Source organism: Gilliamella sp. Pas-s25, from assembly GCF_009795885.1.
Classification (GTDB): domain Bacteria; phylum Pseudomonadota; class Gammaproteobacteria; order Enterobacterales; family Orbaceae; genus Gilliamella.
Map to the genome: position 1 here is coordinate 57,672 of NZ_WTEV01000009.1, position 53,211 is coordinate 110,882.

Genomic DNA, 53,211 nt, shown 5'->3' on the forward strand with positions numbered 1-53,211 from the left:
CGTTTTCATTTTTCTAAATACTCTTCTAACTTTTCCTTCACGTAATGCTGATACAAATATACCAAGTGTACTATATATTACGCCAAGTAAAAGTATCATCAATATGTTCAGCCAGTTATCCGATAAGCTTAGCCCCATTTGATTCACACCTGCAATCATATTGGTTGCCCAAGTTGAAGGTAGAGAATAAGAAACACATCGCACCCATACAGGCATGGCACTAAGTGGCCAAATAGTTCCTGAAAGGTAGAAAACCGGCGTGGTTAAAAATGCCAATGTAAGGTATATCATCTCTGTACGGCGTAAACATTCAGTGAGTAATTTACTCAAGCCCAGCGCACCAAGCAATAGTGGAAATGTCATGATAAGTATTTCTGGAATACTGGCCAATTGCCGATAGCCTAGTACCCAAGGCCATAACCCAAATAGCACAATAGATAAAAATAACCAAATAGGTAATAACCCACATAAGCTGCCAAACATGACAATTTTAGGTGGTTTGCCTTGGGGTAGCGAATTGAGGGTGATATTAGTACGCGTTGAAGCAATTAAAAAAGAGTGCTGCAACAACATCACTAATAACCCAGGAAAGGTAATTGCAGCAAAACTGATACCTGCATTATAAAGGGGTTCGGTTTGACTTTTGATAGGCGATAAAATGATATTGATCTGTTCTTCTGAAAATCCATTATTACGCATTATTTTGGTATTATATTCAGTTAATATCTGCTGATAAATCCCTTTTATATCAACTTGTATTAGACCATTAGCTAGGCGACTTGAAGCATCACCATATGCAGGAATGGTAACTTCCTGACCGCTTATTAAACGTTTTTCAAAATCTCTAGGAATAGTTATCACAGCAAAAATTTTGCGATGATTGATATCATCATAAGCTTGTAGTGAGCTTTCGTAGATAATTGTATCAATTTTTGAGCTGGTTTCTAAAGAGCGGATTAAACCGCGGCTAGTTGGGGTATGATCTTGATCCACAATAGCTACCGGTAAATTGGTGATGGTGCCATTGATATAAACAAGACTCATTAATGACACAGACAATAGCAACAATAACCACATTGGTCGCCCTAACAAAAGGAAAAATATTCTTATAAATGAAGACCAAAAAATCTTAATCATCTAAATCTACCCTCTCACTGTGAATGCAAACGCCTTACTAAGCGCTTTCTGACTAGCAAGGTAATAATTATTGGATAGATCATTAAAATACCACAAGTTTTTAACACCGAAAAATAGCTAGAATGACGTAAAAACAGATCGAACAGTTTATTTAGTGCATAAGTTAATGGCTCAAGAGAAGAAATAAACCTAGCAATCCATGGCATAGATAGTTCAGGCACAACAACACCAGAATAAGTTAATGCAAGCCCAACTAAAAGACCTATATAGGTATAAGCATTAATGGGGGTTTTAGTAAATGTGTATAGCAAAATACCAATGCTTTGTGCAGCAATAACATAGAAAAATACCACCGTCATCATGGCAAAAGGGGACCCTGATACACGCGCATTAGAAAACAAAACGAGCATGGCAATTTCAAAAATAAGCAGCATGGTAAACCAAATTGTATAAGGTGCTAATTTTCCTAAAACAAAAGGGTAATTAGCACGCGTTCGCTTTGGTAATTGCGCTAAAATATGAATTGTTGTAGTTACAACAAATAACTGCAATAAATGTACTACCGCTGAAAATTGTTGGAAGTACATAGAGTTACCACTGGCATTAAATAAACCATCATAATTAAAATTCACTTTAGCCAATGGTGGAACCGGCATGCCAATGCTTGTCGCCATGGTGGTGCGATATTGCGTATTGAGTGTTGCTATCAACCCTGAATAATCCATGATCGAATATAAACCAGCACTATAATATAAAGCATTATAGTAAAGCATTGGCGTTGGTTGGCGACCTGATAATACATCCGCTTCAAAATTAGGTGGAATATAAAGCAACGCATAAATTTTCGCTTTTTGTACATCACGCTGAGCATCTAAAAGTTGGTCGTTATAATTGATAAGATCCGCATGCGCTGCAGCATTGAGATTACGAACAATTTCACGCGACAACGTACTCTTATCGTGGTCAATATAGCCTACTGGCAAATCTAACAATACACCTCGATAGAAGATGCTACTAATTAGAAAAAAAATAATTAGTGGCATAATCCACATTAACCAATGAAATGTAAATCGCCTAAAAATTTGCGGTATTTCATCATTAAATGCACCTTTAAAACGGTGCCAGAAATCTAACATTATTGGTCCAACTTCCATAATGTGCTCATACCAGCACGTAAACCTTTAACTGGTGCAACAGGATAAAGCCTTACTTCAAAAGTTTTCAAATCAAAATCTCCTGTAGCCCTTGTTGCGCGTTTCGTTGCATAATCGCCCATTGGGGCTATATAACGAATTTCAGCTTCAACCTCTTTTTGATTAAGCGCGGGCACTTCAAGCGTAATGTGATCGCCTTTACGAATATTAGACATAATATCTTCACGTAGGTTAAACACAAAGTAAGCTTGAGGGAGTTGAATCACAGTTAATAATGGGCTATTAGCATTAAATAATTCACCTACTTCAGCAGGAATAGATCCTATTTCACCAGCGACTTGCGCTTTAACTTGTAAATCATCATATTGTATTTGTAGCTGTTTAAGTTGTTCCTCAACTTCTTCTAATTTGGCTGCATAAATTGCACGTTGTTCAACTCGATCACCATTTTTAGCTTGGTCTAAATTAGCTTGTGCTGATTGAACCTGTTGAAAGGCTGAATCTCGTGTTTTTAAAGCATTATCTAAAATTGATTGAGAAACATAACCTTTGGCCGAAATAGTTTTGTTACGATCATATTCTTTGGAAGCATTATCATACGTTACTTTTGCTTGCTCTAAAATGGCTTCGTAATAACGAATGCTTTCTTCACGTGTTCCATGATCTGAAAGAGCTAATTGTGCTTTTGCTTGGTCTCGCGCAGCTTCAGCAGCTTTAACCTGAGCTAAAAGTTCTGGGCTATCGAGTGTAATAAGGACATCATTAGGTTTAACATCATCTCCACGACGGACATGGATGACTTGTACTCGACCTTTGGCTTTAGAGGCAACACTAACATTTGGTGCATCGACTTCACCTTGTAGAATAAGTTGACTGTTATGTGAGCGAATTAAGATCGTCATTGATATTAAAATAACGATTAACGCAATACTAGTAAAAATTTTTTTGTTCATAAAATTTTGTATAGAGTGGTAGTAAAGAGATAAGACATAGAGAATTAAATTTATTATATGCTTGGTCAAATAAACATACGTAAATTTTCGTCTCCGCATTGCACGAAAAGTGCTTTATTTTTACTGCTAATGCCAATTTAATTTAAAAATCATACAATATCAATACTAATTTACTATTACAGCAAGTAATCGCTGTAAGTCAGCTTTCTATACTTGATTAAGATAATTTTTAATGATTACAAACCACCACTTTAATAGATTTTATATATAAATGATATCAGTCAAAAGAAATAGATAAAAACCTAGTTATTTAGTATGATATTTTTAAAGAAAATGATAAGGCATTAAAATATGAAAAAAATAGTTATTATTGGTGGTGGTGCTGGGGGATTAGAACTAGCAACAGACCTTGGTGATAAACTAGGCAAAGGTGACCAAGCCGAAATTACGCTGATTGATAAAAACAGTTATCACTTATGGAAACCACTATTACACGAAGTTGCCACAGGCGTTTTAAACGAACAAGCGGATAAAATCGATTATGCTGCACAAGGGCAACAACACAATTTCCAATTTAATCAAGGTACTTTTACTAATCTTAATCGTGAAGAAAAACAAGTTATTATTGAAAACTTAAATCACGAGTCTGTTTCTATTCCGTATGATATTTTAGTTATGGCAATAGGCAGTACTTCAAACGATTTTGGTACACCTGGTGTTAAAGAACATTGTATCTTTTTAGATGACCAAAATGCTGCAATTCGTTTACGTGAAACTCTTATTGCAAAATTTGCTAGTTTTTGTTCAATTATTGATAAACATGAAGCAACTAATGAAGATAAGATTCGTATTGCTATTGTTGGTGGTGGCGCAACTGGAGTTGAATTAGCTTCCGAATTACCTCATATGGTTGAAACATTTGGTGCTTGTGGCCAAAATAAAATGTGTTCAGATGTGTTGGATATATCGGTTATTGAAGCAACTGATCGTATTTTACCAGCATTACCTGAAAAAACAGCATTAGGTATTACCGAAACATTACAAAAACGTGGTATTCATGTGTTAACCAAAACCATGATAACTAAAGCGGAAAGTGATGGCTTTTATCCAAAAGAAGGCGATACTATTAACGCTGATATTATGATCTGGACTGCGGGTGTAAAAGCACCTGACTATCTAAAAGATATTGCTGGTTTAGAATCAAGTCGTTCTAATCAACTTGTAGTTAAACCGACGCTACAAACAACACGCGATGATAATATTTTTGTTATTGGTGATTGTGCTTACGCGATGCAAGACAGCGGACGAGCCGCTCCCGCTACAGCACAAGCTGCACATCAGATGGCAAAAATCTGTTTTGAAAATATTGTTAACATGTTAAATAATAAGTCAATGAAATCGTTTAATTATACCGATAATGGAACGATTATTTCCCTGCATGATACAGCACAAGGTGTGGTTAAAATTGCAGGAAAACGAGAAATGAATGTTAAAGGATTTTTTGCTTTAACTATTCATCGCCTATTGTATCGTATGCATCAAGCAAGCTTATTGGGTATTTTCAAAACAATCCGATTTGCTAAAGCTAGCAAAGAAATGTACAAAAGTAAATTTGCATCTATCTTTACTCATCAAGATTAGGTTCTTCTCCTTTTGATAGCTACTTACAAAATACCTTTGATAAGTAGCTATTTATTCAAAATAGGTATAGCATTATTGATGTATATACGTTTTGTTTTAGTGTCTATGCTGTTTTTAATTCACTTTAATTAGTATTGCTAGCTATAAACATTTTTCCATCTTCACAATCAGAATAAAACCTCGCTACTAAGCAAACAATAAACTCGCCATGCAGCCATATGGGTATTATTTTTATTAAAAAATAGAAAACGTTACGATAATAAGATGCCTTTATTAAGAAATAGTTGTTTTATCACTTTCTATGTATCATTCACCATAGCTGATAACGGTTGATAAGCAATGGTAGGATTAAAGCTAGTTTTAAAATAACGCTAAATTCTTAACTGGTGCAAAGCTTTTACGATATAGATGATTAATACCGTGTTGTTCGATTGCCGCTAAATGCGCTTTAGTCGGATAACCTTTATGCTTAGCAAGACCATATTGTGGATACAACTTATCCAGCTCAACCATTTCACGATCACGTGTAACTTTAGCCAAAATTGAAGCAGCGCTAATCTCTGCTACCAATAAATCGCCTTTAATGACCGCTTGAGTTTGAATACCAAAATCAGGGCAACGATTACCATCGACTAATACAAAATTGGGTTTAATAGATAAACCTGATACAGCACGCTGCATTGCTAGCATAGTGGCATGTAATATGTTTAATTTATCTATTTCATCCACTGAAGCGCGGGCAATATTCCACGCTAAAGCATCCTGTTTGATTATATCAAATAGCTGTTCTCGCTTTTTTTCGGTCAGTTTTTTAGAGTCAGTTAAGCCTTTAATTGGCTTGTTAGGATCTAAAATAACCGCAGCAGTGACCACATCACCACACAGTGGGCCACGTCCTACTTCATCGACGCCTGCAATAAGTGTTATATCTGGATAAGTAAAGTCTAACAACAATGTACATCCTCTAATACATCAAGTACTGCTTTAGCCGCTTGTTCATCGGCATTACAACGGATTTGTTTATGCAAAGATAAAAATGTCTGTTTTAGCTCAGAATTATCACCTTCTAATAAGGGAATAATGTGATTGGCGATATTTTCAGGTGTGCAATCTTGCTGTAATAACTCTGGAACCAGAGCTTTACCAGTTAAAATGTTAGGTAAAGAGACATAAGGTGTTTTAATTAATTTTTTAGCAAGCCAAAAAGTCAAAGGTTTCATCTTATAACCTACAACCATAGGACATTTGGCTAACATACATTCTAGTGCCACAGTACCGGAGGCTAAAATAGCAGCATCACTGGCAATCATTGCTTCACGGGCATGACCATCTAATAATTGTATGTCAAGTTGTGGGGCAACTTCTGCTTTAATCTGTTCAAACTCTTTTCGTCTTTTTTCATTCACTAATGGCACAACAATATGTAAATTAGGATAACGTTGACGTAATAGTTGCGCAGCCGCTAAAAAAGGAGCAGATAGTAATGTCACTTCAGCATGACGACTACCCGGTAATAATGCTAAACAGGGGCAATCAGTCGGAACACCTAATAGCTGACGCATGGCTATTTGATCGGGAATAAGGGGAATGTCATCCGCCATTTTATGACCAATAAAGCGGCAAGGCACATCAAATTTATCATAAAATGTTTTTTCAAACGGTAAAAAAGCTAAAATAAGATTGGTATTACGTTTAATTTTGAAAACCCGTTTTTGCTTCCAAGCCCAAACAGAGGGGCTAACATAATGAATGGTTTTAATTCCCGCTTGCTTTAGCTTACCCTCTAGGGAAAGATTAAAATCAGGTGCATCAATACCAATAAATATATCGGGTTTAAGTTCAATTAAACGTTTAGTGATATCTCGGCGAATAGATAAAATACGGCGTAATCGTCCCAATACTTCAACAATGCCCATAACCGATAATTCATCCATTTCATACCAAGCCCTACAACCTTCGGCTTGCATTTTTGGACCAGCTATACCAACAAATTTAATATTGGGATGATAATTTTTTAGCGCACAAATTAATCCTGCGCCAAGAATGTCACCAGAGGTTTCTCCAGCGACTAAGGCAATGGTTAATGGTTTATTGGTCATTAACGGATAATGCCACGCGTTGAGCGTGCAAAAAAGTCAACAAAGAGTTGGGCTTCAGGATATTGTTTGGCAAGGGTTGCAATTTCAACTTTGGCTTCGTCTAACATTAAGCCATTTCGATAAAGGATTTTATAGCTATTACGAATTGCCTGTAAGGCATCTTTACTAAACCCTCTGCGTTTTAAGCCTTCGTAATTCACGCCATGCGGTGTTGCGTGATTACCTTGAGCAATAACATAAGGAGGAACGTCTTGCGCAACGCCAGAACAACCACCGACCATTACATGTGATCCAACCACACAAAATTGATGAACAGCAGTCATACCACCTATAATGACATAATCGTCTAATTGAACATGCCCACCTAAAGTAGCATTATTTGCTAAAATACAGTGATTACCAATATGACAATCGTGAGCAACGTGCGCATTGATCATCAATAAATTATCACTACCAATACGAGTTAACTCACCACCTTGAACCGTACCACGGTGAATAGTTACGCTTTCGCGAATCATATTACGATCACCGATTTCAGTGCGCGTTGGCTCTCCACGATATTTTAAATCTTGGTTTACTTCACCAATTGAGACAAATTGATAAATTTGGTTATCTTTACCAATTTTGGTGTGACCATTGATGACAACGTGTGATTTTAAAAATGTGCCGTCACCAATTTCAACATTTTCACCAATAAAACAAAAAGGACCAATTTTGACGTTATCGCCGATTTTAGCACCTTTTTCAATGACTGAACTTGGGTGTATTTCTGTTGCCATAGTATTTCCTTAAAACAATTTGGAATATGTAAAATACCAAATGTTATTTACGAGCACACATCATTTCAGCTTCGCAAACTAACTTGCCATCAACGGTTGCAATACCATGGAATAGCGCAATGCCACGACGCTCTTTAATATATTCAACATCCAACACAAGTTGATCACCAGGTACAACAGGACGTTTAAAACGTGCTTTGTCAATTGAAGCGAAGTAATAAAGTTGCCCAGGAGATAACTCTTCAATGCTTTTAAATGCTAAAATTCCTGTAGCTTGTGCCATTGCTTCTAAAATTAATACACCTGGGAAAATCGGTTTATTAGGGAAGTGCCCCTGAAAGAATGGTTCATTTACAGTAACATTTTTTATCGCTTTTAATGTTTTACCTTTTTCATAACTAAGTACACGATCAACCATTAAAAATGGATAACGATGGGGTAATAAACTGATAATTTCTTCAATATCAAGGGCATTAAGTTCGGTAGTCAAAATAGCTATCCTTATACATTATTTGCTATAAATTTTATACATTATAACTGAGGAAGCCTCTTTCACTCAAGGATGATTTAAATAGCGGGTTTTATTTATTCCATTATATTGATCCTATGTTAATATAACTTAATTAAATAAATGATTTGTAAATACTATATTATCCCATACAAAATCATATATAATAATGTAAATAATTAGTTAAAAAAGTTTATAACTTGGAGAAGTAGAATGAAATCATTGATTAAAATGACATTAGTAAGCAGTGCGATTGTATTAGCATTAACTGGGTGTGATGATAAAAAATCAGCTGACACTAATAGTTCCACAACTAATCAAATCACAATTTCAACTGATGCACAGAAAGAAGCATACGCGTTAGGTTCATCATTTGCAACATACATGAAGTCAAACTTAGAACAAAATGAAATCAAACCAGACCAAGAATATTTGATTAGCGGTTTTAATGAAACCTTCCGTGATGCATCACAACTTTCAAAAGATGATGTTAAAGATATCTTAGATGCGTTTGGAAAACGAATTCAAGAAGAAAGCAAAGCGCGTTTTGAAAAGGAAAAAACTGAAAATACAGCAGCAGGTGATAAATTCCGCACAGAATTTGCTAAACAAGATGGCGTACAACAAACCAAGTCAGGATTACTTTATCAAGTCATTAAAGAAGGTTCTGACCGTCATCCAACTGAGCAAGACACTGTTATTGTTCATTATTCAGGCACATTAACGGATGGACGTAAATTTGATAGTTCCTATGACCGTGGTGAGCCGGCAACTTTTCCACTTAATGCTGTTATCAAAGGTTGGACTGAAGGAATTCAATTGATCGGCGTTGGCGGCAAGATTAAACTGGTTGTGCCACCAGAGTTAGCTTATGGTGATCAAAGTCTTCCTGGGCAACAAGATAAAGCCGGCATTCAACCAGCATCAACGTTAGTGTTTGAAGTTGAATTGCTTGGTATTGATGGTGATAAAGCTGAAGAATCAACACCAGTTCAAAATCAAGAGCAATCTGAACAATCAGCTAAATAATTTGATTAGTTCACTAAGCTATACACTTGTTGTTATGGGTCCTGCTTATGGGACCCAATCTGCTTATTGTGCGTATCAATTTGCACAAGCCTTACTATCGAATACTCCTCATACTATTAAGAATATCTTTTTTTATGCCGATGGTGTTTATAATGGCAACCGCTATACCGATCCCGCTAATGATGAATTTAACTTAGTTTCGGCATGGCAAGAATTATCTCAAAAACACGCTTTTGCGTTAACGGTTTGTGTAGCAGCAGCACAGCGTCGTGGCATTATCGAAAATAACCTAGCTGATCATTTTCAATTAACTGGTCTTGGTGAATTGAGTGAATCAATTGCAACAACAGATCGCACTATTCAGTTTTAAAGTTAGGGGGGAAAATGAAAAAAGTAGCAATAATTATTAGCTCGCCACCTCATGGAAATGCCAAAGGTCGAGAAGCACTAGATATCGCATTGGCGACCTCAGCTTTTAACCAAATTTCTGTTTTTTTTGTCGATGATGGTGTATTTCATTTGTTACCTAATCAGCAACCAGATCAAATTTTAATGCGCGATTATATTGCAACTTTTAATATGCTTGAACTTTATGACGTTGATGATGTATATGTATGTAAATCATCCCTTAAATCAAGAAAGCTAACCCTGATACCTCGTAATATCCCGAGTAAAGAGATTGATACGCTGTCGATAGCTCAATTATTAACCGCTCAAGATGTAATATTGCGATTCTAATTTTATACTGAAATATAAAATATCACGCCACAACAAGATTTATATCCAAACAAAATCACTCAGAAAGATAATTGATTTTATTTAATTTTTTATTTTTTTAAATCAAATAAATAACCCACGCCATTTTTTTCGATGCTTAAATAGAGTGGGCTATAGTTTCATTTGATTTAGTTTTTTGACTAAACTAATTTTTTCATTTGATCAGCAATTTTTTCAGCTTGAGTTCCAACAATAATTTGTGCGCCAGTCTTACCTAACTTAATCACTGCCATTGCACCAAGCGCTTTGGCCGCTTGCTCATCAATAAGATCTGAATCATTCACCCCTAAACGTAAGCGTGTAATACAAGAATCAATATTGGTTAGATTTTCTTTACCGCCAACAGCAACTAAATACTGCTCTGCAAGTTTCGATGTATCACCAATTGCTTGTTTTTGCTGAGTGTTTCCGGTTGATGAAACTGTGGTATCTTCATCTTCACGACCTGGTGTTTTAAGGTTAAATTTAACAATCACAAAACGGAATGCAACATAGTAAACAATAAAGAACACTAAACCTTGAAGTATAAGCATATACCAATGTACAGCAAGTGGGTTACGACTGGAAAGTAACATATCAACTAAGCCAGCACTAAAGCCAAACCCTGCAATCCATTGCATTGCAGCTGCAATATAAAGTGAGATACCAGCTAAAACAGCATGTAAAACATAAAGTACTGGTGCTACAAACATAAACGCGAATTCTAACGGTTCAGTAACACCGGTAAAAAATGCAGCAAATGAAGCAGCTAACATAATTGAAGCCGTTTTATCTTTATTACCTTTTTTCGCGGTATGGTACATCGCTAATGCCGCGCCAGGTAGACCGAACATCATAACAGGGAAAAATCCAGCTTGGTAACGACCAGTAATACCCACTGTTGCTAATCCATCTTCAATTGATTTTTGCCCACCTAAGAAGTTAGGAATATCATTGATACCCGCAACATCAAACCAAAATACTGAGTTTAAAGCATGGTGTAAACCGACAGGAATAAGTAAACGATTGAAAAATCCATAAATACCTGCACCAACAGAGCCTAATTCTTTAATATATTTACCGAACGCAACAAGTGCATCATAGATAGTTGGCCAGATAAAATATAAAACAGCAGATACTAACAACATAACTATTGAGACAATAATAGGAACAAGTCTTTTTCCGCTGAAAAATGATAGCGCTTTATGTAATTCAACCTGACTAAAACGATTATAAAGTTCGGCGGCAATAATACCAACAAGAATACCGATAAATTGGTTATTTATTTTTTTGTATGCAGCAGGGACTTGTCCTAGCCAGTCATCTGCTTTTGTATCAATACCATTAAATAGTGCAATCGAGCTAGGAGAAAGTAAAGTTGTAACCACTAAAAAACCGACTAAACCAGCAAGTGCGGCTGCACCATCTTTATCTTTAGACATACCGTAAGCCACACCAATAGCAAAAAGTATAGGCATATTATCAATAATTGCGCCACCCGATTTAATTAAAAACGCAGCAATAATATTATTTTGTCCCCAACCGTTAGGGTCGATCCAATACCCTATTCCGAGTAGTATTGCGGCTGCGGGTAGTACTGCGACAGGCACCATCAGTGAGCGCCCGATACGTTGCATATAAGCTAAAATTCCCATAAGTTAACCTCATATATTTTTAAGGGCATATAAAAAATGTCATAAAATTTTACATTTTTAAACGATGATAAGTAAGACTCCTTTATTTCACTCTATATTATTTTACTTCGCAAATTAATTATTACTTTTTTGTGACAAAAATCACTATATTTTTTGATTAATTGTCTTAATATAGTACAATTAATCCAACATATTTTACTTTTAAAAAAAAGAATTTATTTAATTATATCAAAAGAGGTGATATCTCATGAGACTTATTCCTTTAGACAATGCACAAGAAGTCGGTGCTTGGGTTGCACAGCGTATTGTGAATAAAATTAACCAATTCAAACCAACCGCAGACCGACCATTTTTACTAGGCTTACCAACAGGAAGCTCACCGTTAGTCATGTATCAACAATTAATTAAACATTATAAAGCAGGTCATGTTAGCTTTAAACATGTTGTGACTTTTAATATGGATGAATATGTTGGACTTCCAGAAGATCATCCGCAAAGTTATCACACATTTATGTACGAAAATTTCTTTAATCATATTGATATTGATAAAAACAACATCCATATATTAAATGGTAATGCGCCAGATATTGATGAAGAATGTCGTCAATATGAAGCGAAGATCAAAGCTTATGGCAAAATCAATATTTTTGTAGGTGGGGTTGGTCAAGATGGACATATCGCATTTAATGAACCAGGATCTTCGCTTTGCTCTCGTACTCGTATCAAAACATTAACTGAAGATACACGCATTGCCAATTCTCGCTTTTTTGATAATGATGTTAATCAAGTACCAAAACATGCACTAACTATCGGAGTTGCCACTTTAATGGATGCTCAGGAAGTGATTTTATTAGTTTGTGGTCATAACAAAAGTTTAGCGTTACAAGCTGGTGTTGAAGGTTCTGTTAATCACCTTTGGACAGTAACTGCACTACAAATGCATCCAGCTTCAATTATTGTTTGTGATGAACCAAGTACTGATGATCTTAAAGTGAAAACACTAAAATATTTTAAACAAATGGAAGCTGATAATCTTAAAGTGACCGTTTTATAAAGGATAAATCAATGTACGCATTAACAAATTGTCGTATTTATACAGGTTATGAAATTCTTGAAAATCACGCCGTTATTATCAACGGAGATAAAATTGCACAGATCTGCAAACAAGACGAGTTACCTGGGGATATTAAAATTGAAAATTTACAAGGTGCAATGGTTGCACCTGGTTTTATTGATATTCAAGTCAATGGCTGTGGTGGGGTGCAATTTAATGAAACACTTGATGCACTAAGCATTGAGACATTAGAAGCAATGCAAGCCACCAATCTTATCTCGGGTTGTACAAGTTATTTACCGACTTTAATTACATCAACTGATGAATTTATGATAAAGGCGGTTAAAGTGATGCGTGAATATTTAGCTACGCATACCAATCAAGCGCTTGGTTTACACCTTGAAGGTCCCTATATTAGTCTAGAAAAGAAAGGGATCCATGATGAAAATATTATTCGTCAGCCTTCGCAAGAAATGATTGATTTTCTATGTGAAAATGCTGATGTCATTAAAATTATTACCTTAGCACCAGAAAAAGTTGAAAGTCATTTTATCAAGCAACTGGTTAACGCAGGTATTCATGTTTCTGTTGGGCATTCCAATGGTCATTATGATGATTGTCGTCGTGCATTTAACGATGGTATTCGTTTAGGAACTCACCTATTTAATGCCATGCCTTATATTTCTGGACGCGAACCAGGCGTAGTTGGTGCAATTTATGATGAACCTGAAGTGTATGTTGGCATTATTGCTGATGGTCAACATGTCAGTTGGGCAAATATTCGCAATAGTCACAAAATTAAACAAGATCATTTAATCTTAATTACCGATGCAATGCTACTTGCTGGCTCTAATTTAGAATCTGGCATATTTGCAGGTAAAACCATTTATTATAAAAATGGACGCTGTGTGGACGAAAACGGCACTCTTGGTGGTTCAGCATTAACCATGATTGATGCAGTAAAAAATGCTGTGGAATATGTAGGCATTGCGTTAGATGAAGCGTTAAGAATGGCAACACTTTACCCTGCCAAAGCAATTGGTGTGGATAAACATCTTGGTAGTATTAGTGAAGGCAAAATTGCAAACCTTGTTATCTTTAATCGTGACTTTACGGTTGTGAAAACGGTTGTTAATGGAGAAATGAATCGCTAGAATATCAGATAATTAATGAAAAATATTGAGTAATATATGACATTTAATTATCTGAACTTAGTTGGTAATGCTGAATTAATCAAACAGCTAAATTATGCAATGATTTATCGTTTGATTGTTCAGCAAGCGCCTGTTTCTCGTATTCAATTGGCCGAAATTAGTCAATTAGCACCAGCAAGTATTACTAAAATAACCCGCCAACTTCTTAAAAAGAAATTAATTAAAGAAGTCGATGCCCAGCAATCAACAGGGGGACGACCTGCGGTTTCAATTGAAGCTAAATTTGGACACTACCAAGCCATTGCTGTGCAATTAAGCCGTTCTCATGTCACCATTGAGCTTTTTGACTTAGGGGCTAAATGTCTTGCGTCAAACACATATCCAATTACCAATTTTACCCAACGAAAAGTACAAGAATATTTAATTACATTGATTAAAGAATTTATTGAGGAAAATAGAAAAAAAATAAAACATTTAGTTGCAATATCCGTTGTACTTCCTGGCTTAATTGATTCTGTCAATGGCGTTATCCGTTATACGCCACACATTCAAGTGAAAGAGTGGGCTTTAGCCAAAGTCCTACAAGAAAAATTTAATGTATCTATTTTCTTAGGTAATGATATTCAAAGTTTAGCATTAGCTGAAAGTTATTTTGGATCAACACAATATATTGATGATTCAATTTTAATTCGTGTACACCGTGGTGTAGGCTCTGGCGTTATCGTTAATCAGCAACTACTTACAAACCATAATCAAAGCGCTTGCGAAGTTGGGCATATTCAAGTCGATGCATTAGGTGAACGCTGCCATTGCGGTAATTTTGGTTGTTTAGAAAACCGTGTAGTGAACAAAGCCATTGAATACCGAGCTAAACAGATGATTGAACAAGGTTATGTATCCAAATTGACAGCCAAGCACTGTGACATTAATCATATCTGTCAATACGCCAATCAAGGTGATGAGCTAGCTATAAAACTAGTTAAAGATGCTGGTGAAAACCTTGGCAGAGCAGTTGCAATTATGGTAAACATATTTAATCCCCAACGAATCGTATTAGCCGGTGAACTCACCAAGTCGCCCGAAATACTATTAAACGCAGTCAATAGTGCATTAAACGCTCAAAGCTTAGAAGATTTACGCAAAAACCTGACTATTACTTGCTCATCACTTAATGATAGATCGGCAATTGGGGCATTTGCACTAGTGCAGCAAGCTTTATTTAATGGATCGTTATTAATGACATTATTAGACGATACACAACAGTAATCTATTGTGATAAAAAATAAAGCCCGACCAATTAATCGGGCTTTGCTATATTATTTCTAAATTTAGGCTAAAATGCGTAACATTCTTCGTAATGGTTCAGCCGCACCCCATAATAATTGGTCACCCACTGTAAAAGCAGAAAGATAATCTTTGCCCATATTCAATTTTCGTAAACGCCCAACCGGTGTTGTTAACGTACCAGTAACAGCTGCTGGCGTTAATTCCCTCATGGATAATTGACGATCATTAGGTACGACTTTTACCCAATCATTATGAGCGGCAAGCAGTTTTTCAATTTCGGGTATACTGATATCTTTTTTCAATTTAATGGTAAAAGCTTGGCTATGACAACGTAGTGCCCCTATACGAATACAAAGTCCATCAACTGGAATAATTTGACTAGTACCTAAGATTTTATTGGTTTCAGCTTGTCCTTTCCATTCCTCTTTGCTTTGACCATTATCAAGCGCCTTATCGATCCAAGGAATTAAACTACCGGCTAATGGCACACCGAAGTTATCAGTAGGCAAGCTACCATCCCGCATTTTTTGGGTCACTTTTCTCTCAATATCTAAAATAGAAGAATGCGGATTTTGTAACTCTTTGGCAACCTCAGCATTTAGCATGCCCATTTGAGTAAGTAGTTCACGCATATGGCGCGCACCACCACCTGAAGCAGCTTGATAAGTTGAAACCGAAACCCAATCAACAAGATTTTCAGCAAATAAACCACCGAGAGACATTAACATTAAGCTCACAGTACAGTTACCACCAACAAAGGTTTTAATACCTTTATCTAAAGCAGCATCAATGTTAGCTTTGTTCACTGGATCGAGCACGATAATTGCATCATCAGCCATACGCAATGTTGATGCTGCATCAATCCAATAACCTTGCCAGCCCGTTGCACGTAATTTTGCATAAATCTCGGAGGTATAATCACCACCTTGGCAAGTAACAATAATATCTAACGCTTTTAATGCATCAATATTATCTGCACTTTGTAATGTGCCTGTTTTACCGCCAAAAGTAGGAGCAGCTTGACCTGCTTGAGAAGTAGAAAAGAAAACTGGATTGATATAATCAAAATCGTGTTCTTCAACCATACGTTGCATAAGAACAGAACCTACCATTCCACGCCAACCGACAAAACCAACATTTTTCATATTTTATTTCCAAAAGTAGATGTTATAAAAAGATATTTTCACTATTAAAGCAAAATATCATCATAAAACAAGTCAGATAAGAATTATTTTTGTAGGCAGGGATATAATAACATGGTGTTATATATTGAAAGAGAAAACAATTACAATAACCAACGGGAAAAATGAATCATCATCTGCAACCAAATACCGCTTCTAGATAATACATTCACTACTTTAACAAATTGATCCATTTTTTATTTATTGAAATGATTCGGTTACTAGGGTCTTTGATCTTTCAATAAAAAAGAAAATAAAAGACATAAAGATGTCGTTATAATGCAACTCATAAAAAGATAACAATAACAAATAGTTACACATACAACAGGTTAACAGATAACAACTAAAAAAAGCTACAAAAATTAATACTAAATGCAGGTCAAATTTACAATAAATAAGTGCATCGCAACAACTAGAAGTGTATTTTATATCGAATGCGGATTAGCTTTCCTAGCGAGATATTCCAACGAAATTTGGGAGCTGGAGTACGATTTAGCAACATTTTATCTCTTGTCAAAAAAAGGCATATTGAGGAAACTATTTAAATTTATTAAAGAGGCGCTAGATTTAGAATAAAAATTTATTAATGGAAGCATCGTTAAAGCCCATCAACATTCAACAGCTGGATATCGCCTGAACAATATAAACAACAATATTACCGAAACGGAAAAATGATAGGTGTCCACTGTCTAATATTTTGGCGAGGATCACTATTTAATTATTAATTAGTTAAATAAAGCATAGATAACACGTTAATATGCCAGTAAGTAGTTTATCTATACTATTATACAGTTGTTATTTTTCAGCTATTAATAACAGTTTTAACTTGTCAAAATAAAATGTTGAATAGATAATAACATCATGAAAAGATGAAACTTATCTTTTTGTAAGAATAAATTAGTATTTCACGATTTATCCTTTTTATTTGAAATAGGATTTAAAGTGGGTAAATAATCAGTAAATATAGAAACAAATAATACAATAAGGAAAGAAATAATGAGTGTATCTTCGAGAAAAAAAATGGCCACTACTGAACAGAGTGATTACTCGATTAGACAGAGACAAAAAACAGCTAAAGTGGAAAACCCGCTTGATAAAATTAAAGAAAATACTTTTTTTAAAGTTATTTTTTCAGATAGTCTTTCCCTTGAACAAAAAGTAGAAGAAGTCACTCACATTTTAGAATTTACCGATAATAAAGAAGCAGATCGGGCTAAAATTCAAGAATTTGATACGTTCAAGGAATATCTACAATCTATTTCAGAAGAGATGTCTAAACAGCGTATCGAGATGACCGATACCGAAGTATTTGCTGAGTTACAAAGAGTTTATGCGGATTTTAATAATGATCTTAATGACTTTATTGAAAAAATAAAACCTCTTACCGAGCTTACCGATGCATTGTATAACTTACGCCAAAATGGTGAAACTCGAAATGCTTTAGCTCAAATCAAAGCTGATCAACAGTGGGATGAAGAAAAAACTGCACAAAAAGCAAGTGTGCAAAGTGAAATTACAAATATAGAAAAACAAATATCAGGACTACAAAAAGAAATAGTTTTATTGCAGCAAGATAAAACATTCTTTGGCTTTGGGAAAATTAAAGCTTTATCAAAAGAAAAAATTGATCTTAATGAAGAAAAAATTACTCAGTTAAGAGAACAAATTCAAAATAAGAATAAAGCGTTAAATGATATCCAAACAGAAATTACACAACGGCATGAGCAACGTAAGGAATCACTGGATGTTGAAAAATTAAAAGAGTTGCTGAATTTAACTTCAGAACAACATACATTGCGCCAAGCAGATATGGTTGAATCAGCGTTAAAATTTGTTAATCAAGGCAAAGAGCGTTTTGGTGCTATTCGTAATCATCTTGAAAAAATGGTTAAACAAATTGAAGGACTTAGTGACAATAATGGCAATATGATACAAATTTATGCCATTATGAACGAAGCCACTAAAAAAGTTGAAAAAGTCCATAGAGAACGTAGGCAAGAGCTTGAAAATAGAGATGTTGGTGATAATTTGTTAGAGTCAATGAAGCTTGATGAGGCTAGACGCAATTTAGATGAACATATCGACACAGTGTCAACTGCAACGGTTGATACCATGCAGACCTATGGTGAATTAACAACAGAAGCCATCAAAATTCGCAATATGCAAGCAGCAACGAAAAAACAAGTTGAAAGTGCAAGAGCAATGCATTCACGAGGTATTGCATCGGTGGCCTCACAACTTAGTGTTGTGGTAACTGCCGTTAACTCAGCAGCGATTAATGAGGCACAATCAATGGCAGGTAATACTTTAGCCGAAATGACTCGAGTTACAAATGATATTGCAAAAAATGAAGCAATTCGAATTGCAACTGGGCGTGATGAAATTAATAACGATTTAGAAGCTATGTTACAAAACTTAGCAGAGTTTGGCGATACCCAAAAAGAAGCGACTGAAATCACTCGTTCAGCACTAGAAACAATGCGTGCGAATTTAGAAGAAATTGAAAAAATGTCTAAAGACGTTCAAAGTGATACGCGAGAGTTTATTGCGGTGACAGGCGATGTTTTATCAGAAAAATCTGAAACTAAAAAAGAAAGCACTAGTGGCACAACCTCACCTTTTAAACTGTAATAAAGGAACGCATAATGTTGTTAGTTAGAGGGCGTGAATATTTAGCGCAATATCCTAATTTTACCTTAGTAGGTAGGGAACATGATTTAGAACGAATATCGTCTATTCTAATTCGAAAATCATCAAATTCACTTTTATTAACAGGGCCAGCGGGGGTAGGTGTTTCAATGCTTACCCTTGGTTTACAGGCTATTAAAAATAGTCCAGATACACCATTTGATTTGATTGTAAAAAAATTATTTTGGTTGAATTGCGATGCGCTCTTTTCGAGCGGTGATAGTGCTAAGATTAATAATGAATTTCAAAGTATCTTAAAAAAGTTAATGCAAACGCCTGAATCTGTGTTAATTATTACCGATACAGCTAATTTTTTGGAGGGGGCACATAATACTGGTAATGCTCATTTTATTAATGCGTTAAATAACATCGATAAATCAAATAATTTTCAAGTTATTTTGGAGGTGCGAGACGATAAGCTAAGTAGTGTATTAAAAGCGAGTACAAAAATACCCGAACTTTACACACTTTACGATGTTAAAGAGCCGGTTGGTGATGATTTAAAAGATATTGTTTCTGTGGTTGCAAAAGATCTTTCTGATCATCATAAAATTCAAATTAATGAAGATGCTATTGATGAAGCAATACACTTAACTAGTAAATATCGCGATAGCTTAGGTTTGGGTGGAGCACAACCTCAAAGAGCGATTTCATTACTTGATCGCGCACTTGCTAGTTATCGACAACTAACGCATAAACAGCATCCAAAAATTGTTGAATTAATGGATAAAATTGCAAGAAGTACCAATGAAACTGAGCAGCAAGATTTGCAACAACAACTTGAACAATGGCAGAAAGATTGGCAAGAATTGAAGTCAGAAATTAATAAAACTTATCAATATCAACGTGATGCTGAAACATTACGCTTCCAATTGCAAGATGAAATCACTCAACTGCAAGAAGAAGAGGATAACAACAATAATTCACAGCCGACTACCGTAAAAACATTTGCTCAGTTTACGGCTGGCGGATTTGATTCTCCTTCAGTAGCTAAATTAAAAGAAAAGATTCGACAGATTGATGCAGAAATTGCACAAAATAACGAGCGACACAAAAAATTAGTCATGTTAGCTAATAAAGATTTGCGACTAGATCGCCAAGAAGTGATCACTGAATTTAGCAAAGTTTCAGGAATTCCGGCAAATAGATTGGATGAAAATGAAGTTGAAAACTTGATTAATTTAGAGACAAATTTATTATCTCGAATCTTTGGTCAAGATAGTATTGTCAAACACGTAGCCAATTCGGTAAAAGTTGCTAAAGTTGATGCGCTACACGAATCTGGTCCAGCAATGTCTTATCTATTTTTAGGTCCATCGGGCGTGGGTAAAACCGAAATGGCTAAAGCCTTAGCACAATATGTCTATGGTGACGAAAAATCGTTGGTTCGTTTTGATATGTCTGAATACATGGAAAAACATGCTGTCGCTAAATTGATTGGTGCACCACCAGGATATGAAGGATTTGAGGCTGGTGGAATTTTAACAAACTCAGTTAGAGCAAAACCCGTTGGAATCTATCTGTTTGATGAGATTGAAAAAGCACATCCTGATGTATTTAATATCTTTTTACAGATCTTATCGGATGGACGGTTAACCGATAATGTAGGTCGAACAGTCGATTTTTCTGATATTATGATTATTATGACCTCAAATATTGGACAACCTTACTATTTAGATCCGAACCTTTCTAATGAAGCTGCATGTGAATTGGCGACAAATGAACTCAACAATACTTATCGTTCTGAGCTGCTTAATCGTTTTAATGGGAGAGAGAATATTCTCCATTTCAAACGTCTTCCGATGGACGTTATTGAACGAATTATTTGTCGTGAAATTGACAAACTGAATCGAGCATATCAACCACGTGGTGTCACTGTAGAGATATCAGATTCTTGTATAAGTGCATTTTGTCATGACCATTATGATTTAATTCGTGGTGCTCGGGGATTGCCTGGTTATATTAAAACAAATATTAGGCCATTTATCGTAAATCATATTTTACAAAATCCTCTTGATAAAGGCACATTCAAAGCAGTTTATAATCAAGATACACATAGTTTTGATATGACATTTTGTAAAATTTAAAAAGGGCAAATAGAAGTACTTTTTACAAACTGTTACCTTTAGTGGTAACGGTTTGTGGAAAATTACCTAAATAGGTTTCAATGTTACCCGTTGGGTATTCAATGTTAGAGTATATTATTATAATTCCCCCTTTAAAAAATTAAGGGGTATTATGCTAGATGAAAGTCAGAAAAGGTTAATGGGATAGGTGTTGATAAAGTGTAATAATACCAATCAGAATAAGTACCAAGCCACCTAAAAATTCTGCTCGCTTTCCAATTAAACACCCTAATTTATTGCCTAGCAATAGCCCAATGGTAACCATTAAACAGGTTGCTATGCCAATCATTGTTGCAGCAAAACAGATATTGACACTTGCTAATGCCAGTCCAATCCCAACAGCAAATGCATCAATACTGGTTGATATCGCTGTAAAAATTAATATTAAAGAAGATTTTTTTGATGAGGTTACTTTATCATCTTGGCAATCTTCATCAGAATTTTTAAAACTATTGTAAATCATGTTAATACCCAAAAATAACATGACAGTAAAAACAACCCAATGATCCCATTGTTCGATATATTGCAGTGCAATATAGCCAATTAACCAACCCAGTAATGGCGTAATAGCTTCAACAACACCAAATAAAATACCGACTTTGAGTGCCCCTAAAAATGGGGTTGATTTAAGCGAAACTCCACGACATACAGCGACAGCAAAGGCATCGGTTGACATAGCCAGTGCTAACAACAAAATAGCCCAAAAACTCATGACATATACTCTTGCTTTACATTATATTAATTATTATTGAATAATAATTCGTTACGATTTATTTTTTTGTTACTGAAAATAAATAATTTGCGACTTTTATATCGCCTTTACCTTGATATAGTTCAGCGGTTTGTTTGACGCTATCTCGACGGTTTGCATCATATTGAAAAAGTAGGTTAAACATTAAGTCAGCTGTTTTTTTATCTTTATTTTGGATAGCACAATAGCCATATTGCTCATAAGCATCGGCTTTCCAACGGTGGCGATCTAAATCAAGGCTTTGCTGAAATTGCTGCTTTGCTTCTTGATAACGATCCCGACCACATAAAAAAGAACCATAATGCACATGATATAATCCATTACCTGGTTGCATTTGCGTAATACGTTTGTAAATTATTTCAGCTTCGTTGTATTCGCCAATATGTTGATCAAACATTGCCATAGCTAACATAACTTGAGGATTATTTGGTGAATATTGTGCCGCTAATTTAAGATTATAATGTGCTGCTTTGATATTTTCAGCTGATTCATTTGCTTTAGCAAGATAACCTAATCCAAGTCGCATTCTAGCTAAAGCCGCCTTTTCTGGATCAAACTCATTGCTATTTTTAATTTGACAGCCCGATAGCATCACAATCAAAAAACAACTAGATATAATTAACGATTTTTGCATCTATTCTTCCTTTATAAAAAGTGATCTTTATATTGCTTGCTGAACTAGATTTTGTTTTTTATAAAGTGTTCTTTTTGTACGGTCAACAACCTCGCCAGCCAGTTGTCCGCATGCTGCATCAATATCATCACCACGTGTCTTACGAACAATTACTGTAAAACCGTATCCCATCAGTGTTTTCATAAAACGGTCAATACGTGTATTAGAGCAGCGAGCATACGGTGCTCCTGGGAATGGATTCCAAGGAATTAAATTAATTTTACTAGGTACATCTTTAAGAAATTTTGCCAGCTCGTGCGCATGCTCAACGCCATCGTTAATTTGATTAAGTAATACATATTCAATTGTTACTTTACCATGATTGGCATTTGAAGTAGCAAGATAGCGTAAAATAGAATCACGTAACATTGCCATATTATATTTTTGATTTATTGGCATAATTTCACTTCTAATCTTATCGTTTGGAGCATGAAGTGAAATGGCTAATGCTACATCAATCATACCAGCTAGTTTATCTAAAGCGGGAACAACTCCTGACGTTGATAGTGTGACACGCCTTTTTGATAAACCATAACCAAAATCATCTAACATGATTTCCATAGCTGGTGCCACGTTAGATAAATTAAGTAGTGGTTCACCCATCCCCATCATAACGACATTGGTGATAGGTCTATCAGCAAGTTTACCGGTTACACCAATAGCATTTGATGCCCGCCACACTTGCCCAATAATTTCAGAGACAGTTAAATTCCGATTAAATCCTTGTTGCGCTGTGGAACAAAATTTACACGCTAATGCACAGCCAACTTGTGATGAAACACACAATGTTGCACGATCACGCTCAGGAATATAAACAGATTCAATCATTTGATTATTTCCAACATCAAGCGCCCATTTAATTGTGCCGTCTGATGAGCGTTGCTCCATTGCAATCCTCGGTGCTTTAATTTCAGCTAAAGTTTTTAGTTGCTCACGTAACTTTTTATTGATATCGGTCATTTGATCGAAATCATCTATCCCAAAATGATAGATCCATTTCATCACTTGATCGGCTCGAAATGGCTTTTCGCCAAGTGATATAAAAAACTCTCTTAATTGCTGGCGTGTAAAATTGAGTAAATTTATTTTTTCGTTTGTGTGATTAGTTGTATTAAGATTCATTGTATTTGTAACGCCTGAACAATTAATAGACGTGTTGGATGTAGATGGTGTTAACATAAGGCCTCGTTTTTACACATTATGGCTATTTCAATTTTTAGGAAAAAGATTATACTGTTTTTAACTTAATCTGGCTAATAGAATATTGGTAATGCTCAAAAGATGAAAAATTCAACACCACTTAACAAAATGGGCAGTTTGATTTCAAACTTAGCGTTACTTTTATTTTCTACTTTTACTATGGCACAACAAATCCCCCTAAATAAACTGATTGGACAGTTTGATGAAAAAAAAGACGATAATTTTATTGCCTTAGACTCAACCATACTGCCGGTTAATAAAAAAGGAATGTATCTGCAGAAAGAGCCAACAGAGCAACTTATTAAAGCATATAATGACTTTAAAAAAGTTCACCCAGACATTCCTTTTGTTGTAGTAAGTGCAACGCGGAATTACGCTTACCAAAATGGAATTTGGCAACGGAAATGGGATGCTTTATCTGCTAAGTTCAATGATCCGCAAAAAATTGCGAAACAGATTTTAAAATATTCATCCATTCCAGGAACTTCTCGCCATCATTGGGGTACAGATATCGATATTACGAGTGTTTCTTCAGAATATTTTAGAAATGATAAAAAAGGCGTAATTCTTTATAAGTGGCTTCAAGAAAATCTTCCCAAATATGGATTTTGCCAAGCATTTAATGATGGAAGAAAAGGAGGATATCAACCTGAAGAATGGCATTGGTCATACAAACCGATCGCTAGCCAATATATTGCGCAATATCAAGCTATATTAGAAAGCGATCCAAATGCTATCATGAAAGCTTTAACTTTTACAGGTCACGATAAAATCAAGTTGGAAAACCTAGTTAAAGAGTATGTGTTAACTGTTAATACTGATTGTTATTAACATGTTTTTATTATTAAAGTTTTCTCCAATATGGCAAACTTATTGTTACAATAAGACCACCCCCATCGCGATTAGTTGCTTGGATAGTGCCGTTATGCATAATGACAGTTTTTCTGGCTATTGCTAACCCTAACCCATAACCTTTGCCTAATTGGGGAGACTGAATACGAACGAACGGTTCAAAAATACTGGATAGTTTATTAGCTTCAACGCCAGGTCCACGATCTTTTACTTCAATTTGCAAATACTTGCCTGTTTCTTTTAATGAAACTTCTACAGCTTGTCCTGCCCGTGAAAAGCGAATAGCATTACGGATAATGTTTTCAATAGCACGGCGTATTTGTTCTGAATTGCCTTTAACAATTGAATGAGTAATTGATGATGAAATGAAATGTACATCAATTAACTGGTGGTTCGCCTCATAGTTAGCGTCATTGATAACTACACTTATTAAATCTTTTAAGTCAAAATATTCATCGGTGCGACTACTCATTTCGGCTCGAGAATAATTTAGAATCTCACCAATTAGCTGATCTAATCGTTGTGACTCTAACTCTATCCTAGCCAAAGCCGTATCAATGTTTTGTTTATTTTGTTGAGCAAGCCCAATTGCTAGCTGTAAACGAGCAAGTGGCGTTCTGAGTTCATGAGAGACATCATGAAGGAGAGATTGACGATCAGAGATCAATATATTAAGTTGTTCAACCATCATGTCGAAATCTTTACCTAGCTCACTCAACTCATCGCGGCGAGGTTTTAATTTATTAAATAATCGGACAGAAAGATCGCCTTGAGATACCCTAAAAAAGCCTTGCCTTAATAGTCTCATAGGTCTGGTTAAATTCCATGCTAAAAAAAGACTAAAGACAAGTCCAACACATATTCCCATTAATACTATTGGCATTGGCATATTGAACAATGTTTTTTTAGTATGATCGTCCTTATCTTCTTTAAATGAAACAGAATAAAGCGTTCCGTCAGGCGCTGCAGCCATACGTTGATAAACATATGTTGGCGTTTCTAATTCATCAGTCAGTATATTGACTTGCTCATTTATTGGAGAAACTAATTTTATTGATAATAAAGCCCTTTCTTGTTCGGGCAAATGCGCAATAAAATTAAGTGTTTCATCTTCACCTGCCACATGTAATAACTGCGCAATCATATCGACTTTTGTCGGCATATGATTGAGGAATCTTTGATTTTTATTTTCTACATAAATCGAAAACGCAATCCAAGTTAATTGGAAGGTGAGATAAAAAATGACCCAAAATATAATGAGTATTTTCCAAAATAATCGACGATTCATACTAAAGCCTATTGGTCGTTAACGGATACGGTAACCGACTGCTCTAATTGTTTCAATCGTTACATCATTTTGTGCTATTTGATGTAATTTTTGACGAATATTACTAATATGAACATCGACACTGCGATCGTAAAGTTCTCGTGCTCGACCAAGGCCAATTTCCGATAACTCTTCTTTAGTAACCACTCGCTCACTATGTTTTACCAATAAAACTAATAAATTAAACTCGGTTGATGTCAAATCAATGACTTGTCCATTCCAAGTACATAATCGTTGTGGTAGATCTAAAGTTAAACCATTAAAATGATATTTTTTATCATCAACCATTTCAACTGAACGTTCATCAAAACGACGTAAAACAGCACGTAATCTAGCTAATAATTCTCGAGGATAACATGGTTTAGGGATATAATCATCCGCCCCCAATTCTAACCCCAATACACGATCAATATTGTCGCCTTTGGCTGTTAACATAATAACTGGCATATTACATTGTTGACGTATGCTTTTAAGGACATCAATGCCATTAATATCAGGCAACATGACATCTAAAATTGCGGCACGATATTTTCCTGATAATGCTTCATCAATACCATCTTTACCTAAATAAACACTTTTGATATTAAAACCTTCATTAGTCAAATATTCGCTAAGCATTTGTGATAGTTCAATATCATCATCAATTAATAAAATATTTATCATAATCGCAATCGCCATTGTTATTTAATTTAGATTTTTACATTATTGCAATAATAAAAAAAAAGTCAGGTTCTTTTACTAAAATATTACATATTTTGAACGATCCCAGATGTTTTAATTTACTGTTATTAATAATGTAAAAAAGTTTTAGGTTAGCTATATGTTGTAGCATATGTACTAACCCAAGAACATAAGTGGAATTGATTGTTTATTATGCAATTAAATCATTCAATTCTCAGCTAAGATATAATAAAGTAATATGTTAATGTTTCATCATCAAATATCTACTTTATAGATAGAATATGGAGATAAAAAATAAAACCACAAGTAATTAGGAAAGAATAAATTTGCAGAAGTTTGAAGTCTTACCAGCTTTAGGATTGACAAAGCCAATATTGTTGTATTTTCTGCTTCTGTTACCGTCAAATAGCTAAAAATAACAATTAAAATATGCTTATGTTTTCCCTAATTTAGTAAAAAAGCATGCTCATTATCTTTAGAGCCAGTCGGGTATGCGTGAACAGCCATATCTTACTGGCGAGGTTACTGATGTGTCAAAGCTGAACTTAAAGTACCAAAAACATTATAACAAAAAATTGCTAGCAATTCATTGAGTTGGGTGTGTTAAAATTGTTAACAATAATCCATCCAACGAAGAAATCAGTACTTCAGCTAAAAACGCCCTTGCTAACGACTGGATTGGCGGTTATCAAATTTTATACTTTTAGCGCTTCTAATATAATCAATCAGTGCATTTTTTTAAAATTGTGCTGGACAATGTTATTTTTTATGCGTAATATTTCGTCCTGCTTCTATGGTGGCTATAGCTCAGTTGGTAGAGCCCTGGATTGTGATTCCAGTTGTCGTGGGTTCGAATCCCATTAGCCACCCCATTCAATAGGGCACCACATCTAACGGCGAGTAGCGCAGCTTGGTAGCGCAACTGGTTTGGGACCAGTGGGTCGGAGGTTCGAATCCTCTCTCGCCGACCAATTTTAAATTAAAAGCCTCTTTATTTTAGTAGGGTTTTATTGCCTTCTAATTGATCGATTTATTACTGATATTCTAACAAATATTTCAAAAGATTGTTTATTCTCTTCTCTTCTCTTATAAATTCCATCTGAAGTTACTATGTATTTCTACCATTTTTTATTTTTACCTTAATGATTTTGTGTATTGATACTGAAAATTGTGATCAAGGCAACAATATTGGCACTAAAAATTAGTAACATGTATTTTTTTATTTCTTTTTCACAGATTGTTGTGTAGATTTAAATACACATTTTGGATTAATGAATCCAAAAAATGGGGGAAGTGCCTTTGGAATATCGTGATGTTGCCTCTAAAACTTATGTTGAAGAACAAATTAAAGCAAATCCGTCTGTTATTAAGAAAATACCAACAGAAAGAGGGCTTGCTGAACACTTTAATGTTAGTCGAACAACAGTAAAAAAAGCATTACATAGCTTAATGCTAGAAGGCTATTTATTCAATAATGGGAAAAATTTAGAATGTAGTAAAGCTTTTGAAATAAATATGTTAAAAATGTCTTCATTAAGTGAAGAAGTTAAACAAGCTGATAATGCTCAAATCAAAATAAAAGTCATTTCTAATAAAATCATTACAATGCCCGCTGAACTAAGAATATTTTTTGGTTCAAATGAACAATTAACTAGAATTATAAGACAGCGTGTATTAGGTGAAATTCCACTATCATATGAAATTACCTACTTATCATCCCAAAAGTTCAAAAAACTAGATCAAATGGATTTAAATAATGTTTCTCTTTATCAGTTTTTGAAAGATCACTACCACCTTGTTCCAAGCCACGGGCGTGAAGAGATTACTTATGAAGTAGTAACCAAGGATAAAGCAACGTATTTACAATTGATTGAAGGTACACCAATTTATAAGGTGTCAAGTTACAGTTTTGATATTAATTTTCAGCCTTTTGAACATACCGTTCAATATTTAGTAGGAAATAAATTTAGATATCATTTGTCTGCTAAAAATATTTTTGATTACGGGGAAAAATATAAATGAGTTTATTTGTAAAAATAGCAGCTCATTTAATGGAGCAAATTAAAGCAGGACAATATGGCGTAGGTTCAGAATTACCCCCAGAAGGAAAATTACAAAAAGATTATGATGTAAGTAGAACAACTATTCGAAAAGCAATTGATCTATTAGTTAATAAAAATTTGGTTGTTAGGAAAAAAGGCGTTGGTTTATTCGTTGCACCAACTCTTTCTACTCAAACGATTCTAAAAATGACAGGCATTATTAAACCTCATATTTATGGAAACCATAAGAAAGTTATTAAAGAATCTTACCTAAGGCAAGCAGGAAACTATTATAGTCAATTATTAAAAATAAAGCCTACTGAACTCATGTATTACATTAGCTTTTTAGAGGTCTCTGAAAAAAATGTAGTAAAAGAAATTTTTTTATTGCCTCTTAGCTATTTTCCTGACTTTCAAGTTTCCATAATAAAAGTTTTATCACCGCTCGAAATTACTAATTCAGGAAAGAGAAAAGTAGATAAATTAGAACAAGATTTGCAGTTAACTGCAGCCAATGCTGAATTAGCCAAACAGTTACAGTGCAAAATAAATGATCCATTATTTAAAATTTCTAATCACTATTTTGATATTAATAGCGAACCAATTGCCATTGAATATAAGTTTGCTTGCAATACTAAATATGTGGTCGATTTCACCTAGGAGGTACACCAATGATTAAATTATTACGTGTTGATCATCGCTTATTACATGGTCAAGTTGTTGTTTCATGGTTCAAAAATGTTGGAGCAAATACTATTTTAGTTGCCAACGATATTGTTGCAAGTGATGAATTACGTAAGTCTGCCATTCGTTTAGCTAAGCCTGATGATGCAAAATTAGTGATGAAATCAATAGATGACAGCATTGAAGCTATTAATTCAGGTATAACCGACAAATATCAAATGCTAATTGTTGTTGAATCTGTTGCTGACGCTGAAAAACTAATACGAAACACTCAAGATAAAATAGTAAGTCTTAATTTAGGTGGAACTAAGCCTCGAGAAGGAACCAAAAATTATTCTAAAACTATTAATCTAACCGATCTAGAAGCAGATTTATTAACAGGATTACAACAAGATGGAGTTGATGTCTACATTCAACAAGTTCCAAATGAATTAAAGCAAAAATTTGAAAAATAGTTTAGAGGATACATAAAATGAGTATCGAATTAACAGCCATTTTTTTAGCTTTGATTGCGATGTTAGCAAACGGTGAATATTTTTTAGGTTCATCAATGTTATCAAGACCATTAGTGACTTGTACCTTAGCTGGTTTAGTCATGGGGGACATCACACAAGGCATTATTATTGGGGCAACATTAGAATTAGCTTTTGTTGGATCGTTTTCTATTGGGGCATCTATTCCCCCTGAAATTATCTCAGGGAGTATTTTAGGTACCGCCTTTGCAATAGGTGCAGGTAAAAGTACGGAAATAGCTTTAACGCTAGGTATTCCGATTGCTTCATTTGTTTTATTAGTTAAAAACTTATGCTTTCTTTTTATCCTTCCTTATTTTGTTCATAAAGCCGATCAATACGCATGTGAAGGTAATGGTAAAGGAATGGATCGAATGAATCTATTAGGTGGATTCTTTTCTGTTAATCTTCCAATTGGTTTAGTTGTAGGATTATCTTATCTATTTGGCAGTTCTGCTATCAATGACTTATTAGAAATGATTCCTAAATTTATTATAGATGGTTTAGGTATAGCAACAGGATTATTACCTGCGTTTGGCTTTGCTATGTTAATGAAAATAATGATAAAAAAAACCAATGCAACATTCTTTGTTCTTGGTTTTGCTTTGGCTGTTTATATGAAAGTGCCTGTTACTGGAGTGGCCATCTTCGGTGCGTGTATTGCTCTAATTTTGACAGGTTATTCCGCATTTAATGGAAAAAAAGACGTAATAGAGGATGGTAATCAAAGGTTAAATAATAATACTGGCGACACTTTAGGTATACAGGAGATCAATTATGAAAATGAAGAATTCTAAATTAATAACCAATAAAGAATTAACAAGGACGTTCTGGCGATCTTTTACTGCTGAGTGGTCATGGAATTATGAACGACAAATGAACTTAGGTTATTCCTATGCTATGCGTCCTGCTTTAGATAAAATTTACAGCAATAACAAAGAAGAATTAACTGATGCTTATCAACGGCATTTAGAATTCTACAATATTACACCATGGTTAATCACTTTTCCTTTAGGAATTTCTATTGCTATGGAAGAACAAAATGCGACAGATAGTAATTTTGATAAAAGCTCTGTTAATGACGTCAAAATAGCGTTAATGGGACCATTAAGTGGTTTAGGTGATTCATTTTTCTGGGGAACACTACGTGTTATAGCGACCGGAATAGGTACTTCTTTAGCACTTGAAGGTAATATTTTAGGTCCTCTTTTATTTTTATTAATTTTTAATATTCCTGCAATGTTAGTACGTTATTTTGGTTTATTAATCGGATATAACATTGGGGCATCGTTTATTGAAAAAGTTCAAAAGACTGGACTAATGGATAAATTATCCTATGGCGCATCAGTTTTGGGACTTTGTGTGGTTGGGGCTATGGTTGCCACCATGGTGACATTAAATATGCCATTAAAATTAGGTTCGGGCACAAACGCTTCATCTTTACAAGATATTTTTGATGGTGTTATGCCACAAATCTTACCTTTACTTTTTACACTATTTATCTTTGTGTTAGTCAAAAAAGGGATTAAAGCCCACTGGATTCTCTTATTAATTGCTGCTATTGGTATTTTTGGTGCTTGGAGTGGATTATTAGGCTAGTAAGGAGAAAAAATGAAAAGTATCGCAGATTATGTCGCATTAGAACCTGAATATTATCAAAATATTTTAAATAACCATCAAACATTATTTGGCAATACCATTGATTTAAGTAAAGTTAAACAACTTAACGCAATTGTTATATTTGCAACAGGTTCAAGTGCTAATGCCGCTTATGGTGCAAGACCTTTAATGAGCAAATTATTAAAGGTACCTGTCTATATTGAAGATCCATCAATGGCAGCCAATTACTTACACTATGGTGATCTTAATACCTTGTATCTTGCTATTTCACAAGGAGGAGAAAGCTACTCAACTATTCACTTGGTTGAACAATTTGTTCATAACAATCAAACTATTTACACACTTACCAGTAATTCACAAAGCCCATTATATCAGGTAAGCAACCATGTGTTATCTATGGGAATGCCTGTTGAAGAAATGCCTTATGTAAGTGCTGGTTATAGTGTAACGATTCTCGATTTAATATTAATCACGTTAACTATTGGTCAAAAAATAGGGGAAATAAATCAAGAGCAATTTGAATTATATTTTAATCAGATACAAAAAATAACTCAGTCACTACCACAAATCATTAAACAATCACAAGATTGGGTAAATCAAAATCAAGATCTTTTTTATCATTCTAAAAGAGTGATTTTGATTGGTTATGGTGCAACTTATGGTGTAGCTAGAGAAGGGGAGACCAAATTCACAGAAACAGTAAGAAATACTGCTTTTGGTAAAGAACTAGAAGAGTATATGCACGGTCCATACTTAGGTCTACATACGGATGATTGTATTATTTTTATCGAACCTCATGGGCGACTAGCACAACGAGCGGAATCTTTAAAAGAATTTTTAAAGCAGTATGTTCCCAACATTTCAACTATTTATGCAAACACCACCAGTTGCTTCAACGCGAGGGATTTATGCCTAAATATTAAATGTGATGAATTGTTAACTTCGTTATTTATGACAATACCTATTCACTTATTAAGTTATCAAGTATCACAATTAAAAGGACACAATCTTGAAAAATCAACATATCCAGAATTTGACCAAATAACTAAATCTAAAATTAAGAGGATTATAAAATGAGAAAATTTGATGAACAAAAAGAACTAGACAGCATGAATGGCGCATTAGCTTTACGTCCAAAAATCAATCAATTTATCGATCAAATCCACAAACGTGGTTATAGCAATGTTTGTTGGTTGGGTATTGGTGGTACTTATGCATCTTCAATGCAAGCTGTTGTACACATGAAAGAAAAATCAGCTATTGAAACTTTTATTCAACATGCAGCTGAATACTTAGTAACAGGTAATAAGAGAATTACTAAAGATACATTGATTATTATTTCATCTGTTACGGGCTCAACCCAAGAGGTAGTTCAAGCTATCGATAAGATTCAAAAACAAGTCGGCGCTACAGTTTTAGCTTTTTTGGATAAAGCTGATTCCCCATTAGGTAAAATGGCTGATCATGTTATCTCTTACCCAATGAATGAGCAATTAAAATTCTTTATGGCTGCTGATCGTTTAATGTTTTTAGCTGATGAGTTTTCTGATTATGATGAATTTTATCAACAAATGGATCAACATTTTGCAAAAAATATCGTCGCTGTAGCCAAAAAAGCTGATAAATTTGGACAAGAAGTTGCTGAAAAACATCATAATGATGCGATGCATTATTTTGTGGGAGCAGGAAATCAATGGGGGGCGACTTATTCACATGCAATGTGTTATTGGGAAGAACAACATTGGTTACGCTCAAAATCCATTGAATCAGCCGAATTTTTCCATGGTACTTTAGAAGTTATCGATCGTGATACCGCAGTTACTGTTTATGTTGGTGAAGATACTCAGCGCCCATTAAGTGAAAGGGTTGCAAGGTTTTTACCTCAAATTTGTGGGAATTACACCATTATTGATACTAAAGACTACGAATTACCAGGTATATCAGAAAAATATCGTGGCAATCTTTCTCCATTTGTTTTTCGAGCTATTAATAATCGTATTGATGCATATGTTGAGCATTTAAATCGTCATCCAATGACGATTCGCCGTTATTATCGTTGCTTGGATTATTAAGGAGTGCAATAGCAATGATTGCAGTATTAGTAAGTACTCATGGATCTACAGCTAATAGCATGATTGAAACAGCTGAAATGATTTGTGGTAAACAATCTCAATGTGAGGCAGTGCCTTTTCTAATGGGGCAATCTTTAGATGATTTTCAACAGCAGATTGAGCAGAAGTTAGAAGAGTTAACACGTGAAAGTTCTAATGTTTTATGTTTTGTTGATTTAAAAGGAGGAACACCATTTAACTCACTGGCCAAATTGGTGGTGAATTACCCCAGTATTAACATTGTCACTGGTGTAAATATTCCAATGTTATTAACAACCTTTATGCTAAGAGATGATGAAAAAAATTTAAATAATCTATTACCCCAAATAATTGAAGCGTCAGTACAAGGCATTGAACAGTATAATATGGTTTCAATCACTGATCATAAAAGCCAAAATGAGGAATTTTAAGCATGCTATTCTTCGTCTATCGTGTTTAATTAATCCTTTTGAATTAGGTAATTTTGTTGTCTAGAAAACAAAATTACCTTTTTTAAAATGAGTCGAACAGAAAACTGCTTTGATAATGCGGTCGTTGAAATTTTTTTTCACACACTTAAAACCCATATTATTCATAGTTGTTACTATAAAACAAGGAAGTTGGCTAATAAAGCACTATTTAAAGATATTGAAATTTATTAGAACCGTATTCGTCGTCATTCAGCCAACGGCTGGATATATCCTGAACAATACGAACAACAATATTACTGAAACGGCAAAATGATAGAGGTGGGCACTGTCTAATATTTTGGCGAGGATCAAATTGCATATATTTATTTTGTAGTTATTTGGTAAATAATAGATAGTGAAAAGGATTTATAAAAAAACCACTCGCACGACCGAGTGGTTTATATTGATAAATTAATTTTATACTGACGAAATAAATTACATCATTCCGCCCATACCACCCATGCCACCCATACCACCCATACCACCAGCAGCACCTAAATCAGCTTTATCATCTTTAGGTAAATCAGTTACCATACATTCAGTGGTAATCATAAGACCAGCAACAGATGCCGCATATTGTAATGCGCTACGAGTTACCTTAGTTGGATCTAAAATACCCATTGCAATCATATCGCCATACTCTTCGGTTGCAGCATTGTAACCATAGTTACCTTTACCACCTTTAACAGAGTTAACAACAACAGAAGCTTCTTCACCACAGTTAGTCACGATTTGGCGTAATGGTGCTTCCATTGCACGAAGTGCAACTTTAATACCCACGTTTTGATCTTCGTTTGCACCTTTAAGTTCTGTAATTGCTGACGCTGCGCGAACAAGGGCAACACCACCACCAGCAACTACACCTTCTTCAACAGCAGCACGAGTTGCATGTAAAGCGTCTTCTACGCGTGCTTTTTTCTCTTTCATTTCAACTTCAGTTGCAGCACCGACTTTAATTACAGCAACACCACCAGCCAGTTTGGCAACGCGTTCTTGAAGTTTTTCTTTATCATAGTCAGAAGTTGATTCTTCGATTTGTTTACGGATTTGCTCAACACGAGCAGAGATTAAAGACTCTTCACCAACGCCATCAATAATTGTAGTATTGTCTTTATTGATAACAACACGTTTGGCTTGACCTAAATCTTCAAGTGTTGCTTTTTCAAGTTCTAAACCGATTTCTTCTGAAATAACGGTACCAGCAGTTAAGATAGCAATATCTTGTAACATTGCTTTACGACGATCACCAAAACCAGGTGCTTTTACCGCAGCAACTTTAACAATACCACGCATGGTGTTAACAACTAATGTTGCTAATGCTTCACCTTCAACATCCTCTGCGATAATTAATAAAGATTTACCTGCTTTAGCTACAGCCTCTAAAACGGGTAATAATTCACGAATGTTAGAGATTTTTTTGTCTACTAATAAGATATAAGGGCTTTCTAATTCAACAGTTGCCGTTTCTGGTTTGTTGATAAAGTATGGAGATAAATAACCACGATCAAATTGCATACCTTCAACAACATCAAGCTCATCTTGTAAGCCTGTACCATCTTCAACGGTGATAACGCCTTCTTTACCTACTTTTTCCATTGCTTGCGCAATTAAAGTACCAACAGTTTCATCGGAGTTAGCTGAAATTGTACCAACTTGTGCAATTGCTTTAGAATCAGCACATGGCGAAGATAATTTTTTAAGCTCTTCAACCGCAGCAACAACTGCTTTATCAATACCCCGTTTTAAATCCATTGGATTCATACCCGCAGCAACAGCTTTTAATCCTTCATTAACAATCGCTTGAGCAAGCACGGTTGCAGTAGTTGTACCATCACCCGCAGCATCATTCGCTTTAGATGCCACTTCTTTCACCATTTGTGCACCCATATTTTCGAATTTATCTTCTAATTCGATTTCGCGAGCAACAGAAACACCGTCTTTAGTAATTGTCGGTGCACCAAATGATTTATCTAATACTACGTTACGTCCTTTTGGGCCTAAAGTCACTTTAACTGCATCAGCTAATACATTAACGCCTTGAAGCATTTTGATGCGAGCATCATTACCAAATTTTACATCTTTAGCTGCCATCTTCGTATTTCTCCTAAATTCTGTCTATAAGTTTAATTATTTGCTGGTTATGCTTGAACAATAGCTAGAATATCGCTTTCTGATAAGATAAGCACTTCTTCATTATCGATTTTTTCTGTTTTAACGCCATATCCTTCATTAAAAATTACGATATCACCAACTTTAACATCTAACGGCTGAACTTGGCCATTTTCTAAAATGCGACCATTACCAACAGCTAAAACTTCACCACGTGTTGATTTACCAGCTGCTGAACCAGTTAAAACAATACCACCAGCTGATTTTGATTCTACTTCTTTGCGTTTAATGATCACACGATCATGCAATGGACGAATTTTCATTAGTTATCTCCTAGCACTAATTTTTAAATAGACAATTATTAAAAATAAATCATAAAATTACGATTTTATAATATAGTCCACTTTACATGGGGACTATTTTAAAATCTTCAAGAGAAAAAAATAAAAAAAATTCTAATTGATTATTTATTCATCATCTTTACGTTTAAACTCTCCCTCAATAATATCCTCATTTTGGTAACGTGTTTGTGATGATGCAAATGTTGATTTAATCGGCATTTTTCTAACAATAAATTTAACAATATGTTCTTGAACATTGGGTATTAATAAAATTGCACCTAAGATATCCGTCAAAAAACCAGGGATAAGCAATAAAAAACCAGCAAAAAGCAAGGCTACACTTTTAATGATTTCATTTTTAGGACTTTGCTTATTTGCTATTTTTTGTTGCATAATACTAAAATTTTTCAAGCCTTGAGATTTAACTAATGAAAAACCAAGAATAGACGTTGCAATAATACAAATTAAAGCAAGGAAAACCCCCATTGTATTTGCAACTGTTATGAAAAAGCTAACCTCAAAATAAACATAAATAAAAAAAATTATAAAACCAATAAATCGCATATAACAATTCCTATAAGCATAGAGATATATTATTAGAAACTAGCTATTAATATGAAGATGATTAGCTATTTTTCAACCAAATGATATATTTTTTTCAAAATATCTTACAAAAGGGATTGACTGATAATCACGAATCGTGTTTAATGTGCATCCATTGTTGCCCGGATAGCTCAGTCGGTAGAGCAGGGGATTGAAAATCCCCGTGTCCGTGGTTCGATTCCGCGTCCGGGCACCAATCACCAAATTCTAAGACCTGCTTCTAGCAGGTTTTTTTATGTCTAAAGCCTTTTCAAATAAACCTTTCACCTTGTTTCACTACTCAACCAAATTCAACTGAAATTACCCCAAATCAAGAGGAAAATAGGATACAAACCCGGATACATTTGGTTCGATAATGGCGTGTATCCATAAAATGGCTTTAAAGCCTTTGTTTGCAAGGGTTATAGAGAATTGCTTGCCAAGTGATTATGTATTCATTATTTGTACTGTTACTTTCAATTAATACCGTTACTACTTTATTCTTTTTGTAAATATTTATTTACATTACGCTGGTTGTTTGATCATAAGATAATTATGCAGTATTCATCTCCACCCATTCATATTCTGATGGATTGATCGTTTTATGAGAATAAGATTCTTACGTTAGCGTTTCACTATTTTACAAAGTCAAATATTAATTTTTATCGAATGTTTTCGATGTTTTATTGAGGTTAAAGACAAGATAAAAAAATAATCATTAAAGGTTAATTAATATTATTATATAAAAGAAAATTATTAGATAAATAACACCAATAACCCTCTATCTGAGTAAACCATCAGTTACTAAAACAGTAAAAAAATAATCTTGCTCCTTATCAAATAACTCTAATTTGATAAGGGCAACTAAATGCAAAATAAAAATTTTACTATTAATAAACAACTCAATGGTCAACTCATTGCACACCTAAATAAGCTACAAGATAGATACTCAAAAATTTTACCGATTCGAATCGACATTCATTATGCTAAAGATGATGAGTCCAATACTGATATTGAAACAACCAAAAAAGAAATAATGTACTTCCTCTATCAAGCTATGCAACTTGAACTTGATATTGTAGGGTATGCTGTTGTTATGGAATTTAATCAGAATGAACATATCCATTTTCATTCTGTTTTTTATGTAAATGGTCAAAAAAGGCAAAAATACTATCCTATTTACGTTGCTCTGGAAAATGCATGGTATGAACTGACTAAAGGTTATTTATATGATTGTCAGCGGAATAATTATCATATTAATGGGCTAAGGGTGATAAATCATCACGATGATGAAGCATTTCGTTCTGTTTGTTATATGCTTAGTTATTTAGCTAAAACAGAACAGAAATCATTTTTTAAAGAGTGTTATAGTGATTGTCTATTTTTAAGTAAAGTCCCGCCTCCAAGTCATCGAGGAAAACCTAGAACACTTGGTCTAAATAAATTTTTAATTTCTTCTCCTATTTAATAACCCCAAAAAAACATTTCCTTCATTTTGGAAAATCACTATGAATCTTTAAAAGTATGTTTATACAAATAAGTCAACAAAACAGACTAATTGCTATAGATACAATTCATATAAAGGAATAAAAAATGGACAACCATTATGACCTAATACTAAATAAGCTAAAAGTTCATCATATATCGTTACTTACAAGTTATGGAAAGTTATATCCAGTCAGAATGGATTTTGCCTATCATGATGATGCCTATCAAAGACAATATGGAGTAGATGCATATATGGATATGTTAAATTTATCTGATTTAACATTACTTTCCAATCATATTGTTAGCATTGCTTGGGTAATGGCTTTTAATAAACAATGCGGCTTTTATTTTCCAACCATGTTGTACTTTAGCTCAGAACAATATGCAAATTATAACGTTATTATGAATTCCGTTACCAATTTTTGGAAGAACGAAACTGATGGATATGGTATTAATGTTGAAAAAAAACTAACTCAGAATGCTTTATCTGAGTTAGCACAACTTTCGTGGAAGAAACATAATCCTCTTCATACTTTGTATATTAACAGCATGCATACTCTCAACCAAATTAATTGATCGTTTATAACGATCAATCAGATCCTAACTGATCGTTATAAACGATATGACAGAGCACAATATATTTCTAATAATAATGACGTATTTTTATTCAATAATAATTTAAGGAGATAAAATGACTAAATCTAATTATAGCGAATGTAATAGAGCGTTTATGAAATATATATTATTTATATTAATTAGTATATCGGGTGCATTTAGTAGTATTTGTGAAGCAAGTATGCCCCCAGCCTGCGATAGTAAAGAAACGGAAAAAGTCTTACTGTTCTTGGCACGTAAATATATTGATCCACTTTGGATAGGAAAGAACCGACGATTTACAGGTACTCAAACACTTAGCGCAAATAAAGAAGCAGAAGAATACCAATGTCGTACTCGTTTTTTGTACACAATGGTGGGGGATTCTAAAAATCATGTCATAACTTACACTATTTATTGGAATGATCCGGTAAAAAAACAATTTTCAGTAGAACTAAATAGTATTAGCAATAATCGTTAATCTCATTCGTGAGGCAAACTCATTTATCCTGTTTGCTTCATATTTCCCCAGTATATTAACTACACCCTTATTATAAATAATTTTAAATAGATATCATTAATTGAACATACCAATATGTCCGTTCAATTAACATTTTTATAAGGAGTGTACCATGTTAGATCGTCAAATATTACAAAACACCTTATTTTATTTATTAGAGCCTTATTACAATCATTTTCATTCTTTATTTAAGTCGACAAATAAGGAAGCATGATATGTCAGATAAATTACCTTTACTACTTAATAAACTCTATCAGCTTTGTTTGACCGGTGGTTATGGTTTTTCCTCTGCTTATACATTAGCCGAGCAACATAAAGCCAATTTTCCTTTACATTCAGATAATCTTGATAAACTAATCAAACATGAAACAGACAAAGCAACAGCTACAGGTTTTATCACAGGGTTAGGCGGAGTTGTAAGTTTACCTATAACTTTGCCAACAAACACCTTAAGTGTCTTGTTTATTCAAATGAGGCTCGTTACAACCATTGCTATCTTGCAAGGTCATGATGTGTATGATGAAAGAATCAAAATCTTAATTTTCTTATCATTATGTGTGATGGCAAGCAAGTTAAGATTACAGCAGTTTTGTTTAGCTACATTGATGAAACAGCCAAATGAAGTAATTCGTAAAATAAGCCTATCGGTCATTAAACAGCTTATTAGTATTATAAGTGCAAAGCATAGTTTAAAGTTAATTAAAATGATCCCGATTTTTGGTGGTGTGATGGGAGCTGTTGTTGATCGCATTATTACTTATCGCATTGGCCAATTTGCTAAAAAACAATTTAATCAAGTCTATTAGTTGAATAACACTAATAATTCAATTATCTAAAAATTCACCCATTTATAAATTTATCTCATTAATTTCAGTTTTTACATGAAGAGATTATGTTTTGCTCAGTCTTAATAGGAGAAAAAATGAAAACTAACTATTCAACAAAGCGCATTGTGACAACAGCGTTAAAATTGCTCGAAAAGCAGATGAAAATAGAAAAAAATCAGTTCACCAAAACGAAACAGGTTATTGATTACCTTAGATTAAAATTAACACAAAAAGAACGAGAACACTTTGTTGCTATGTACCTAAATAATCAACATCAGTTAATTAAAGTAGAAACACTTTTTATGGGTACAATTAACTCTGTAGAAATCCATCCCAGAGAAATAATTAAGCAAGCACTTAGGTATAATGCAGCAGCAGTTATTTTTGCCCATAATCATCCATCAGGCGAATCGCAACCCAGTAATGCAGATCGTAATATTAATCAAAAGCTAACAGAAATATTAAATATCGTTGATATCCGAGTATTAGATCACATTGTGATTGGTAAACAATCGTATTTTTCTTTTGCAGAGCGAAGTTGGCTCTAATTTTAAAATGCCTTCAATATATAAATTGATCGTTTTTAACGATCAATAAGATCTTATTGATCTATTTAAACGATATGACTTCATTTAAATAATCAATGAAAATATAGATTTGATTAAAATAATAGCTATTTTAGCTCAATTATTTAACCTCAAAATACCAACATTAATTTTCATCGAACTATTAAATATCATTATCTAGCTAATGATATATATCAAATGAAAGGAATAACAAAATGTCTAAAATAACATCTAATTTACTCATAGCTATATCTCTATTATTTGCGGGAGGCTCATTTGCAAATAACAATCCTTACCAAGATAGCCAAATACATACAAATGAATCTCAATTAAGTCAAATGGAACCAATACCACAATATGATTATGTTCCAGTCTATCCTGAACGTTTAAAAACTTTTAATGAATTACTTAAAAAGGAAATACAACATAAAAAAATTACTTTAGACCAAGTTCAATGTATTGATGTTAATGAAGGAGGATTATGTGAACCTCAAAAAGTAGTTGTTAGATTGGAGTTTGATCTTAGCTATGTTCTTATTGATAGTAAAACTGAAAAAGATGTTCGACTATGGGATATGGATAATACTAATAGACGAGATGCATTTATTGATATTATTGAAGACGACCTTGATAGCTGGTTAAACACTCATGGGCTTCCAATTCGTTCAAGTCGTGATCATGTATTTGCCTTAACTTTAGAAGCTAGGAAATGGTTTAAAGATGCTCCATTTTACGTTGTTGGCCTACAACCAACAAAAGTTGAATATATCACTTATAAATATACTGAACCAGGGTTATCTAGAGTAGATGATGCAAACCAATACGATAAAAGTCCTTTTTAATCTTAATACTTTAAATAAAGTATATCTATTAATTTAATAAACAGCAGTAGGAAACAAAACTATGAAGCATTTAATTGTATTATTTTTATCTATTGTATTTTCAATTAGTGTGGCAAATGCACAAAATAATGATGATATTAAACAAGAAAGATTAAATCAACATTTACAAGTTATCAAAAATGGAGTTGATACTATACTTGTTCCTGTTAAGTTTAATGGCATACGTGACTATTATGGCCATGCTGATATTGTCACAGTTATATTTGAATTACGTTATGGTTTTTTAAATAAAGAACAAGAAGATAAGTTTTGGAAAGAAAAAGCAAAAGATGGTTCACTTAAAACTTGGGAGTCTGAAGTAATTAATGGCTTAACAGATTGGATTAAAGAAAGATTCGATGTGGAGGGTGATACTGATATATCAGTTGACTACAGTAAAACACGTGAAATGGTTTACAACTATACTAAAGGTGCTAAAAAATACTTTAAGGATAATAACATACCTGCCTATGTGATTGGTTTTCAACCTATTTTAGTATCTTACGAAAAATTCACTATTACCGATCCTAACTTATATCCAGATGAAAAACTTATAAGTGACTATTAATCAATAATCTTAACTAATTTTTAAATAAGGACTAAGTGGCCATGAAAAAACTTATTATAACCGCAATTCTATTATTAAGTGGTAATGCATTCGCTTTACCTAATTTGATTGTAGAAAAGGGTGGGTACTATAACGAAAGATTTGATAGCTATGTACAACAAACTTTTATTACTTCTAAAGAAAATAGTTTAAAAATTAATAAGGTAACAATAAATCGTAATAATTGCGAAATTATTTCTCCTTCTGAAAATTACCTTGTTGAACTTAAGTTTGGTGAAAAAGTTAAAGTAACGCCTAAATTAGGTTGTGACATACTTGAAGTAACAATTGATACAAACAAGGGAACAGAAACATATGTTTTTGATTAACAAGGATAATACCATATGAAAAAACATTTTATTATAATTTTAGTTTTATTCTTAACCGCTTGTGATAATTCAGAAAATATCAAAAAAGTAAAGGCATTAATCTACTCTCAATTGGATAAAACAATAACTGTTGGTAATGCATTAGACAATCGTGAGCTATGTAAAAAAGTCAACTGGGAATCTTTAAAAGATGAGAAGCAACGAGACATTGTTGAATATAGTTGTAATCTAGATACAAAAAAGGCCGAAAATTTCTTACATACTCAATTAGATGATGAGTTAAATACTCTTAAGTCCAAATTTGTAGAAACAGACATTAAGGTTTCTCCAGAAGAATATAAAAAATTCAGAATAGATGAAGTTAAAGCTTCACAAAACAAACGATACAAATATACTATTTATGGAAATTATGTTGACATAAATGCGCAAGCATTTATTTATGCTAATGCAAAATTGGAGGCTTATAACTTATTAGGACAAGCATTGGATGATATAAGTAAATCGAAAGCATTTATTCGTTATCAACAAAATCGAAATTATTTTATAGCTAACAAAGAAAATATTGAAAAAGTTATTTTAGAGGATCATTCTATTGATAACCCTAAGGAAACCATCGAGTATATTTATTCTTCTACACATTCATCTTTAATCGGAGATATTTTTTGGATTGATTCGGACACTTCACCAAGTCAATTTTTTAAATGGCAAAGCATTTCAAATCAAACTATTCGTAACAGAATAGAAGAAATGTTTATTGATATTGAAGATATTCATAATCAGCTGAAAGAGCATAAAATTTATTTTAGTCATTCTTACCTTTTTGATCAAGGTGGCTTGAGAGATCCTTTTCATGATAAAGAAATTCGTTATAATGATAAATTACTTAAGATTGATCAAGATGGAATGATTAACCTAGCTCATAGTAGTGACTGTTGTCAAACATTCCGATATTTTTTAGAGGGAGAAACGCCGAAGATTGTTAGTATTTATGATGATAAGATAGAAACAAAAATTTCAGCAAATAATTACCGGGAATTGCTTGCGTCATTAAAAACGACACAAAAAAATATTATTTCAAAGATGGTATCTGATGTCTTAGTTCCTCATAACAATGCCAATAAATCCAATATTGAGATTGTACAAAAATTGCAAAACGATCTAAAAATCAAAAGTTATGACCAAAAAATACGTTGGTCATTAGTGGGTGAACAAGAACCAGTATTAACCAGCTGTGAATTAATTATTGAAACTAACTCATTTCCAAAGGTAATTTCAGATCCTAAACTGGCTAATCACTGTTTTAGTGCTACTTATTCAGATCGATATATAGAATCAGTATATAATGATCCACTTTATCAAATTTTGAATAATATTAATTCTAGCCTAAAAAACTAAGGATCTAATCAATATAGATATAAGAAATATATAATAGTAAAAAAATATTGTTGTTACCTATCTATTGAATGTAATTAACCCACATCACTCAATAGAGGTACAACAATGTCAACATTCTTATCCCCTTTGGATGCACAAACACATCCAGATTACCTAATTGATATGAAATATATCACCACACTCACAGGCATGACAGATAAATGGTTTTATGCCTTGATAAAACAAAATAAATTTCCACCCCCTATTAAACTAGGAAGATCCTCGCGTTGGCGTCTAAAAGAGGTTGAAGCATGGATAAAGACCAAAACTAATTAACAGTTAAATGTCCTATTAACCAAAGCCGCATAGTCAAATATGCGGCTTTTTTTATGTCTAAATTTCTATAATTGAGGAATTTCGTTATGTCCTTAACTGATTTAAAAATAAAATCAGCCAAACCACACGATAAACAATATAAACTTTCTGATGGTGATGGTTTATTTTTGCTTGTTCACTCCAACGGTTCTAAATATTGGCGTTTTCGCTATTATTTTAATGCTAAAGAAAAATTAATGTCTATAGGCCAATATCCTAATGTTTTATTAAGCGAAGCTAGAAGGCTACGAGACGAAGCCAAATCATTACTAGCTAGAAATATTGATCCGCAGGTAGAAAAGAAAGCAAAACAGTTTGAAGATGAAATACAAGTTACTTTTGAACAAATTGCTCGTAAATGGTGTACCAATAATAAAACTTGGTCTGAGCCACATAGAGCAAAAGTACTACGAACATTAGAATTGTATTTATTCCCTAAAATTGGCGCTTATTCTATTTCAGCATTAACTACTCGTCAGTTAATTGTTCCAATTAAAGCTGTTGAAGAGCAGGGGCGTTTTGAAGTCGCTAACCGATTACAACAACGTACTTCAGCAATAATGCGCTATGCAGTACAAAATGGTTATATTTCTTATAACCCTGCTCAAGATTTAAAAGGGGTAGTGAGTAAAGTAAAAGTAAATCATCGCCCTGCACTTGAACTCGAACAAATACCTGAACTTTTAGAACGCATTGATAATTTTAAAGGACGAGAGTTAACCAAATTAGCAATTAAACTTTCTCTACTTATATTTATTCGTTCTAGTGAACTACGATTTGCTCGTTGGTCAGAAATTGATTTCGATAAAAAGATTTGGACTATTCCAGCTGAAAGGGAGGAAATTGATGGTGTACCTCATTCTCACCGAGGTTCAAAAATGAAAACGCCTCATTTAGTTCCGCTAAGCGATCAAGCAATTGATGTTTTAAAACAAATACATGAAATTAGTGGAATGTATGAACTGGTATTTATTGGTGATCATTCTGCAAGAAAACCAATGAGCGAAAATACGGTTAATAAAGCACTTCGAACAATGGGTTATGACACCAAGACAGAACTTTGTGGACATGGTTTTAGAACTATGGCTTGTAGTGCATTAGTTGAATCTAATCTATGGTCACGAGATGCAGTTGAACGCCAGATGAGTCATCAAGAACGTAATGGCGTTAGAGCCGCTTATATCCATAAAGCACAACACATTATCGAACGAACTAAAATGGTTCAATGGTGGGCTGATTACTTAGATTCAATCCGCACTGAGTTTATTATGCCTTATGAGTTCAAAACAAATTAAAAAATACCCTACTATTTAATTCATTTCTCAATATCAATTAATATCAAAAAATTAAGGAATTGTTTATGCAAACATTACCTAGTGTATCATCATGCCTAAAATCCACTACGGTGGGTTCTGGTATGATCTCAGTATTTATCACCAATTTAGAAAAATATAACGAAGGAAAATTGATCGGCGAATGGCTAGAGCTACCAACAACACCAGAAAAAGTAATACAATGCTTTAAACAAATTGGTATTGATGGTGTTAACGATGAAAAGTTTTTTCTAAGTAGTTACAAATCGTCTGTATACAGCATAACAAATTATATCTCTGAAAATAGCAATCTTGATGAACTAAATTATTTAGCCTGTAAACTTGACGAATTAAGTCATAATGAAATGGAAATCTATGAAGCAGCAATTGATATTGGCGTAAATATTAATTCAATTACAGACTTAATTAATCTAACGGATAACTTAGATTGTTTTCAATGTCTATATAACATCAGCAATGAATATGATTTAGGTTTCTACTGGATTGCTGAAAGTGGTTGTTATAGTTTAAAAGAACTCGGTAACTTAACTAATTACTTTGATTACGAACGTTACAGTCATGATATTACACGCTAAAAAAATAGTACATTTTATTCGGATAATTATATTTATTACACTGGTAAAAGTTTTTGTAATGATTATGATGAAAAATGTGTACCAGAAGAGTATTGTGGTGAAATCATTACAATATTTGTATATTTATTGCGAAATCGCCGCAAAAATGATACTGTATTTACTTACAGTGGCGGAGTATTAGGTCGTTTCCTAAGAAACCAAAGGTATAAATTTAACTTCGATTTAAATAACGTTTCTTATGTAACAGATATTAATCCACTATGTTAAATAGAATAGAATTAGATAAAGTGAAAGAACCATCGCCCGAGGTATTAAAAAAGCTATAGGCTCGTTATAAAATAAATTTACTAGAATTATATGAACTTTCAGAATAAATTGATAGTAGCTTATGTATATCTAAAAATCAGAATCCTTTTTATAATTGTGAATTATTGGGTGAGAAAAAATAAATTCGATTCAAAATATAATAAATCTTTTTGCTAAAAAAGATAGGCATGAAACTAATGGAGTTAAAATGCAGTATAAATTAGGTGAGCTATTTTGTGGTCCAGGTGGATTAGCTTATGGGGCAATAAATGCAAGTAGTTTAGACGAAAAACTTACTATAGTTCATGAATGGGCAAATGATTATGACAGAGATACTTGTGCTACCTATGCTCACAATATTTGTGATGGTAAAAGTAAGTCGGTATTTCATGAAGATATAAGAAAGTTAAATATGGAAAATTTAACACCTATTGATGCATTAGCATTTGGTTTTCCGTGTAATGACTATAGTATTGTAGGAGAACAAAAGGGGATTGATGGAGTCTATGGACCTTTGTATTCCTATGGAGTTAAAGCATTAAAACATTTTCAACCTGATTGGTTTTTGGCTGAAAATGTAGGTGGTCTAAGAAATGCAAATGATGGAAAAGCTTTTACGCAGATTTTATCTGAATTAAAAGATGCTGGTTATGTAGTTGTTCCACATTTATATAAATTTGAAGAATATGGCATTCCCCAAGCTAGACATCGAATAATTATTGTTGGAATTAGGTTGGATTTAAGTAAAACCATATCTTTCAGAGTACCATCCCCTCGTCCTTATTTAAAAGTAGATAATACTTGTAAAAATGCTATAGAAACCCCCCCAATTCCTACTGATGCATTTAACAATGAAATGACAAAGCAGTCTAAAGTTGTTGTTGAAAGATTGAAACATATTTTACCTGGACAAAATGCTTTTACAGCAGATTTACCGAAAGCATTGCAATTGAATGTTAAAGGGGCTAGGATGAGCCAGATTTATAAAAGACTTGATCCTTCCAAACCTGCATACACTGTTACAGGTAGTGGTGGTGGAGGTACTCATATATATCATTGGGAAGAGCCACGGGCTTTGACAAATAGGGAACGAGCAAGATTACAAACATTTCCTGATTCTTATGAATTTTTAGGTTCCAAAGAAAGTGTGCGAAAACAAATTGGTATGGCTGTTCCTTGTCAAGGCGCAAAAATAATATTTGATGCTATTTTGAATAGTTTTGCTAAAATTGATTATGATTCTGTTGAACCTAATATAAGTGAATAGGTAAATGTTTAATCAGGATTTAATTAATAGGATATTGATAGAGCCAATTCGTAAAGGAGCCAATAGGTTATTAATAGTTTCAGGCTACGCTTCTCATACGATGGCATCTTGGCATTTAAAAAGAATTAAAGAATTAGGTTTACCAACAATTGATATAGAATTGATTGTTGGTATGGCCTTATATGATGGATTAAAAGAAGATATTCATCAAGGTTTCAAAGATATTCATGAAAATAATGATGATATCTATTCTAATTTTCAATGTCAGTACATAATTGAACACGCTCCCGTTCACAGTAAAATTTATATTTGGCTAGATAATGATTTACCAATAGAAGCATATACAGGGTCAGCTAATTATTCTCAAGCAGGTTTCAGTTTAGGGAGAAGAGAATATATGACACCTTGTGAGCCTTATCTGGCTTTTCAATATTATAATGGTTTGATTTGTGATGTGATGTTTTGTAATCATAATGAAATCGAAGATTATATTATGTTAAGAGCATCTCATCCTGTTTTAGAGAATGAAATCGAAAATTCAGCTATTATTTTTGATGACAGCATTGAAAATGTAACCCTTTCTCTCTTGGACTCAAAAACTGGTGAAACACACAGGCATTCTGGCCTAAATTGGGGACAAAGAAATGGTAGAGAGCCAAACCAAGCTTACATTCCTGTTCCTTCAAGAATAGCAAGATCTGGATTTTTTCCCCTAGAAAAAAGACATTTTTCAGTTTTAACTGATGATCATAAAAATTTGGTTTTAAGAGTCCAGCAACAAGGTGATAAAGCGATAACAACACCAATGAACAATTCGTTGATAGGAGAATACTTTAGAAATCGTCTAGGCCTTAACAATGGACAGTTCGTAACCAGACAACACTTAGAAGATTATGGAAGAACGGATGTAACTTTTTATAAATTAGATGAAGAACAATTTTATATGGATTTTTCACCGCATTAATAATCAAATTTGTTTCACGGAGAAATATAAGTGCTAAATTATTGGTGGGTAACACGACCTAAAAGACGTTTGAATTCAGTTCCAGAAGTATTGGCAACTTTTTCTGATATTTCATTAAATCAAGAATGGATTGGACAACGAGAAATTCATATGTCATTAGAAGACGCCCTCGAAGAAGCTGGATTAAAACGTACTGGAGATCGGCGAGATCAAACAGGTGGTGGAGGTAGAACCTATAAAGCTTGGTTAGTAAGTTTAGGTTTAATTTTTGTACAAGAAAATACTAAAAAAATAAAATTAACCTTAGCTGGGGAAGCAATAATGAATGGTGATTCTCCAGTTGAAGTATTAAAAAATCAAATTATCAAATACCAGTTCCCTTCTTCTTATTCATTAAGTAGCGGAGTAAATGTTTCGGTTCGTTTTAAAATAAGACCTTTCAAGTTTTTGTTAAAATTATTATCAGATTCTAGAATTGAAAGTTTATCAGAAGAGGAAATTGCAAAAATTGTCGTTGTTGAAGCAGAAAATGAAAGTGCTAAATGTTTTGAATATATTGTTCAGCAAATAATTAAATTTAGAAATGATGGTGATGCAATTTTAGCTAAAAATTTTTTTGAAAAATATTCTTCAAGCCGAGGCTCAAAAAATAGTTTTGATCACCTATTAGACATTGCTAACACTATAATTAACTGGTTGGAATATACTCAATTAGTCAAAAGGGATACTGAAGACCATAGGGTAAGAATTATTGAGGATAAAATAGATGAGATTAATCAACTGTTGTCTGATTCTCCATTCATTGACCGTCCTGAACAACATGAATATTTTCAAAGAAAATTTGGTGTGGATCCAAAACATCGAAAAGATACACGTAATTTGTTAAATATACATGGAATTTCAACGAGAGTTATTGCAATTAATAAAATCAAACAGGCATTTATTACTGAATCAGTAAAAATGCCAATAAGTAAAATTACTAGTACTCTCATAGACAAAATTTGTGAAAAAACAGGATTTTTACCTGATCTAGTCGAAGATTGCCTACAAGAATTATATCCACAAGGAGCTATTGGTGCTTTTTTGTCAGAATATTTTGAAATGGCTTTCAAAGATAGAGAGCAAGCCACTGATTTTGAATTAGCAACGGTAGATTTATTTCAAAATGTTTTTGGTTTTACAGCTAGGCATGTAGGACCAAAAGGTTTGACACCTGATGTGTTATTACTTTCTGATGATGAAGGTTATTCGGCTATTTTAGATAATAAAGCATATAGTAAATATAGTATAACTAATGATCATCATAACAGGATGGTCTATAATTATATTGGTCAGCTTAACAATTATTATAATGGTACTTATCCACTTAGCTTCTTTTCTTATATAGCCGGGGGATTTGGCTCCAATATAAATATACAACTAAATAGAGTTGTTAACGAAACCGGTATTAATGGAAGTGCTATTAATATATCTACAATGATAAATCTAGTTTATGAGCATACAAGTAATCCTTATACACAACAACGAATTAGAGATATATTTAGTCTTAATAGAAGAGTATTACAAGCTGATTTATGAGTTAGTTTATTATTTTATCTTTTATTTTTATAAATATTTTATAAATTATTATAACATTGTTTTTTTAGTTTTTTTAATAAATGATTATTGGTAGCATGTATTTTTAGAGGGAATAATTGTGTCAATTATAGGCACCATAAATTTATCTCTATTGAGCTCAAAAACCGGGAAAACACATTTAAGTTTTGTTTTAAATTGGTGACATAGAAAAATAGAGGGCCAAACCAAGCTTACATTCTTGTACCTGTAAACATAGTAAGAACTAGTTTTTCCCCATCAAGTGATGAGCTTTTTGAAATATCATATGATGATGGAAAACGCCTAATATTGCGTTTAGAACAAGACAACGTTAAATTACTGTACAAGAAAATAGTTCAATTCTAGGTAAATACTTTGGAAACCACTAGGCCTAAACAATGGGCAATTCGTAACTAGACAATACTTATCAAAACTAGAGATAGTAAATTTCATTAGATTTTTCTAGGCTTTGAAATTAATTGTTGTCTTGCTGTTTATTTAAAAATGAATGGGATGTCCTACTGTCAATAAATAATATTTAAAATAAGATATCATCCTTGCATTTTTATAAATTTAAAAGAAACATTTTTATCCCAGTTGGGATGATATGATGTTTTTTGTAATAATAATTTCCCTGCTCTATTTATTCTTTCTTTACCTATATCACTGATATATTTAAATCTATTTTTAAATTTTTTGTTCTTAAAATTGCAATGCTCTGGTGATTGAATCATTATAAATTTTCTATTCCCACCATCTTCCGAATTCAATTCCAATGTAGCATGTGCAGTGGTTGCTGAACCAGCAAAAAAATCGAGAATAATATCATTATGTTTTGATGCTATCTGTAATATTTTTTTTATTAATGAAACAGGTTTTGGTGTATCAAAAACTAGTTCATTGTTAAATAAAGATGTTATTTCTTTATTAGCCTGTTGTGTGTGACCGACTTCATCGTATGACCAAAACGTTGTGGGTAGTACTCCTTGTTTAACCTCATTCAAATATCTTTTTAATTGTGGTGCACCAGTACCTTTTTGACCAAAATAAATTCGATTTTCTTGAAGCCATTTATTCATTGTTTCTTTAGATGCTCTCCAACTATTTCCATTTGGAGGATAATACTCTTTACCAGTATTAGGATTAACAATTGGATATACCCTACTAAGAGAAAATTTTTTTACTAATAAATTATCTTGTCGCCAAACACCTTTACCATCGCCATCATCGTTTTTATAAGGTTTATTAAGATTTTCATTCCTAGGCAATAAGTTGATTCTGAAATTACTTGTTTTTTGATAAACAATAATATATTCATGAACAGTGGACATCGTATAAGAATCATTGGATTGAGAATATTTTTTTTGCCAAATAATGTTAGCTATAAAATTTTCTTTGCCAAAAATGTTATCGCAAATTAAACGTAAATTAACTAATTCATTATCATCAATACTAATAAATATTGCTCCATCTTCAGCTAATAAACTTTTGGCTAACTCTAATCTTGGTGACATCATCTCAGACCATGTGAATCCTTTATAATCAGAAAAACAATCATTATATACATAAGAATTGCCAGTATTATAAGGAGGATCTATATAGATTAAATTGATTCTATTTTTATACTTATCAATCAAATGTTCTAATGCAAACAAATTATCACTTTCTATATATAAATGATCTTGATTTATTAATTTGTTAATTTTTTTCATATATAATTATCAAGTTATTAATGCAAAGCAGGTATATAACTATAATTTAATTTTTACACTCAAACCTCCAAAATAATTGAATATAACATTAAAAGCAAGCGAACTTTTGACAAAGAAAGATATACATTTTATGTTTATATTATCAAAACTTAAAAATGACCTTTCCCAGGATATAAATAACATAAGGAATGTTTATGAATAAAAATTATAAACTCCTTTTCCTTCTCATTAACCGATTATAAAAATTTATACTGTAAGCCAAGGTTGAACCTAATTTTTTTGCAATTGGTTCTCATAGTTTATATGAAAATTCTATTTCAAATTTGATGACACTATTTATTGAGCAGAATCCTCATATTCATCCATTCCTGACATGAGTTTTATTATCGCTTTTAGAGTTTCCTGAAATAAATTGTGTTTATCTCAGTGAACTATCAGTAAAAAAAGATGATGACAGATAAAGAGATTAAGTTCCTACGGATACAACTTCGGATACATTCCTCAACCTCAATTCCTCCAACTCAATAATACCAATGCTTTAAGCTGTATCTTCGATTCCGCGTCCGGGCACCAATCACCAAATTCTAAGACCTGCTTCTAGCAGGTTTTTTTATGCCTAAAGCCTTTACAGATAAGCCTTTAACCTTGTTTCACTACTCAACCGAATTCAACTGGATGATCCTCGCCAAAATATTAGACAGTGCCCACCTCTATCATTTTTTCGTTTTGGTAATATTGTTGTTCATATTGTTCAGGTGATA

At 33.4% G+C, this 53,211-nt stretch carries 51 protein-coding genes, 3 tRNA genes and 2 pseudogenes (1 of these 56 cut by a window edge); 38 read left to right on the forward strand and 18 right to left on the reverse strand.

All coding sequences use genetic code 11. The features are described 5' to 3' along the window. The 3 genes in view from GQ593_RS06065 to GQ593_RS06075 are tightly spaced (at most 17 nt apart) and all read right to left on the reverse strand, a layout consistent with a single transcriptional unit that may run on beyond the window. Positions 1-1,134, reverse strand: the 5' portion of a protein-coding gene (locus GQ593_RS06065) for an ABC transporter permease (protein WP_370737829.1). It extends 27 nt beyond the left edge of the window; only the first 1,134 of its 1,161 coding nucleotides appear in the window; the start codon lies at positions 1,132-1,134; the stop codon falls past the left edge of the window. Positions 1,135-1,151: 17 nt separating this feature from the next. Continuing rightward, complete coding sequence (locus GQ593_RS06070; RefSeq protein WP_202115390.1) at positions 1,152-2,273, reverse strand: ABC transporter permease; 1,122 nt, start codon at positions 2,271-2,273, stop codon at positions 1,152-1,154. After that, positions 2,273-3,244: an HlyD family secretion protein gene (locus GQ593_RS06075; protein ID WP_085247591.1), complete on the reverse strand. Its 972-nt coding sequence runs from the start codon at positions 3,242-3,244 to the stop codon at positions 2,273-2,275. The genes GQ593_RS06070 and GQ593_RS06075 overlap by 1 nt, the downstream gene beginning before the upstream one ends. A 351-nt stretch (positions 3,245-3,595) precedes the next feature. Between GQ593_RS06075 and GQ593_RS06080 the strand changes: the two genes are divergently transcribed. Then, the gene (locus GQ593_RS06080; protein ID WP_160431242.1) at positions 3,596-4,885 is read left to right on the forward strand and encodes an NAD(P)/FAD-dependent oxidoreductase; all 1,290 of its coding nucleotides are present in this window, start codon (positions 3,596-3,598) and stop codon (positions 4,883-4,885) included. Between the two features lie 360 nt (positions 4,886-5,245). Here GQ593_RS06080 and rnhB read toward each other — a convergent pair whose 3' ends face one another. The 4 genes from rnhB to fabZ are packed head-to-tail and all read right to left on the reverse strand — an operon-like array spanning position 5,246 to position 8,253. After that, positions 5,246-5,836 (reverse strand): ribonuclease HII, encoded by a 591-nt coding sequence (rnhB, locus tag GQ593_RS06085; protein ID WP_085247593.1) that lies wholly within the window; start codon positions 5,834-5,836, stop codon positions 5,246-5,248. Next, on the reverse strand, positions 5,830-6,984 hold the full coding sequence (gene lpxB / locus GQ593_RS06090) for a lipid-A-disaccharide synthase (RefSeq protein ID WP_160431243.1): 1,155 nt from the start codon (positions 6,982-6,984) through the stop codon (positions 5,830-5,832). Before lpxB ends, rnhB begins: the two co-directional genes overlap by 7 nt. Further along, positions 6,984-7,763 (reverse strand): acyl-ACP--UDP-N-acetylglucosamine O-acyltransferase, encoded by a 780-nt coding sequence (gene lpxA, locus GQ593_RS06095; protein ID WP_160431244.1) that lies wholly within the window; start codon positions 7,761-7,763, stop codon positions 6,984-6,986. Before lpxA ends, lpxB begins: the two co-directional genes overlap by 1 nt. A gap of 43 nt (positions 7,764-7,806) precedes the next feature. After that, a complete protein-coding gene (fabZ, locus tag GQ593_RS06100) occupies positions 7,807-8,253 on the reverse strand; it encodes a 3-hydroxyacyl-ACP dehydratase FabZ (protein ID WP_085247596.1) in 447 nt (148 codons plus the stop codon). A gap of 231 nt (positions 8,254-8,484) precedes the next feature. Here fabZ and fkpA point away from each other — a divergent pair, with 231 nt between their 5' ends. Genes fkpA through tusC form a run of 3 tightly spaced genes read left to right on the forward strand, consistent with a single transcriptional unit; the run spans position 8,485 to position 10,038 of the window. Continuing rightward, positions 8,485-9,300, forward strand: coding sequence for an FKBP-type peptidyl-prolyl cis-trans isomerase (gene fkpA, locus GQ593_RS06105; protein WP_160431245.1), 816 nt, complete (start codon positions 8,485-8,487; stop codon positions 9,298-9,300). 4 nt (positions 9,301-9,304) lie between these two features. Beyond that, complete coding sequence (tusD, locus tag GQ593_RS06110) at positions 9,305-9,670, forward strand: sulfurtransferase complex subunit TusD (RefSeq protein ID WP_442903593.1); 366 nt, start codon at positions 9,305-9,307, stop codon at positions 9,668-9,670. Between the two features lie 14 nt (positions 9,671-9,684). Next, on the forward strand, positions 9,685-10,038 hold the full coding sequence (gene tusC / locus GQ593_RS06115; protein ID WP_160431247.1) for a sulfurtransferase complex subunit TusC: 354 nt from the start codon (positions 9,685-9,687) through the stop codon (positions 10,036-10,038). Between the two features lie 179 nt (positions 10,039-10,217). Here tusC and nagE read toward each other — a convergent pair whose 3' ends face one another. Next, entirely contained in the window at positions 10,218-11,711 is a 1,494-nt protein-coding gene (nagE, locus tag GQ593_RS06120; protein WP_160431248.1) for an N-acetylglucosamine-specific PTS transporter subunit IIBC, read from the reverse strand. 247 nt (positions 11,712-11,958) lie between these two features. Between nagE and nagB the strand changes: the two genes are divergently transcribed. Genes nagB through GQ593_RS06135 form a run of 3 tightly spaced genes read left to right on the forward strand, consistent with a single transcriptional unit; the run spans position 11,959 to position 15,185 of the window. Continuing rightward, a complete protein-coding gene (gene nagB, locus GQ593_RS06125; RefSeq protein WP_160431249.1) occupies positions 11,959-12,765 on the forward strand; it encodes a glucosamine-6-phosphate deaminase in 807 nt (268 codons plus the stop codon). Between the two features lie 11 nt (positions 12,766-12,776). Further along, positions 12,777-13,919: an N-acetylglucosamine-6-phosphate deacetylase gene (gene nagA / locus GQ593_RS06130; protein WP_160431250.1), complete on the forward strand. Its 1,143-nt coding sequence runs from the start codon at positions 12,777-12,779 to the stop codon at positions 13,917-13,919. A gap of 36 nt (positions 13,920-13,955) precedes the next feature. Next, a complete protein-coding gene (locus tag GQ593_RS06135) occupies positions 13,956-15,185 on the forward strand; it encodes an ROK family protein (protein WP_160402178.1) in 1,230 nt (409 codons plus the stop codon). Between the two features lie 62 nt (positions 15,186-15,247). Here GQ593_RS06135 and asd read toward each other — a convergent pair whose 3' ends face one another. Continuing rightward, entirely contained in the window at positions 15,248-16,351 is a 1,104-nt protein-coding gene (gene asd / locus GQ593_RS06140; RefSeq protein WP_085247604.1) for an aspartate-semialdehyde dehydrogenase, read from the reverse strand. 1,032 nt (positions 16,352-17,383) lie between these two features. Here asd and GQ593_RS06145 point away from each other — a divergent pair. Both GQ593_RS06145 and GQ593_RS06150 read left to right on the forward strand, forming a co-directional pair. Next, positions 17,384-19,018 (forward strand): hypothetical protein, encoded by a 1,635-nt coding sequence (locus tag GQ593_RS06145; RefSeq protein ID WP_160431251.1) that lies wholly within the window; start codon positions 17,384-17,386, stop codon positions 19,016-19,018. A gap of 14 nt (positions 19,019-19,032) precedes the next feature. After that, complete coding sequence (locus tag GQ593_RS06150; RefSeq protein ID WP_160431252.1) at positions 19,033-21,162, forward strand: AAA family ATPase; 2,130 nt, start codon at positions 19,033-19,035, stop codon at positions 21,160-21,162. Between the two features lie 175 nt (positions 21,163-21,337). Here GQ593_RS06150 and GQ593_RS06155 read toward each other — a convergent pair whose 3' ends face one another. Genes GQ593_RS06155 through GQ593_RS06165 form a run of 3 tightly spaced genes read right to left on the reverse strand, consistent with a single transcriptional unit; the run spans position 21,338 to position 23,747 of the window. Beyond that, positions 21,338-21,913, reverse strand: coding sequence for a manganese efflux pump MntP (locus GQ593_RS06155; protein WP_160431253.1), 576 nt, complete (start codon positions 21,911-21,913; stop codon positions 21,338-21,340). Between the two features lie 58 nt (positions 21,914-21,971). Further along, positions 21,972-22,586 (reverse strand): tetratricopeptide repeat protein, encoded by a 615-nt coding sequence (locus GQ593_RS06160; RefSeq protein ID WP_160431254.1) that lies wholly within the window; start codon positions 22,584-22,586, stop codon positions 21,972-21,974. 27 nt (positions 22,587-22,613) lie between these two features. Next, positions 22,614-23,747 (reverse strand): bifunctional tRNA (adenosine(37)-C2)-methyltransferase TrmG/ribosomal RNA large subunit methyltransferase RlmN, encoded by a 1,134-nt coding sequence (locus tag GQ593_RS06165; RefSeq protein ID WP_337189711.1) that lies wholly within the window; start codon positions 23,745-23,747, stop codon positions 22,614-22,616. Between the two features lie 159 nt (positions 23,748-23,906). Between GQ593_RS06165 and GQ593_RS06170 the strand changes: the two genes are divergently transcribed. After that, positions 23,907-24,656, forward strand: a complete 750-nt coding sequence (locus tag GQ593_RS06170) for a M15 family metallopeptidase (RefSeq protein WP_160431256.1) — start codon at positions 23,907-23,909, stop codon at positions 24,654-24,656. A gap of 13 nt (positions 24,657-24,669) precedes the next feature. Here the strand turns inward: GQ593_RS06170 and GQ593_RS06175 are convergent, their stop codons facing one another. Both GQ593_RS06175 and GQ593_RS06180 read right to left on the reverse strand, forming a co-directional pair. Continuing rightward, complete coding sequence (locus tag GQ593_RS06175; RefSeq protein WP_160431257.1) at positions 24,670-25,965, reverse strand: ATP-binding protein; 1,296 nt, start codon at positions 25,963-25,965, stop codon at positions 24,670-24,672. An 18-nt stretch (positions 25,966-25,983) separates the two neighbouring features. Then, positions 25,984-26,664 (reverse strand): response regulator transcription factor, encoded by a 681-nt coding sequence (locus GQ593_RS06180; protein ID WP_065638031.1) that lies wholly within the window; start codon positions 26,662-26,664, stop codon positions 25,984-25,986. 817 nt (positions 26,665-27,481) lie between these two features. Between GQ593_RS06180 and GQ593_RS06185 the strand changes: the two genes are divergently transcribed. The 11 genes and pseudogenes from GQ593_RS06185 to GQ593_RS13805 form a co-directional block, all read left to right on the forward strand. Next, a tRNA-His gene (locus tag GQ593_RS06185) sits at positions 27,482-27,557 on the forward strand. Positions 27,558-27,579: 22 nt separating this feature from the next. Beyond that, positions 27,580-27,656 (forward strand) — tRNA-Pro (locus GQ593_RS06190). Between the two features lie 313 nt (positions 27,657-27,969). After that, complete coding sequence (locus GQ593_RS06195) at positions 27,970-28,707, forward strand: GntR family transcriptional regulator (RefSeq protein WP_160402186.1); 738 nt, start codon at positions 27,970-27,972, stop codon at positions 28,705-28,707. Continuing rightward, positions 28,704-29,387, forward strand: coding sequence for a GntR family transcriptional regulator (locus tag GQ593_RS06200; protein WP_160431258.1), 684 nt, complete (start codon positions 28,704-28,706; stop codon positions 29,385-29,387). Before GQ593_RS06195 ends, GQ593_RS06200 begins: the two co-directional genes overlap by 4 nt. An 11-nt stretch (positions 29,388-29,398) precedes the next feature. Next, positions 29,399-29,866 carry a PTS sugar transporter subunit IIB gene (locus tag GQ593_RS06205; RefSeq protein ID WP_160431259.1) on the forward strand — a complete coding sequence of 156 codons (468 nt, stop codon included), beginning with the start codon at positions 29,399-29,401 and terminating at the stop codon, positions 29,864-29,866. Between the two features lie 17 nt (positions 29,867-29,883). Continuing rightward, positions 29,884-30,720 (forward strand): PTS mannose/fructose/sorbose/N-acetylgalactosamine transporter subunit IIC, encoded by an 837-nt coding sequence (locus GQ593_RS06210; protein ID WP_160431260.1) that lies wholly within the window; start codon positions 29,884-29,886, stop codon positions 30,718-30,720. Beyond that, on the forward strand, positions 30,701-31,522 hold the full coding sequence (locus GQ593_RS06215; protein ID WP_160402183.1) for a PTS system mannose/fructose/sorbose family transporter subunit IID: 822 nt from the start codon (positions 30,701-30,703) through the stop codon (positions 31,520-31,522). Before GQ593_RS06210 ends, GQ593_RS06215 begins: the two co-directional genes overlap by 20 nt. A gap of 12 nt (positions 31,523-31,534) precedes the next feature. Beyond that, a complete protein-coding gene (locus tag GQ593_RS06220) occupies positions 31,535-32,620 on the forward strand; it encodes an SIS domain-containing protein (protein ID WP_160431261.1) in 1,086 nt (361 codons plus the stop codon). Continuing rightward, positions 32,617-33,615, forward strand: a complete 999-nt coding sequence (locus GQ593_RS06225) for an SIS domain-containing protein (protein WP_160431262.1) — start codon at positions 32,617-32,619, stop codon at positions 33,613-33,615. The genes GQ593_RS06220 and GQ593_RS06225 overlap by 4 nt, the downstream gene beginning before the upstream one ends. A 14-nt stretch (positions 33,616-33,629) precedes the next feature. Beyond that, positions 33,630-34,064: a PTS sugar transporter subunit IIA gene (locus tag GQ593_RS06230; protein ID WP_160431263.1), complete on the forward strand. Its 435-nt coding sequence runs from the start codon at positions 33,630-33,632 to the stop codon at positions 34,062-34,064. A gap of 87 nt (positions 34,065-34,151) precedes the next feature. Then, a pseudogene (locus GQ593_RS13805) lies at positions 34,152-34,364 on the forward strand (IS3 family transposase); the annotation flags it as partial. A 174-nt stretch (positions 34,365-34,538) separates the two neighbouring features. Here GQ593_RS13805 and groL read toward each other — a convergent pair. The 3 genes from groL to GQ593_RS06245 form a co-directional block, all read right to left on the reverse strand. After that, positions 34,539-36,194: a chaperonin GroEL gene (gene groL / locus GQ593_RS06235; RefSeq protein WP_160431264.1), complete on the reverse strand. Its 1,656-nt coding sequence runs from the start codon at positions 36,192-36,194 to the stop codon at positions 34,539-34,541. Positions 36,195-36,241: 47 nt separating this feature from the next. Next, positions 36,242-36,535: a co-chaperone GroES gene (locus tag GQ593_RS06240; protein ID WP_034915350.1), complete on the reverse strand. Its 294-nt coding sequence runs from the start codon at positions 36,533-36,535 to the stop codon at positions 36,242-36,244. 144 nt (positions 36,536-36,679) lie between these two features. Continuing rightward, the gene (locus GQ593_RS06245) at positions 36,680-37,117 is read right to left on the reverse strand and encodes an FxsA family protein (protein ID WP_160431265.1); all 438 of its coding nucleotides are present in this window, start codon (positions 37,115-37,117) and stop codon (positions 36,680-36,682) included. Between the two features lie 159 nt (positions 37,118-37,276). Between GQ593_RS06245 and GQ593_RS06250 the strand changes: the two genes are divergently transcribed. The 17 genes and pseudogenes from GQ593_RS06250 to GQ593_RS14195 all read left to right on the forward strand — a co-directional run. Continuing rightward, positions 37,277-37,352 (forward strand) — tRNA-Phe (locus GQ593_RS06250). A gap of 651 nt (positions 37,353-38,003) precedes the next feature. Next, positions 38,004-38,603, forward strand: coding sequence for an inovirus-type Gp2 protein (locus GQ593_RS06255; RefSeq protein WP_160431266.1), 600 nt, complete (start codon positions 38,004-38,006; stop codon positions 38,601-38,603). A 125-nt stretch (positions 38,604-38,728) separates the two neighbouring features. Continuing rightward, positions 38,729-39,199, forward strand: a complete 471-nt coding sequence (locus tag GQ593_RS06260) for a hypothetical protein (RefSeq protein WP_160431267.1) — start codon at positions 38,729-38,731, stop codon at positions 39,197-39,199. 115 nt (positions 39,200-39,314) lie between these two features. Then, entirely contained in the window at positions 39,315-39,698 is a 384-nt protein-coding gene (locus GQ593_RS06265) for a hypothetical protein (RefSeq protein ID WP_160431268.1), read from the forward strand. Between the two features lie 254 nt (positions 39,699-39,952). After that, positions 39,953-40,543: an EcsC family protein gene (locus tag GQ593_RS06270; protein ID WP_160431269.1), complete on the forward strand. Its 591-nt coding sequence runs from the start codon at positions 39,953-39,955 to the stop codon at positions 40,541-40,543. Between the two features lie 116 nt (positions 40,544-40,659). Beyond that, positions 40,660-41,112, forward strand: a complete 453-nt coding sequence (gene radC, locus GQ593_RS06275) for a RadC family protein (RefSeq protein WP_202115391.1) — start codon at positions 40,660-40,662, stop codon at positions 41,110-41,112. Between the two features lie 233 nt (positions 41,113-41,345). Then, complete coding sequence (locus tag GQ593_RS06280) at positions 41,346-41,972, forward strand: hypothetical protein (protein WP_160431271.1); 627 nt, start codon at positions 41,346-41,348, stop codon at positions 41,970-41,972. A 61-nt stretch (positions 41,973-42,033) separates the two neighbouring features. Continuing rightward, complete coding sequence (locus GQ593_RS06285) at positions 42,034-42,579, forward strand: hypothetical protein (protein ID WP_160431272.1); 546 nt, start codon at positions 42,034-42,036, stop codon at positions 42,577-42,579. Between the two features lie 41 nt (positions 42,580-42,620). Further along, a complete protein-coding gene (locus GQ593_RS06290) occupies positions 42,621-42,947 on the forward strand; it encodes a hypothetical protein (RefSeq protein ID WP_160431273.1) in 327 nt (108 codons plus the stop codon). A 15-nt stretch (positions 42,948-42,962) separates the two neighbouring features. After that, complete coding sequence (locus GQ593_RS06295) at positions 42,963-44,342, forward strand: hypothetical protein (RefSeq protein WP_160431274.1); 1,380 nt, start codon at positions 42,963-42,965, stop codon at positions 44,340-44,342. A gap of 105 nt (positions 44,343-44,447) precedes the next feature. Then, on the forward strand, positions 44,448-44,657 hold the full coding sequence (locus tag GQ593_RS06300; RefSeq protein ID WP_160431275.1) for a helix-turn-helix transcriptional regulator: 210 nt from the start codon (positions 44,448-44,450) through the stop codon (positions 44,655-44,657). Between the two features lie 86 nt (positions 44,658-44,743). Then, a complete protein-coding gene (locus tag GQ593_RS06305) occupies positions 44,744-45,991 on the forward strand; it encodes a tyrosine-type recombinase/integrase (RefSeq protein ID WP_160431276.1) in 1,248 nt (415 codons plus the stop codon). A 65-nt stretch (positions 45,992-46,056) separates the two neighbouring features. Beyond that, positions 46,057-46,605: an antirestriction protein ArdA gene (locus GQ593_RS06310; protein WP_202115392.1), complete on the forward strand. Its 549-nt coding sequence runs from the start codon at positions 46,057-46,059 to the stop codon at positions 46,603-46,605. Between the two features lie 514 nt (positions 46,606-47,119). After that, positions 47,120-48,178, forward strand: a complete 1,059-nt coding sequence (locus GQ593_RS06315) for a DNA cytosine methyltransferase (RefSeq protein WP_085165850.1) — start codon at positions 47,120-47,122, stop codon at positions 48,176-48,178. A gap of 4 nt (positions 48,179-48,182) precedes the next feature. Beyond that, positions 48,183-49,142, forward strand: coding sequence for a restriction endonuclease PLD domain-containing protein (locus tag GQ593_RS06320; protein ID WP_085165851.1), 960 nt, complete (start codon positions 48,183-48,185; stop codon positions 49,140-49,142). A gap of 30 nt (positions 49,143-49,172) precedes the next feature. Next, a complete protein-coding gene (locus GQ593_RS14070; protein ID WP_160431277.1) occupies positions 49,173-50,720 on the forward strand; it encodes a restriction endonuclease FokI C-terminal domain-containing protein in 1,548 nt (515 codons plus the stop codon). A 231-nt stretch (positions 50,721-50,951) separates the two neighbouring features. Then, positions 50,952-51,104 (forward strand): annotated as a pseudogene (locus GQ593_RS14195) (hypothetical protein); the annotation flags it as partial. 185 nt (positions 51,105-51,289) lie between these two features. Here the strand turns inward: GQ593_RS14195 and GQ593_RS06330 are convergent. Further along, a complete protein-coding gene (locus GQ593_RS06330) occupies positions 51,290-52,450 on the reverse strand; it encodes a site-specific DNA-methyltransferase (protein ID WP_085165853.1) in 1,161 nt (386 codons plus the stop codon). Between the last annotated feature and the right edge of the window lie 761 nt (positions 52,451-53,211).

Coding starts and splice junctions, on each gene's coding strand:
- GQ593_RS06315 (WP_085165850.1), top strand. CDS start 47,120: ATGCAGTATAAATTAGGTGAGCTATTTTGTGGTCCAGGTGGATTAGCT.
- GQ593_RS06150 (WP_160431252.1), top strand. CDS start 19,033: ATGTTGTTAGTTAGAGGGCGTGAATATTTAGCGCAATATCCTAATTTT.
- lpxB (WP_160431243.1), bottom strand. CDS start 6,984: ATGACCAATAAACCATTAACCATTGCCTTAGTCGCTGGAGAAACCTCT.
- GQ593_RS06240 (WP_034915350.1), bottom strand. CDS start 36,535: ATGAAAATTCGTCCATTGCATGATCGTGTGATCATTAAACGCAAAGAA.
- nagA (WP_160431250.1), top strand. CDS start 12,777: ATGTACGCATTAACAAATTGTCGTATTTATACAGGTTATGAAATTCTT.
- GQ593_RS06260 (WP_160431267.1), top strand. CDS start 38,729: ATGGACAACCATTATGACCTAATACTAAATAAGCTAAAAGTTCATCAT.
- GQ593_RS06145 (WP_160431251.1), top strand. CDS start 17,384: ATGAGTGTATCTTCGAGAAAAAAAATGGCCACTACTGAACAGAGTGAT.
- GQ593_RS06270 (WP_160431269.1), top strand. CDS start 39,953: ATGTCAGATAAATTACCTTTACTACTTAATAAACTCTATCAGCTTTGT.
- GQ593_RS06300 (WP_160431275.1), top strand. CDS start 44,448: ATGTCAACATTCTTATCCCCTTTGGATGCACAAACACATCCAGATTAC.
- radC (WP_202115391.1), top strand. CDS start 40,660: ATGAAAACTAACTATTCAACAAAGCGCATTGTGACAACAGCGTTAAAA.
- GQ593_RS06210 (WP_160431260.1), top strand. CDS start 29,884: ATGAGTATCGAATTAACAGCCATTTTTTTAGCTTTGATTGCGATGTTA.
- GQ593_RS06075 (WP_085247591.1), bottom strand. CDS start 3,244: ATGAACAAAAAAATTTTTACTAGTATTGCGTTAATCGTTATTTTAATA.
- GQ593_RS06070 (WP_202115390.1), bottom strand. CDS start 2,273: ATGTTAGATTTCTGGCACCGTTTTAAAGGTGCATTTAATGATGAAATA.
- GQ593_RS06320 (WP_085165851.1), top strand. CDS start 48,183: ATGTTTAATCAGGATTTAATTAATAGGATATTGATAGAGCCAATTCGT.
- nagB (WP_160431249.1), top strand. CDS start 11,959: ATGAGACTTATTCCTTTAGACAATGCACAAGAAGTCGGTGCTTGGGTT.
- fkpA (WP_160431245.1), top strand. CDS start 8,485: ATGAAATCATTGATTAAAATGACATTAGTAAGCAGTGCGATTGTATTA.
- GQ593_RS06220 (WP_160431261.1), top strand. CDS start 31,535: ATGAAAAGTATCGCAGATTATGTCGCATTAGAACCTGAATATTATCAA.
- GQ593_RS06305 (WP_160431276.1), top strand. CDS start 44,744: ATGTCCTTAACTGATTTAAAAATAAAATCAGCCAAACCACACGATAAA.
- groL (WP_160431264.1), bottom strand. CDS start 36,194: ATGGCAGCTAAAGATGTAAAATTTGGTAATGATGCTCGCATCAAAATG.
- GQ593_RS06165 (WP_337189711.1), bottom strand. CDS start 23,747: ATGAATCTTAATACAACTAATCACACAAACGAAAAAATAAATTTACTC.
- GQ593_RS06290 (WP_160431273.1), top strand. CDS start 42,621: ATGAAAAAACTTATTATAACCGCAATTCTATTATTAAGTGGTAATGCA.
- lpxA (WP_160431244.1), bottom strand. CDS start 7,763: ATGGCAACAGAAATACACCCAAGTTCAGTCATTGAAAAAGGTGCTAAA.
- GQ593_RS06175 (WP_160431257.1), bottom strand. CDS start 25,965: ATGAATCGTCGATTATTTTGGAAAATACTCATTATATTTTGGGTCATT.
- nagE (WP_160431248.1), bottom strand. CDS start 11,711: ATGGGAATTTTAGCTTATATGCAACGTATCGGGCGCTCACTGATGGTG.
- tusC (WP_160431247.1), top strand. CDS start 9,685: ATGAAAAAAGTAGCAATAATTATTAGCTCGCCACCTCATGGAAATGCC.
- GQ593_RS06285 (WP_160431272.1), top strand. CDS start 42,034: ATGAAGCATTTAATTGTATTATTTTTATCTATTGTATTTTCAATTAGT.
- GQ593_RS06265 (WP_160431268.1), top strand. CDS start 39,315: ATGACTAAATCTAATTATAGCGAATGTAATAGAGCGTTTATGAAATAT.
- GQ593_RS06225 (WP_160431262.1), top strand. CDS start 32,617: ATGAGAAAATTTGATGAACAAAAAGAACTAGACAGCATGAATGGCGCA.
- GQ593_RS06205 (WP_160431259.1), top strand. CDS start 29,399: ATGATTAAATTATTACGTGTTGATCATCGCTTATTACATGGTCAAGTT.
- GQ593_RS06295 (WP_160431274.1), top strand. CDS start 42,963: ATGAAAAAACATTTTATTATAATTTTAGTTTTATTCTTAACCGCTTGT.
- GQ593_RS06245 (WP_160431265.1), bottom strand. CDS start 37,117: ATGCGATTTATTGGTTTTATAATTTTTTTTATTTATGTTTATTTTGAG.
- asd (WP_085247604.1), bottom strand. CDS start 16,351: ATGAAAAATGTTGGTTTTGTCGGTTGGCGTGGAATGGTAGGTTCTGTT.
- GQ593_RS06080 (WP_160431242.1), top strand. CDS start 3,596: ATGAAAAAAATAGTTATTATTGGTGGTGGTGCTGGGGGATTAGAACTA.
- GQ593_RS06160 (WP_160431254.1), bottom strand. CDS start 22,586: ATGCAAAAATCGTTAATTATATCTAGTTGTTTTTTGATTGTGATGCTA.
- GQ593_RS06170 (WP_160431256.1), top strand. CDS start 23,907: ATGAAAAATTCAACACCACTTAACAAAATGGGCAGTTTGATTTCAAAC.
- GQ593_RS06200 (WP_160431258.1), top strand. CDS start 28,704: ATGAGTTTATTTGTAAAAATAGCAGCTCATTTAATGGAGCAAATTAAA.
- GQ593_RS06155 (WP_160431253.1), bottom strand. CDS start 21,913: ATGAGTTTTTGGGCTATTTTGTTGTTAGCACTGGCTATGTCAACCGAT.
- GQ593_RS06230 (WP_160431263.1), top strand. CDS start 33,630: ATGATTGCAGTATTAGTAAGTACTCATGGATCTACAGCTAATAGCATG.
- GQ593_RS06280 (WP_160431271.1), top strand. CDS start 41,346: ATGTCTAAAATAACATCTAATTTACTCATAGCTATATCTCTATTATTT.
- GQ593_RS06310 (WP_202115392.1), top strand. CDS start 46,057: ATGCAAACATTACCTAGTGTATCATCATGCCTAAAATCCACTACGGTG.
- GQ593_RS06255 (WP_160431266.1), top strand. CDS start 38,004: ATGCAAAATAAAAATTTTACTATTAATAAACAACTCAATGGTCAACTC.
- GQ593_RS06215 (WP_160402183.1), top strand. CDS start 30,701: ATGAAAATGAAGAATTCTAAATTAATAACCAATAAAGAATTAACAAGG.
- GQ593_RS06135 (WP_160402178.1), top strand. CDS start 13,956: ATGACATTTAATTATCTGAACTTAGTTGGTAATGCTGAATTAATCAAA.
- GQ593_RS06195 (WP_160402186.1), top strand. CDS start 27,970: ATGGGGGAAGTGCCTTTGGAATATCGTGATGTTGCCTCTAAAACTTAT.
- GQ593_RS06330 (WP_085165853.1), bottom strand. CDS start 52,450: ATGAAAAAAATTAACAAATTAATAAATCAAGATCATTTATATATAGAA.